Here is a 55044-nt window from a genome sequence, read left to right as displayed (position 1 = left end):
ATCGAGACACCGGTGCTGACCTGTCCGGGCTGGACTGGAGTATTGGCAACGTCTGCCGCTGCCATTGCGCGCATCTCTATCTGCGGAACTGGCCCGCGTCCTTGGATCGTCTCGCTCACCGCGAGCACGCGCACGCCGTCATAGCCATACATCGCGGCATAGGCCTGCGCGCGTCGCTCTGCCCGCTCGACCGCACGTTCGCGTGCAAGCGCTTTGGCTTCCTCGTCGTTCTCGATCGAGAAGCTGGGGCCGGACAGGTCGGTCGCACCAGCCGAAACCAGTGCATCCAGCGCGCGTCCGGTTCCCTCGATATCGCGCAGCTTCACGCTCACGCGGTTCGACACCTGATAGCCGCGAAATATTTGCTGGCGGCTGTCGCGGTCATAATCATATTGCGCGTTGAGGCTGATGCCAGTGGTCTGGATGTCTTCCTCGGCCACGCCCAGCGCGCGGATACGGTCGATCACACGCTGCATTTCTGCGGCGTTCTGGCGCAGAGCCTCAACCGCAGTGGGTGCCTGCGTGGTCACGCCCGCGCCGATGGTAACGAGGTCCGGCTCGGCGGTGACGCTTTCAAAGACCGACAATTCGATCACCGGGCCATTGGCGGTGACTTGGACTTCGGTGGCATTTGCGATGGCCGGAATGGTGAGTGCGGTTGCTGCCAGTGCAGCGAATGTGTGACGGATCATATTGGTCCTCCTTTGTCCGCGCTTTGCACTGCGCGTCCTTTCGTCGCACTGAACCGGCTTGGCAGGCGAAGCGCAAGCCCCTAGGTGCCGCACCCTATGGCTCAACCCCCGATCCTTTCGCTCGAAGGCCTTGGCCTGCAACAGGGCGCGCGCTGGCTGTTTGGCGGGCCGCGCGCTGGCGAGGGTGCGGAGCCGATTGACTTGCATGTGCTGCCGGGGGATCGCCTCGCGCTGATTGGGCGCAACGGGGTGGGCAAGACGACTCTGCTCAAACTGATCGACGACCGGATCGAAGCGGATCGCGGAACGCGGCGGGTGAAGCCCAATACGCGGATCGTGTTTCTGGAGCAGGAACCCGATTTCTCGCCTTTCGGCACACTGATGGACTTCGCGCTGGCCGGCCCCCACGCGCCGGCCGTCCACGAGGTTGAGGCGATTGCCGGACAGCTCGGGATCGACATGGCGACCGATGCGGCCTCTGCCAGCGGGGGCGAGCGTCGCCGCGCCGCCATCGCCCGCGCACTGGCGCAAGACCCCGATCTGTTGCTGCTCGACGAACCAACCAACCACCTTGATCTGTCGGCGATCGACTGGCTGGAGGATTGGCTCACCCGCTATAAGGGCGCCTTCATCACTATCAGCCACGACCGTACATTCCTCAAACGCCTGACCCGCGCGACCCTGTGGCTCGACCGCGGAACGATGCGGCGCAAGGAAGTCGGCTTTGGCGGTTACGAGGCGTGGGAAGAGCAGGTCTATGCCGAGGAGGCGCGCGCGGCGGAGAAGCTGGACGCACGGCTCAAGATCGAGGCGCACTGGCTCGAACGCGGCGTAACCGCGCGGCGCAAGCGCAATCAGGGGCGGCTCGAAAAGCTCTACCAGATGCGCGCGGCGCGGGCGGCGATGATCTCTGATAGCGGCGCGGCCAAGCTGAAACTCGCGAGCGATGATGAGTTCAAATCGAAGTCGGTCATTGTCGCGGAGGACATCTCCAAGACGTTCGAAACCGACGGGATCAAGCGCGCGATTATCAAGCCGTTTAGCCTGCGCATCCAGAATGGCGACCGGATCGGCATTGTCGGCGCGAATGGTGCGGGCAAGACGACCTTGCTCAAGATGCTGACCAAGGAACTCGAGCCCGACACCGGCTCCGTCAGCCACGCGCGCACTCTGACCGGCGTGATGATCGACCAGCAGCGCCGCCTGCTCGAACCCAATGCCAGCGTGCGCGATATCCTTGCCGAAGGCGGCGACTGGATCGACGTGCGCGGCGTGCGCAAGCATGTGCAAGCCTACCTCAAAGACTTCCTGTTCGATCCCAAGCTGGTCGACACCAAAGTCGGCATCCTGTCGGGCGGAGAGCGTTCGCGACTGCTGCTCGCCCGCGAGTTTGCGCGCACCGCCAACCTGCTGGTGCTGGACGAGCCGACCAACGATCTCGACCTCGAAACGCTCGACCTGCTGCAAGAGGTGATCGCCGATTTCGACGGCACCGTCATCATCGTCAGCCACGACCGCGACTTTCTCGACAAGACCGTCACGCTCACGCTCGGCCTTGACGGGACGGGCAAGGTCGATGTGGTCGCGGGCGGCTTTGCCGATTGGGAGGCGAAGCGGCCGAGGCCGGTTGTCGGCAAGGCTAAAGCGAACCGCGCGCCTGCTGCGCCCTCACCCGCTCGCGAGCCTGCCAAATCGGACAAGCTCTCCTACAAGGACCAGCGCGATTACGAGCTGCTGCCCGACCGGATCGAGGAACTGGAAACCGCAATTGCCAAGGGCGAAGCGATCCTTGCCGATCCCGATCTCTTCACTGCCGATCCCAAGCGGTTTGCGGCGATTTCCAAGGGGATCGAGAACGCACGCGCCGAGAAGGACGCCGCCGAAGAGCGCTGGCTCGACCTTGCCGAACGGGTCGAGGGGTGAGCGCCGCCTCGGCCTCTGCTCTCCACGAAGAGATCAAGGCCTGCACCATCTGCGCCGAGCACCTTCCGCTCGGCCCGCGCCCCGTGGTCCAGTTCTCGCGGATGAGCCGCATCCTCATCATCGGACAGGCTCCAGGAACCAAGGTCCATGCCAGCGGCGTGCCATGGGACGATGATAGCGGCGACCGGCTGCGCGGCTGGCTGGGCCTCGACAAAGAGCAGTTCTACGATCCCGATATTGTTGCCTTGATGCCGATGGGGTTCTGCTATCCCGGCAAGAAGGGCGGCGGCGATGCTCCTCCGCGAAAGGAGTGCCAGCCCGCCTGGCACGACCGCATCCTCGCGCTGCTTCCCGATGACTGTCTGACCCTGCTCGTTGGCTCCTTTGCGCAAGCCCAATACCTGCCTGAAACCCGCAAGCTTTCCCTCACAGAACGGGTCCAACGCGGAGCCGAGTTCGCACCCTTTGTGCCGCTCCCTCACCCGAGTTGGCGGGTGCGGATGTGGATGGCGAAGAACCCGTGGTATGAAGCCGAAACCTTGCCGCGCCTTCGGAGCCAAGTGCTTGAACGGATTTCATAATTCCGAGACATGGACCGCATGTTACACGGTCCTGAGAGAAAAACCGGCACTCAGGTAATCCGGTAAAAATCCGCCACCCGGTCGAGCGCCAATTTCAGCACCAATTTGCCGCTGCGGGCCGGCCAGCCGAGTTGCTTCTCCGCCTCTGGCAGGCCCTCGCCAGCGCAAACGACGCGCCAAAGCACATCCTCCAGCCCCTTGCCCGCAGATGCCAGCGCGCCGTCGAAACGTTGCTTTGCCGCGAGCTGTTGTTCGGAGCCTGTGAGCCCGGTGCCGCCGGTGGACTTCACCCGCACCACATCCCAGCGCATCGTGATATTGGGAGAGAGCCGTGCGCGTTCGTAATCACCGCGCAGCGCCTCGCCCGCATCGAACAGCCGGTTGTCGATATGGCCGCGCGCATGCAGCCAAGCTATCGGCGATTCGCCCAGATTGACCGTGACGCTGCGGCGCTTGCCCTTTGCACCGCCCGCTCGCACAGGCCCTTCGGATGTCAGTTCGCGTTCGACGAGTTTGCGCATTGCGGCTCTCCCTTTTCACCGGATTGGTTACAAGGCACTTGCATTGTCGCCACTACTGTAGGAAAGCTCTAAATCGGAAAAATCGACCCGAAGTGACAGCGAAAGCGCAAAAGAATGATCAATCGCATCCGCGAAATCCGCAAGGCCAAAGGGCTCACCCTCGCCGATCTTGCAGAGGCCTGCACCCCGCCCACCACCGCGCAGACAATTGGGCGGCTTGAGACAGGGATGCGCAATCTTTCGATCAAATGGATGGACCGGATCGGTGCGGCGCTCGACGTTGACCCACAGGTTCTGGTTCGTTCCGACAATCAACCGCGCGCGCAGATTGTCGCCCAGCTCGGCCTTTCCGATCCCGAAGCGCTCGACCGCCCGCGTGAGGCGATCCTGCCAACCGAAATCGCCGCGCAGGAAGACGATGCGCCGATGCTGGTGCTCGAAGTGACCGCTTCGATAGGCGAATATCGCCCCGGAGACATGGTGTGGCTGCGGCAGATCGCTCCCGACGACGCGGGCGGCGCAATCAACCGCGACTGTCTTGTGCCCCGCCCCGGCGGCCGCTTTACGTTTGGCCGCCTGATTGACCGCAAGGGCACGATGGTGGGCATCCTTCCCTCGCAGGCCGGGAACAAGCAGCAGGTGATCGACAATCCGCCATGGATCGCGGTTGCAGCGATGCTGGTGAGGCCGCTTTGAGCGCTAAACACGTCCTTTCGCTGAGCACGCTCTATCCCAACACGGTCAATCCGCGTTTCGGCACCTTTGTCGCGCGCTCGCTGGAGGCGCTGGCAAAGCGCGGCGCGGCGCACGGCGACTGGCGGGTGAGCATGGTCAATCCGATTGGCCTGCCCCCGATTGCATTGGGCCGGTATCGCGCGCTCTCGCAGCTGGACGAAGTGAGCGAGGAAGGCGGTGTCACCGTCCACCGCCCGCGCTTCACGCTGATCCCCGCTGTCGGCGCGCGCCGCAACGCCTCCGCAATTGCCAAAGCTGCCTTGCCGCTGATCGAGCGTATCCATGCCGAGACGCCGATTGATGTGCTCGATGCGCAATTCTTCTTTCCCGATGGCCCCGCCGCAGCGTGGATCGCGCGCAAGATCGGTGTGCCGCTCTCACTAAAGGCGCGGGGCAGCGACATCACCTATTGGGGCGGGTTCGATTTTGCCCGTGAGCAAATGCTCGAAGCCGCTGAATGCGCTGACGGTATCCTCGCAGTAAGCGCTGCGCTCGCCGGAGAAATGGCCGAAATCGGGATGCCGCGTGACAAGATCCGGGTGCACTATACAGGCCTCGACCGCGACCGTTTCCGCCCGCTCGAACACACCCAATTGCGCGCGCAGATCAGCAAGGAACTGGAATTCGATCTGCCCGCCAATGCGCCGATGCTGACCTGTGTCGGCGCGCTGATCGAGCGCAAGGGTCAGGACATCGCTATCGCCGCTCTGGCGCAGATTCCGGGCGCACGGCTGGTCTTGGTCGGCAAAGGGGATGACGAGACGCATCTGCGCGATCTGGCCAGCGATCTGGCGCTGGCGGAGCGGGTGCATTTTGCAGGGTCGCTTGACCATGATCTGCTGCCGCTGATCCTGTCAGCATCGGATGTGATGGTGCTGCCGACGATGAATGAAGGCCTTGCCAATGCCTGGGTCGAGGCGCTCGCCTGCGGCACTCCGGTTGTGACCTGCGATGTCGGCGGCGCGCGCGAGCTTATCACCAACAACACCGCCGGCCGGCTGGTCGAGCGCTCACCCGAAGCGGTCGCGGCGGGCGTGAATGAAGTGCTCAACAACCCGCCCATGCGCCAAGCCGTCGCGGCAATGGCGGAGCGCTTCAATTGGGAGACAAATGCGCTGGAACTTGCCGCGCATTATGACGGCTTGGTGGGTTAGGAGCGCGAGTCTCGCGCTCCCACCATCACATCCCGCTCAGGACCTTCTTTTCCTGCTTGTCGGCCTCGGTTTCGGTCGGCACAAAGCTGTTCGACGTCACACCCAGCCAGATCAGGATCGGAGAGGCGAGATAGACGCTCGAATAGGTGCCGACGAACAGACCCATCGTGATCGCAGCGACAAGGCCAAACAGGCTTGCGGGACCGGCGATAAGCAGAGGCAGCAGCGCCACCAACAGCGTCAGCGAGGTCATTACCGTACGTGCCAGCGTTTCGTTGATCGACAGGTCGAGCAACTCCGGCAGCGGCATCTTGCGATACTTTTTTAGGTTCTCACGCACTCGGTCATAGACCACGATTGTATCGTTCAGCGAGTAACCGATAATCGCCAGGATCGCGGCGATGATCTGGAGGCTGAATTCCAGCTGGAACAGCGAGAACATGCCAAGTGTCAGCGTCACATCGTGGAACAATGCGAACAGTGCGCCGACGCCGAACTGCCACTCAAACCGGATCCAGATATAAAGCGCGACCATCACCAGAGCGGCGAGGAGCGCAAAGGCGGAATCGCGGCTGAATTCCTCGGCGACTTTGCCGGAAACAGTCTGGTTTCCGTCGGATCGCACTTCGGGATAGGCCTGCTGGATTTCGGCGATCACCTGATTGCCGATCTCGTTCGCAGCGCCCGGTGTTCCCTCGACATCTTCGGGCAGAGGCACGCGGATCGAAACCTCGTTGGGCGAACCGAAGGCCTGCACCACGGGCGTTCCATAACCCAGCGCTTCGACGCGGGTGCGCAGGTCGTCGACCGGTGCCACTTCGCCTTCTTCAAAAGACAGCTGGACCTCTTGCCCGCCGACAAAATCAATGCCGAGATTGAGACCGTTGACCGCGACCAATCCCCAACTCGCCACCATCAGCAGCAGGCTAAGAATGAAGAACGGCACGCGCAAGCGCAAGAATTTGATATTCGTGTCTGCGGGGACAAGTTTCAAAAGTTTCATTTCTCGTCTCCCTTCTTAAATGTTGATATCTTTGGGGCGGTTCGCGGCGAGATAGCCGGAGACCCACAATTTGGTCAGGAACAACGCGGTAAAGACCGAAGTCGCAAGGCCGAAAACCAGCACGACTGCAAAGCCGCGGATCGGGCCTGAGCCAAACCAGAACAGCAACGCGCCCGCGATGAAGTTGGTGATGTTGGCGTCGTAAATCGCGCGGCTGGCTTCTTTATAGCCATTCTCGACCGCAGTTATCACTTTGCGCCCTCGTTTTCGTTCCTCGCGTATGCGTTCATTGATGAGCACGTTGGCGTCCACCGCCGCGCCGACGGTCAGAACAAAGCCCGCGATCCCCGGCAAGGTCAGCGTGAAATTCCCGATCGCCATCAGGCCCAGCAGGATCATCACGTTGAAGACCAGCGCGACGGTCGCGTAGACGCCGAAACGGCCATAGGTGGCAATCATCAACGCGATCACCGCAAGGCTGCCGATCAGCATAGCGATCATGCCCGAGCGGATAGATTGCTCGCCTAGCTCTGCTGAAACGGAGCGTTCCTCGACCACGGTCAATGGCACCGGCAGCGCACCAGATTGCAGCGAGATTGCCAGCTGGTTGGCGCTGTCGGGAGTGAAACTGCCCGAAATCTGCGCTTGCCCGCCAAGGATCGGTTCGCGGAAGAACGGTGCCGAGATAACTTCGCCATCGAGGATGATCGCAAAGCGTTTGCCGACATTGGCGATGCTCAGATCCGCAAATCGCCGGCCGCCTTCCTGATCGAAGGTGATGTTGACGACGCTTTCATTGGTTTGCGGATCGTTACCCGCATTGGCGCCGGTCAGCCGGTCGCCGCGAATGCCATTCAGGCGTTTGACGCCCAGCAACGGCGCGCCGGTTTCGGCCTCTCCCTCGGCGTAAGGCAGCAATTGGCTACCCGGACGCGCGGCCTGTTCGGCAGTGCTGTCCTCATCGACCAGCTTAAACTCGAGAACCGCGACCTCTTCCAATTGGGCCTTAAGTTGCTGCGGATCATCAAGGCCGGGAACCTGCACCACGATCCGAGTTTCGCCCTGCCGCAGGATGGTCGGCTCGCGCGTGCCGAGCAAATCGATCCGGCGGCGAATAACCTCAGTGGTGGCATTCATGGCGTTATCGAGCGCTGCCGAAGCACCGCCGCTCGTCGGGGTCAGCACGACCCGCTGGGTGTCGATAACCTCAAAGTCCCAGGCCTGCTGCAATGACCCGGCTTCGCCAATCATCAGCGGTTCGAGCAATCCGCGCGCCCGGTCGATTTCACTGACAGAATCGAGCAGGAACGACAGCTGGCCGTTGGCGCGCGAAATATCCGCGAACTCGACTTCGGGTTCCGCGCTGCGGAGAGCTCTTTCGACCTCTTCCTGCATATTCTCAAGCGCCGCCTGCTGCACATCATCAGGATCAGCCTCAAGCAGCAGGTGCGAGCCGCCAGCAAGGTCCAGCCCGAGATTGACTTCAGGCGCAGAGCTGTCTTCGCCAAAATCCACGCCTGCCGGTTTCAGCAGCGAAGGCAGAGCCGCCGCGGCAAAGGCCAGCGTCAGCGCCCAAAGCGTGATTTTCTTCCAGAGTGGGGTCTCAAGCATGGGTGCCCAATTTGAACCTTATCGATGGTTGGGTGGATGCCTTGCGGGGCAGTCGATCAGTCGTTGGCGGGCTTGCCGCCCGGCTCGATAATGTCGGCGATCGTGTGCTTGACCGCTTTGACCCGCACATCCTTGGCGAGTTCGATATCGGCGTAGGTGTCATCGACCTTCACGACTTTGCCGACCAGACCGCCCTGAGTGATAACCTTGTCGCCCTTTTTGATGCTGGCGACGCGGTCGCGGTGCTGTTTCTGCTGGCGCATTTGCGGGCGGATGATCAGGAACCAGAAGATCACCACCATGCCGAGGATCGGCAACCAGGTGAGCCATGCAGGCGGTTCTCCGGCAGGTGCAGCGGCGGCAAGGATCTCAATCATGGTCGTAAAGCCCGTTAGAATTGGTGTTTGTGTGTCAAATCCGGGATGGCAAAAGAGGCCTCAAAACCGCCCTTCCCTCGCCCGTATCAGCTGTAAGTGGGCGCGGTTAGCAGCATTGCAAGCCGCCCGCAATTGAATGCCGCGCGCGATGGTGCAAAGCTGCATCACCGCGCATTTGCGCTCCCAACCGAACCGGCAATCGAACAGGCCGCTTGCCACAAGGCAAAGCCGGTCCTATAGGCACGCGCCTCCACTGGATACGGGAAGTAGCGCAGCCTGGTAGCGCATCACACTGGGGGTGTGGGGGTCGCAGGTTCGAATCCTGTCTTCCCGACCAGTGGAGCATTCATTGAAGCATGGAACCGGTTCATCCCCTGCTGCTGTTCAATAATAACAGACATGCGCAAGGAACTTTCATGCGCCCCTCGCATTCTTCCCGCTCTTTGAAGCGTTCCGCCCTTTTGCTCTCGTCTGCCGCGCTGGCTCTGTGGGCAGCGCCTGCTTTTGCCAATGAAGGCGACGCAGCGCTGAACGAGGTCGGCACTGCGTCAGACGAAGCCAACACCCGCCGCACCTTCACGCCCGAAGATTTCGCGCGCTTCGCGCCGCGCAGCGCGCTCGACATGGCGCAGCAGATCCCCGGCTTTTCGATCCGCGACGATAATAATGGCGGCGGCGGCGGCGGGAATGATCGCGGGCTTGGACAGGCCGACACCAATGTCCTGATCAATGGCCAGCGCATTTCGGGCAAATCCAACGGGCCGGTCGCCGCGCTCCAGCGGATTCCGGCCGAGGATGTTGTGCGGCTGGAAATTCTCGACGGCGCGAGCCTCGATATTGGCGGGTTAACCGGACAAGTTCTCAACGTTGTCACCAGCTCCAGCGGCGGCGTTACCGGGCAATTTCGCTACTCCGCAGAATGGCGCAATTTCGGCGTCCCGTTCCGCTGGGGCGATGGCCAGATCAGCCTGGCAGGCGGCAGCGACAACACCAGCTGGACGCTCAGTTTCGAGAATGATGCCGGACGGCGAGGCGACGAAGGCCTTGAACGGGTTTTCGACGCCGATGGCACGCTGATCGACCTGCGCGATGAACAATCGCGCTTCGACTCCGACCGGCCCACCCTCTCCGGCTCCTTCGCCCGCACCGCCGAAAACGGCAATCTGCTCAACCTCAATGGACAGGTCGGCGCGAACATCTTTCGCCAGAGCGAGACGTCCGAGCGCACGGGGCTAATCGATCCGCGCGACCGCTCGCGCCTGTTCCGCAGCAGGGAAGACGAGTTCAACATCGAGCTGGGCGCGGACTACACATTCAGCCTCGGCCCCGGACGGCTCAAAGTGATCGGCTATCACCGTTACGAAGACAGCCCGACGGTCTCATCAGTGGTCACGCAATTCTCCGATGGTAGCGCCGCCACCGGATCTCGCTTCATCCGCGACGCCGATGAAGGTGAGACGATTGGCCGCGCCGAATATTCGGTCTCCGGCCTCGGCGGCGATCTGCAATTCGCGCTTGAGGGCGTGAAGAACTACCTCGAAATCGAATCCGCCTTGGAAGAGCTGTCTGCCGCTGGCGGTTTCCAGCCGGTCGCCTTTGACGGCGCCAGCGCGCGCGTCGACGAGGACCGCGCCGAGGCCACTATTACATACAGCCGCGCGCTCACCGGCAATCTGCAAATGCAGCTGTCGCTGGGCGGCGAATATTCGAAGATCAGCCAGACCGGCGCGCAAGGTCTCACCCGCACATTCTATCGCCCGCAGGGCTTCGCCGCATTCGACTGGAAGGCCAACGAGACGCTCAACGTGTCGGGCCGGGTCGAGCGAGTGGTGGGGCAGCTCAACTTCTTCGATTTCATCGCCTCGACCAATCTCGACCAAGACCGCGTCAACGTCACCAACGCCAATCTGGTGCCTCCGCAAAGCTGGCTGTTCGAGATCGAGGCCACGCAGAGCCTAGGTGATCTCGGCTCGCTCAATCTGCGCGGCTTTTACGAGGATATCAGCGATATCGTCGACCAGATCCCGATCGAAGGCGGCGGCGAAGCGCCCGGCAATATCGATTCCGCAACGACCCGCGGCATCGAGGCTGAACTAACGCTATTGTTCGACCCTCTCGGCATTAACGGTCTGCGGCTGGACAGCAGTGTCGAGCTTTCCGAAAGCAAAGTGCGCGATCCGCTAACCGGAGAAACGCGCGAGATATCCGGCTTTGATTACATCTCCGTCGATGCCGAGCTGCGGCAGGATTTCGCAGGCACGAACTGGGCGATCGGCGCGGCCTACCGCTTTGACGAAGACCGCCCCGATGTCCGCCTCTCAGAGATTTCGCAGCGAACCGAAGGCCCCGGCTTCGCCCGCGTGTTTGTCGAACACAAAGACGTGTTAGGCATGACCGCCCGCTTCCGCGTCGGCAACGTTCTGGGCCGCAACAACAATTTCGACCGGACCTTCTTCACCGATCGCGCCGCCGGACAGATTGACGGGTTCGAGGAACGCCGCCGCCGTTTCGGCACGATCTATTCGTTCGATATTGAAGGATCGTTCTAAGCACCCTACTCGGACCGCAACTGGATCAAGAGGATTGCATATGACCGCTACACCCCTTCGCATGCGCAGCTGGCTGTTCGCTCCGGGCGATAGCGAGAAGAAGATGGGTAAGGCGATTGCGAGCGAGGCGGATATCGCGCTGCTCGATCTGGAAGATTCGGTGGTGCCCGACCGCAAGCCTGCTGCCCGCGAGATGGTCGCCGCTGCGATTGCCGGAGCTGGTAACAAGGCGCGTGTGTGGGTGCGGGTCAATCCGCTGTCATCCGGCCTGACCGAGGCTGATCTCGATGCGATCATCGCCGCAGGGCCGGGCGGCGTATTCCTGCCCAAGGCGGAAGGCGGCCACGACGTGGCGACGCTCGATGCTATGCTCACGCCGCGCGAAGAAGCTGCTGGCATCGCGCCCGGCTCAACCAAGGTCGCCGCGCTCGTCACCGAAACCGCCGCCGCGATGTTCACCACCGGCACCTATGACGGCGCGCCGCGTCTCGTCGGGATGAGCTGGGGGGCGGAAGATCTCTCCAGCGAATTAGGCGCACGCGAACAGCACGGCGCAGACGGCGAATACACCCATGTCTTCGAGATGGCGCGCAGCCTGTGCCTGCTCGGTGCGGTCAAGGCCGGCGTTGCCCCGATTGAAACCGTCCAGCCCGAATTCCGCGACCTCGAAAAGCTCGAAGCCCGCGCCCGCCGCGTGCGCGCGCAGGGTTTTCGCGGAATGCTGGCGATCCACCCCGCGCAGGTCGCTCCGATCAACGAGGCATTCACGCCCAGCGCCGAGGAACTCGGCCACGCCCGCGCGATCATCCAAGCCTTTGCCGACAATCCCGGCGCAGGCGCGGTGCAGCTCGATGGCAATATGCTCGACCGCCCGCATCTGGCGCTGGCACAGCGACTGCTGGCAGAGGCCGGTCAGGCAGAGTAATCACCTGTAGGGCACAGACACTTTCCTACAAGAACCTATTTGGTTATTAGAGTGCGACTCACCAACCGGAGCGCGCTTTATGGCCCTACTCGAATCCCTCATCGGCCCGATCACCTCGATCCTCGACAAGATCATTCCTGACAAGGAAGCGCGCGCCAAAGCGCAATTTGAACTGCTCAAGCTCGAAGGCACGCAGGAGATGCAGCTGATCGAAGCGCGCCTGCAAGCCATCGTCGCCGAAGCCAATTCGACCGACCCATGGACCAGCCGCGCGCGGCCCAGCTTCCTCTACGTGATGTATGTGCTGATCCTGACCGCGCTACCCATGGGCCTCCTCGCCGCCTTCAGCCCCGCCACCGCGAGCGACATTGCGCGCGGCATGAACGCTTATCTCAGCGGATTGCCCGAGCCGCTCTATGCGCTCTTCGGCACCGGCTATCTCGGCTACACCGCCGCGCGGCAGTGGGGTAAGGTCAAAGGGGTTGATAGGTAATGCCCGCCCCTTTCTCCACCCGTATCAGCAGACCGCGCAACGCGAACGAATGCTTGCCCGCTCGTTTGCCAATCTTTGCGTGAAGCGCCGATCGTCGTGATAGCGCGAACGGTCGCGCGGGAAGTAGGTCGGGGTGAATAACAGACCTATGGGCCTGCCTTGCTCGTCGAATTGCAAGACGGCACGGCTTCTAAGGCCGGACCGCCTACTGCCCTCGTAAAAGAGGACGTGGTAATTGCCATTCAGCCTGGAACGCGAGACGCGGAAATTTCCGCTGCGATAGAGCGCCAGCCGGGCCAATTCGAATTCCCCCAGATTGATCAACCCGCCCAGCGAAGCGTCTTCGCCACTTGTCACCGCTTCGGCAAAATCGCGCAACAACGATCGCGGCATTGGCAAATCGGTGCTTGTCAAAGCGGCTTCGCTAGGAGCGAGATCGCCAATCCTCGCATTGATCGCAAAGCCCAACAATTCGCCGTGATCATCGAACAGCATCAGGGTTGATCGCTTGCGCTCTGACTCTCCGGAAACAGACGGGCAGATCCAGTCGATCACCAGATATTCCGCACCCCCGGCCGAGCCCATATAGGCGTCGCAATTCGCAAGATCGGCAATCTCGGCATATTCTGGTGTGGTGAGCGGCGGCAAAGTCTCACGCTGCGTATCGGTGTCGCCGGTCCGGATAGCATTCGCCAGTTGTGCGGCGGTTTCGGCGTAGTTTTCCGCGGCAAGCGGCGCGGCTTGTCCGGCTATTGCTGCTGCCAAAGCTATTCCAAGAATGCGTTTCATAACAATTCCCCCAAACACTTGCGATCATACTACCACGGAATCTTCCCAAACGCGACGCCAGCGGCTAGCTCCGACAGGCATGAACCAGACTTCCAATACCATCTACGTCCTCAACGGCCCGAACTTAAACCTGCTCGGCCTGCGCGAGCCTGAGATTTACGGCTCGACCACGCTCGACGAGATTGCTGGGATGCTGGAGGATCGTGCAAGCGAGCTTGGCTTTACCATCGACATGCGCCAGACCAATCATGAAGGGATGCTGGTCGATTGGCTCCACGAGGCGCAGGCCGAAGGTGCGCGCGCGGTTTTGCTCAATGCGGCGGCTTACACGCATACTTCGATTGCATTGCTCGACGCGATCAAGGCGATAACCACTCCGGTTATAGAAGTGCATCTTTCTGATCCAAAAACGCGAGAAGAATTCCGCCACCTGTCTTATGTCGGAATGGCGGCGGCCAAGACTTTCGAAGGGCATGGCGCCGATTCCTACCGCCTTGCGCTGGAATCCGTAGCGTCAGGCGAAGTTTGACCCCACTTGGGACACGCCGCAAAATTGCAACAAATGTGTCATTTGCCACTTGCCAGCCGCAATTGGCGTGAATAGTCACGCCTGAAATCAAAATAGGGGATTGCATGGCTACCAAGAAGCCAAGCGCCGGGGTCAAATCCGGCATGAATATCGACACTGCACTGGTTCGTGAACTGGCCGAGATGCTGGGCGAAACCGGGCTCACTGAAATCGAAGTCGAGGACAATGATCGCAAGATCCGCGTGTCGCGCGGTGGCAGCGTCATGGCTGCATCTGCGATGCATGCGCCTGTCGCTGCTCCCGCACCGGCTGCTCCGGCGCCTGCCGCCGCCGCGCCTGTGGCCGAGGCTCCTGCCGACAATGCCGACGCGCTCAAATCGCCGATGGTGGGCACCGTCTATCTCGCCGCAGAGCCAAGCGCGCCGAACTTCGTCAAGGTCGGTGACAAGGTGTCCGAAGGCGACACGCTGCTGATCGTCGAGGCGATGAAGGTGATGAACCCGATTGCCGCCGACAAAGCGGGCACGATCAAGGCTATCCTCGTCGAGAACGCCCAGCCGGTCGAATTTGACCAGCCGCTCGTCGTCATCGGGTAATCCGGGATGAGTATCACCCGCATCCTGATCGCCAATCGCGGCGAAATCGCATTGCGCATTCACCGCGCGGCGCATGAAATGGGGATCGAAACAGTCGCGGTGCACTCCACCGCTGACGCCGATGCCATGCATGTGCGGCTGGCCGACCACGCCGTGTGCATCGGCCCGCCCGCTGCGACCGACAGCTATCTCAACCACGCCAACATCATCTCGGCCGCCGAAGTGGCCGGATGCGACGCGATCCATCCCGGCTACGGCTTTCTGTCCGAGAACGCCCAGTTCGCCGAGATCGTTGAGGCGCATGATCTGAAATGGATCGGCCCGAAGCCCGAACATATCGTCACAATGGGTGACAAGGTTCAGGCGAAGAAGACCGCTGGCGCACTGGGCCTGCCGCTGGTCCCTGGCTCTGACGGCGCGGTATCCGACCCTGAAGAAGGCAAGAAGATCGCCGCCGAGATCGGCTATCCGGTAATCATCAAAGCTGCCTCTGGCGGCGGCGGTCGCGGCATGAAAGTGTGCGAGAGCGAAGACCAGCTCGCCACTTTGATGCAACAGGCCGGGTCCGAGGCGAAGGCCGCTTTCGGCGATGCGACCGTCTATATCGAGAAATATCTAGGCAATCCGCGCCATATCGAGTTCCAGGTGTTCGGCGATGGAAACGGCAATGCGATCCATCTGGGTGAGCGCGATTGCTCGCTCCAACGCCGCCACCAGAAAGTGCTCGAAGAGGCGCCCTCCCCCGTCATCAGCCATGATGAGCGCATGCGCATGGGCGAGGTTTGCTCCAAGGCGATGCGCGACATGGCCTATCGCGGCGCGGGCACGATCGAATTCCTGTGGGAAGACGGCGAGTTCTACTTCATCGAAATGAACACCCGCCTTCAGGTTGAACACCCCGTCACCGAAGCAATCACCGGCGTCGATCTGGTGCGCGAACAGATCCGCGTCGCCTCAGGCAAGCCGCTTTCGGTGGCGCAGGAAGATCTGGAATTCAACGGCCACGCCATCGAATGCCGGATCAATGCCGAAGACCCGTTCACCTTCGCTCCCTCGCCCGGCAAAGTGACGCACTACCACCCGGCTGGCGGGATGCATGTGCGGGTCGATTCAGGGCTTTACGCCGGCTACTCGATCCCGCCTTATTACGATTCCATGATCGCCAAATTGATCGTCTATGGCCGCAACCGCGAAGGCTGCATCATGCGCCTGCGCCGCGCGCTGGAGGAAATGGTCGTCGAAGGGGTCAAAACCAACATCCCGCTCCATCAGGAATTGCTGAAGCAGACCGACGTGCTGCACGGCGACTATTCGATCAAGTGGCTTGAGGAATGGCTGGCCGAGCGGGAGAGCTAAGTCTCGCTGCCGACGGGGCGCAACTCTATCCGTCGCTTGCGAAGGAGCTGATCCCAGCGATTAGCGAGATTTATCAGAACCTTGAACCGTCTCCTGGTCACCGGCTGGATCAGTTGGGAGTTCTGGGTCCGCAGCTGACATACGGCAGCGCGATTGGCGATGTGGTTGCGTCGCATATCGGGCCTGACGCGCGACCTGTCCGCGCGATCGCCTTCGACAAGTCGCCCGGCGCGAATTGGTCGCTGGGCTGGCATCAGGACCGCACAATCTGCGTTGCGGAGCAGCACGATTTCGACGGATTTGGTCCTTGGACGCGTAAGAAAGACGCGATTCATGTTGAGCCGCCGTTCTCGCTGATCGAGAAAATGTTGACCGTTCGCATCCACCTTGACCAGATCCGGCTCAACAACGCACCTCTGCAAATCGCGCTTGGCTCACAAAGGTGCGGGCGGATCGAAGAAGGGTTGGTTTCCGAAGTGGTTGCGGGATGCGAAGTCCATTTCTGCGAAGCCGATCCTGGAGATGTGTGGCTGTATTCAACCAGCATTTTGCATCGTTCAGATGCTGTATGTGGAACTGGTGAGCAATTGCGCAGACATGTGTTGCAGATCGACTATTGCTCCGCCAGTCTGCCTGCGCCGCTTAAGTGGGGCCTAACTGCGTAACCGGCGCGCTGACCACATCCTGCAACGGGCTGACAAGCCGCCGCCTATCCATTACCCTGCTGCGAGGACGGGAATGGGGGCCGGTTTGGTATGCTGAGAGCGGTTCAGGGTCTGGTGATTATCGGCGTTTTGGCGAGTTGCACCGGCTCGCGCGATGGCGGCGTTGCCACTGCTGTGATTGAACCGGCCGTTATCGAGGAACCTTCTCCCCTTCCTCCGCCCTCTCCGCCGCCTCCGCTGCCTCCTGCGCTCACCGTCGAAGAGCCTTCTCCAGTGACAGGCGTTACGCCGGGAGTCGGGCTTGCAATTCAGGGCAATACTAACGTCGAAGCGGGCAATTTAGGCAGCACTACAACTCTTTCGGCTGACCAGATCACACGGGCGTTTCGCAGCAGGGATACGGCCAATTCAGGCCGAACGCGCGGCGTACAGATCACCAGCCGCGCGCAGTCTGTGCCCACTACTTCGCCCACAATCGAAGAATTTCCGGCAGCTGCCGAAGCGCCTCTGGCGGCAAGCTCCGACCCCTGCGCACCCGGTGAACCGGCCAGCCTCAGCCTACCGCGCTACCCCTCCTGGCCACCCGAGGAAGCCTCCTCGCGTATCGCACTCGACCGCTATCTCGGCCCGCGCGAGGGGCGCTCGCTTTACGAAACCGGTCAGATGCTGCGCGATGCCTTGAACGAGGCTGGTTATGAGCAGCACGCCTTTTACGCGGTTCCGGGCGGCTATATCATCGTGACCGAAACCGAACGCACCGACCCCGAAGGCGCAGGGGTGAGAGGCACTGCGCGCTACCTCAAACCGGGCGAAGACCGCATCGGATTGCTCGTCTCGATCCGTGATTTGTTTCTCGAACGGCCCAAGACCTATTACCGTTACCTCGCTATCGTCGTCAGCGACCGACCCTTTTGTGCCGCGCGCGAGACGCTGGCGGTGGAGGAGGCGGAGCGGCGGGTGATTGGCGGCTTTAGCGACCTGTCCGATGATACGCGCGAAATCGATTTCAGCGACCGCTACCGCGTCACCGCGCTGATCTATGAATTCGTCAATGACGGGATCGGCTATGACCTTTCGATGATCGCGCCGGGCCGGATTCCCCCGCGCGAACATCTGAAACGCTCCGGCCTCGACGAGGCATTGCCGCGCATCTTCGCACCGGTTGCAGAGCAGAGCGATTGATGCGCGTCTTCATCTCCTACCGCCGCTCCGACAGCAAGGATATCGCCGCGCGGATTGCCGATAATCTCGCGCTCGATCCGGATATCGATCACGTCTTTCTCGACGTTGACGCTATCGCGCACGGGGAGGATTTTCCCGACCGGCTCGATGCCGAAATCGCAGCAGCCGATGTGGTGCTCGCGGTGATCGGCCCCGGCTGGCAGGGCGCCGATACTGGCGAGGGAATGGCGCGCTTGCACAGTGCGGAGGATTTCGTCCGGCGCGAGATCGAAGCCGCGCTGGAAAGCGGCAAGCGGTTGATCCCGTGCCTAGTCGACGGCGCTGCCATGCCGGGCGGCATCGATCTGCCCGCCTCGCTGACTGGACTGACAGCCAAGAACGCGATCGAAGTGCGCCACACCAGCTTTCGCGTTGACCTCGATTATCTCGCCGATTCCATCGTGCAACGCGAGCGGCTGCGCCGCCAATCACCTGCGCGTATCGCCATCGGCGCGGGTTGGCGTTTTGTCGGAGGATTTGTGCTTGCAGCGCTGATCGCGATCCTGATCGCATGGACCGGTGTTCAGACCATGCAGATGCCGCTCGAAACAATTCTGGGTGGCCGCATCGTGCTGGTGATTGTGTTGCTGGCAATTTTTGCTGCCTGCCAATGGGGCACCTGGCGGTTCTTGCGACGGTTTATCTGACCGGCATTACCAAGTGGGCTTCGCCCATCAAAGGTCAGCAACCAGATTTCGCTCGATCATGCGTTCATCATCCAAACCCGAGGCGAATTCGCGCGAATTGTCGAGCGCATCGAGTGTGCAGGTCAGTTTGTAGGAGAAAACTGACCCGGCGACATCGATTCGCCCCTGCCCATTGAGCAGGTGGGGAATGATGCGAGTCAGCAGGGCTTCGCTGAATTCGGGCAATGGGTCGGGCGTGCGGGTGATCGGATTGTTATCTTCCAGTGCCTCTTCCAATGCCTCTTGCACCTCGCCCACCTCGGTCAGTGGCGTTAGCGTCTCGCGCCAATCCAGAACAAACTTCGCCGGTTCATCCGCCTCGCGCTCAATCGACCAGCTCACTTCGATACGGGTGGAGTCCTGATCGAACCGCCCCATCTGGGCGAAACGCGAAGCCAGCTCCCACGCCGCCAGACTGATCTGCTGGGCGCCTTGCGCACCGATCTCCATATCGGGTCCGTCGGTCACGAATTGCAGGCTTGGCTTGGCAAAGAGCGGTTCGACCTGTCGGCGGATTACGCGGTCGATGCTGGCGCGGGCATGGTCGCCTTTCTCCATCACGGTTGAGGTGGCAATAGCGAGTGCGTTGATCCGCCCGCGCAGCTCGCGCAGGAAAGTATCAGGATGGGGCCCGACTTCCGCACCCGGCCGTGTAAGCGAGGATACGATCTGGATCAGATTGCGGCTGCGCTGCACCGCGTCGCGCGCCGTGAAAGCGAGATTGGCATTGGCGCGGTTGAGCTCGGCCGTACGCTCCTTGACCCGCGCATCCAGCTCATCACGCGTGCGCGACAGGTCGGCCATCGCGCTTTCGAGTTGTTCGATCACTGCCTCGTGTTTGTCGGGTGTGGGCACGCGGACTAGCACCGGAATCAGGCGGAAAAGCACAACCGCCGTAATCAATGAAATCACGCCTGTGGCGAGCTTCAACGCCCCCATAAAGGGGTAGATCGCATACCACAGCGTCACGATCGACAAGGCATGGGTGATACCGCAAAGCAGGACGAAACTGGCCGCCATTGTCACCAGTCCGCGATGCGCCAGATCGGGCCGTCTTCGCAAGACCAGGATCAGCGCCATCGGGATCGCCATATAGGCCGAAAAGATCATCAGGTCGCTGCCCGACCACAGCAGAACCAGCCAAGGCTCCCACAACAGGCACATGCCGTGCGGCATATATTGTTCGTATTCGAACAGCGCGTTCATGAGCCCACCTTTGATCCGTTCAGAGCCAAGTCCCCCGCACAAACCCCTAGCCGAGCGCAGGCTGCGTCACCCTTCGTAAGAACGCGTAGGCTTGGTCCGATGTGGAGCTATTGCGGGGTCAGGAGAGCTTGCGACACATGGCGCAGGTGCAGGTCTCTGGCGGAGCGGCTCAGTCGAAACTGAACCCGGCAGCCTTGGCTTCGGCGATGATTTGAGCGCCGGTTCTCTTGGGGCTTTCCTGCGCCAAATCGTACCAGTCGGGTTTTTCATCGATGAAGATCTGGTGCTTGATCGGCAGGCCTTCGGGAAGCTTGAACATTCCTGCGAGAAAGGTGCGCCCGCCTGTGGGCTTGAACTTGTACCAAAGGCTGCTGCCGCATGTGCCGCAAAAGGCGCGCTCGGCCCAATCGCTCGAATCGTAGGTAGAGACGTGCTCATCGCCTTCAATCGCAAAGCTGTCGCTTTCGATACCGGCATACATCGCGCCGACCCATTGCTGGCACATCGAGCAATGGCACACATCGACTTCGCGATGCGCGCCGGTTAACGTGACCGAGACTTTACCGCACAGGCAATTGCCGTGGAGCGGTTCGCTAATCCGCTCGACCTCACTCATAGAGGGACGCCGGGCTCGTGCTTGGCGGTGCGGATCGTCAGCGAGGTCTTCACGCTTGCCACATTGGGCGCAGGCGTCAGCTTGCTAGTGAGGAATTCCTGAAAGCTTTGAAGGTCCTGGCTGACGATCTTGAGGATGAAGTCGATCTCGCCATTAAGCATGTGGCACTCGCGCACTTCGGGCAGGTCGGCCATATGCTCTTCAAATTCTTTAAGCGCGCTTTCGGCCTGACTTTTCAGGCTCACCATCGCAAAAACGGTGATTGCAAAGCCCAGTTTGGACGGGTCAAGATCGGCGTGATAGCCGCGGATAACACCGTCTTCCTCCAGCCCGCGTACACGGCGCAAACACGGCGGCGCGGTCAGGCCGACGCGCTGCGCCAGCTCGACATTGGTGACGCGTCCCTCTGCCTGAAGTTCGCTGAGTAGCCGTTTGTCGATCTCGTCCAGATTCGCCATTTTACGTGAAGCTCCCCTGATATGTGGCGCGCTGCACATTTTGCGCGTTTGATTGCTTGGCCGCGGCACAATGCCTTACGCTCTAACAACAGACTGCAAGATTGCGCACGACTTTGCACTCGTAAAGCTAATTTTATTATGTGTGCCAGCAATTGTCCCGCTTTGCAACGCGCGTGAGAGGCGCACTGTCACAGGCGTCCTGCGGTGGTAGAAGACACGTGGCGGTAATGCGCCCCTTCTCGATCCGGGCGCGCGCGGCGTGCCTGCCCGTTCTACGGCTGGAGCCATAGCTGAATGTTCTTCGATGATCGCCTTGCGACAGTGCTGCGGCAGCGTGCCGATAGCGATGTCGGACGGCGCACGCAGTTCCGGCAATTGCTCGACATTCTGGGCGCAGTCCGCACAGGCGAAGCGCAATCGCGCGATTCGAGTCTGGTCGCTTCGGCATGGCTGCGGATGGACGCATTGGGCGAGACCATTCCGTCAGAGAGCCGCGCGCGCATAATCCGTGAGGCAGGCTGGCGTTTTCGCAATCCCGAACTCGCCGCACATCTGGCCGATTTCGAACCCGACGTCGCCTCCGCCGCGCTCAATCGCGCGCAGCTGACAGCAGAGGATTGGTCCGCGCTGATCCCGCGCCTGCCGATCCGCGCGCGCGGGTTCCTGCGTCTGCGGCGTGACCTGCCGGTGGATGTCGAGCAGCTGCTGGAGCGGCTGGGCGTGAGTGATCGCGGACTGCCTTCGCCGGTTGGAATTCCCGAGGAAGCGCCAGCCGCCGCGCCGGATACGCAGATTGAAGCGAAGGGCGTAGATGCGCCGCCATCTTCGCCAGAAGAGGACGAGGCGCCCGATTACGAGACATCCGCGCCGCCGCCCTCACCGCCAATCGGGATTGACGTTAACAAGCACCCTCCGCACGACGTCGTAGAGCCGCAAGCGGATGCGCCCACGCCTTCTGCCATTCTCCCCTCCGGTTTCGATCCCGCAGGCGAAGGGCGCAGCGAGATTTCGGCGCTGGTCGAACGGATCGCCGCCTTCAAGCGCAACCGTGAAAGCGGCGGCTCTTCCGCAGATGATGCAACCGAACCGCGCCTGCCGCTGGGTGAGGAACAACTGCGCAGCGTCAAGCTTATCGGCGCATTCGGCTTTGCTGCCGATGCTGCCGGACGGATCGAGTGGTCCGACGGAGAGACACCCGCCATGGTGATCGGCACGCGGCTGGCGGCCCGGCCCCGGCTGGGCGCATCGGCCAGCGAAACCCCGCTCGAACGCGCCTTTGCCCGCCGTCAACCGATTGCAGGCGAACGTTTCGTGCTGTCCGGAGCCGAAGCGATTGCGGGCGAATGGATCGTCAATGCACAGCCGCGCTTTACCGATGACGGCAATTTTGCCGGTTATTTAGGGCGTTTCCGCCGCCCTGCCGGTGCCGATCCCACGGCGCCCAGCGCTGCCGAACTGGAAGCCGACCGGATCCGCCAGTTGCTCCACGAATTGCGCACGCCTGTTACCGCTGTTCAAGGCTATGCCGAGGTGATCCAGCAGCAATTGTTCGGCACCGCGCCGCATGAATATCGCGCGCTTGCCGCAGCGATTGCGGCTGACGCCGCACGCATCTTGTCGGGCTTTGAAGAGCTTGACCGGCTCGCCAAGCTTGAAACGGGCGTGATCGAATTTGATCCGGGCGAAACCGATCTGGCGGGGCTTGCCCGGCGCACGGCGAGCCAGCTTGCACAGGTCCTCGCGCCGCGCATGGCGGGTATCGAGTTCGATGATGCCGATATTGGCGGCGCGCAATTGGTCGCGCTCGATAGCGATCAGGCAGAGGGGCTCCTGTGGCGCCTCCTTGCCACATTGGGCGGCGGCTGCGCGGCGGGCGAAATGCTCGAAGCGTCACTCTTGGCTGAGAATGGCATGGCGCGGCTAACGTGTGATCTGCCCGCACAATTGCTTGCCGAAGAAGATATCTTCACCGCCGAAGCCAAGCCGGTTGGCAATGCGGTGAATGCCGGGCTGTTCGGAGCAGGCTTTGCCCTGCGCCTTGCCCGCGCCGAAGCGCGCGCCGCAGGTGGCTCGCTGACACGCGACGACGAGCGGATTGTGCTCAACCTGCCACTGCTTGAGACTGCCGCCATGCAGCCCGACATGGAGTGCGAAGCCTCGGGCGAGCACTGACTTTCCCACCGCGGGTTGCGCGCGGTAAGAGCATGCTTACAATTCCTGGTATATAGGCGCTTCATCACCGCCAGTGGGCACGAAGGGCAGGCGAAATGACTGAACAGGGTGGAGTTTCGCCGCAAGGGAGCGTTTCGATGAACGAAGCGCCTGCCCAGCCGCGCCCTGCCGGCTTCGGTCCCGAATTCGGCCAACGTGTGCTGCTGACTATCGATACCGAAGAGGAGTTCGACTGGGAGGCTCCTTTTACGCGTGACGGCCACGGTCTCAAACATGTCGAGGCGCTGCCTCGCTTTCAGAGCTTTTGCGAAGAAATCGGCGCGCATCCGGTCTATCTGGTCGACTGGCCGATCGCCAATGATCCGCGTGCGGTGGAGATCATCGGCGATGCAGTGAAGCGCGGCGCGGCGGAGGTTGGTGTGCAGTTGCATCCATGGGTCAACCCGCCCTTTGATGAAGAGGTGAATGCGCGCAACTCCTATGTCGGCAATCTCCCGCGCGATCAGGAGGAGGCCAAGTTCTCCCTCTTGCGCGACCGGATCGAAGCAGCCTTTGGCACTGCCCCGCAAATCTATCGCGCCGGTCGGTATGGGTTGGGACCGGCCAGCTCCGAGATCCTGAAATCAGGCGGAATTGCTATCGACACATCGGTGCGCTCGCTGTTTGATTACAGCCATGATGGCGGCCCTGATTACACCAATCATCCGGTCCGCCCCTATTGGGTCGATGAAGACCGTGCGCTGCTCGAACTGCCTCTGACAACGATCTATTGGGGAATGCTCAGGCAGCTGGGTCGCCAGATCCACCGCTTGCAGCGCCATCTGCCGACCTTTTTCGGCGGATTTTCCAGATTCGGCCTGCTCGAAAGGATCGCGCTCACCCCCGAAGGCGTCACCATTGACGAAGCGATCCGCGGGATCGACATCGCGCTCGACGACAATCTGCCAGTGCTGGTCCTGTCGCTGCACAGCCCCAGCCTCGCACCCGGCAACACCGAATATGCCGAGGACGAAGCCGGCGTCGAGGCGCTCTATGACTGGCTGCGCGCGGTCTATGCCTATCTCGGCAAACGCGGCGTTCGATCGGTCACAGCGCGCGAAATTATCGAAGCCGCGCTGCGCTAATCACAATCGGCCAACAGTGATGCTTGTGTCTTGGCTGAGAGCGCTGTAGAGGCGGCGCTGCTTTTGCCACTACGGCGAATTCTTGGGACCTATGGGCCTGTAGCTCAGTTGGTTAGAGCTGGCCGCTCATAACGGCTAGGTCGCGGGTTCGAGTCCTGCCGGGCCCACCAGGAATTCACGTGAATAGCGGCATGGCAGTTGAAATCGGTTCGGGGAGTGGCGCAGCCAGGTAGCGCACCTGTTTTGGGTACAGGGGGTCGGAGGTTCGAATCCTCTCTCCCCGACCATTTCAACCATTTTGAGGGGGACTGCCACCGGACTGCCCCCTCAGATTACTCTTCCATGATCGCAGGAGCGCTGGGGATCGGACCGCCCGTCTGGATCGAGCGCGGTTCGTTGGCGAGAATGCCGACAATCTGCGTCCACACCGCGACATTCTGGCGCAGCTGCACCGGATCGATCTTGTCGAGCGTGTCGTCGGGCGTGTGGTGCAGGTCGAAATAGCGCGTCCCGTCCTGCTGAAGGTCGATGATCGCCCCTCCCTGATCGCGCGAGATGTTGATGTCTGCTCCGCCGCTTGCAGTAATCGTCGAACCCGCCACACCGAAGCGCGCGACCGACGCTGCCAGCCTTGCGTGGAGATCGGGGTTGCTCTCGCGGAAGTTGCTTTCAAATCGCCAGATACGGTCCGCACCAAAGTCGCTCTCCAGACCGACCCCGATATGTTCGTCGATATGCGCCTCGGAATAGGCGCGGCTGCCCCACAGGCCCACTTCCTCTGCACCTGCAAACAGCACACGGATCGTGCGCAAGGGCTGACCAGTGTGCGACACATGGAGCGCAGCCGCAGCAACAATCCCGCAGCCTGCGCCATCGTCAAAGGCACCCGGCGCATTCCACCAGCTGTCAATGTGACACGCGATCAAAACCGGCGGGAGATCGGGGTTGCGACCGACGATCTCGCCCACGACATTGCCGCTGATCGTGGTGCCGATGAATTCGGGGTTCATCTCGATCCGCATGGTGATCGGACGTCCATCTGCACGCGCGAACATCCGCTCAAGGTTCTCCGCATCGGGGATCGAGAGAGCGCCGGCCGGAGTGGGCGAAACGCCCTCAGGCCAGCTGGTGCCGCCCGTATGCGGGTTGCGGTGATAGTCGGTGCCAACCGATTTGATGACGGTCGCCGCCGCGCCCTTGCTCGCAGCAATGCCCGATGCGACCCAGCGCGCGGGGCCGGCAAACCCGTAATGCGAGCCGTCCTGCGCGCGGCGCATTTCGTGGCTGATATAAGCGATCTTGCCGTCCAGCGAACCTTCGGGAGCCGCCGCGAGTTCGGCCACAGTGCGGAAGAACACCACCTCTGCCTCTAGCCCACCAACCGGCGTCGGTGCGCTGTTGCCGAGCGGCTGGATCACCATGTCCTGCGCAAAGGGAGCCGTGACCCGCGCAGTCGCCAGATTGCCGGGCACCCATGTCTCCATCTCGAACGGCTCATCCGCGACATTTTCAAAGCCGTTTTCGATCAGCCACGCCACCGCCCACTCGCGCGCGCGTGTTTCAGCCTCGGTCCCTGCCTGACGCGGGCCAACTTCGGTTGTGATCCCTTCGACGAAATCCCACGCGATTGTGTCCTGCGTCAAAGTCGCATCAGCCATCGCCTCAACCGACATATGCGGGTCGGTCGAAGTCTCGGCATGGCCATCGGCGAAAGCTGCAACAGGAAGCGAAAGCGCGGCAAGCGCGAAGAGTGTCTTTTTCATGAGACAGCGTGCTATCGAGCGATGGGGCCCAAGTCCAGCTTGCCCTGTGGGGGCGCGCCGACTATCTGGGCGCGCAAGCAATCACACACACGATTTTTCCAAAGGACTGCCACATGGCCGCGCAATACGCCTTCGTAATGAAGGGCATGACCAAGAGCTTCCCCGGCGCGCAAAAGCCGGTGCTCGCGAACATCAACCTGCAATTCTATCAAGGCGCGAAGATCGGCATTGTCGGCCCCAATGGTGCGGGCAAATCGACGCTGATGAAGATCATGGCAGGTATCGACACCGATTTCACTGGCGAGGCATGGCCGGGCGAGAACATCACCGTCGGCTATCTGCCGCAGGAGCCTGAGCTCGACACGTCCAAAACCGTTCTCGAAAACGTCAAGGACGGCGCGCGCGAAACCGCTGATCTCGTCGACCGTTACAACGCAGTCGCTGCGCAAATGGCAGAGCCTGATGCTGACTACGAGAAGCTCGGCGATGAAATGGCCGACCTCCAGACCAAGATTGACGCGGTCGATGGCTGGACGCTCGACAACCAGCTCGAGATCGCGATGGAGGCCCTGCGCTGCCCGCCTTCGGACATGGCGGTCGACAACCTTTCAGGCGGTGAGAAGCGCCGCGTTGCGCTTACCCGCCTGCTGATCCAGAAGCCGTCGATCCTGCTGCTCGACGAGCCGACCAACCACTTGGATGCAGAAAGCGTCGAATGGCTTGAAAACCACCTCAAGGAATATGCAGGCGCCGTCCTGATGATCACCCACGATCGCTACTTCCTCGACAATGTGGTGGAGTGGATCCTCGAACTCGATCGCGGTACCTACTACCCGTACGAGGGCAATTACTCGACCTATCTGGAGAAGAAAGCCAAGCGTCTCGAACAGGAAAGCCGCGAGGAATCGGGCAAGCAGAAAGCGCTATCCCGCGAGCTGGAATGGATCAGGCAGACGCCTGCCGCGCGCCAGACCAAGTCCAAAGCGCGTATCCGCAAGTTCGAGCAATTGCAGGAAGCGCAGGCCGGACGCGCACCGGGCAAAGCGCAAATCGTAATTCAGGTACCCGAGCGCCTCGGCGGCAAGGTGATCGAGGCGAAAAACATCTCGAAAGCTTACGGCGACAAGCTGCTGTTCGAAAACCTGTCCTTCATGCTGCCCCCCGGTGGCATTGTCGGCGTGATCGGCCCCAATGGCGCGGGTAAATCGACGCTGTTCCGCATGATTACGGGGCAGGAAACCCCCGACACCGGCTCGATCGAAATCGGCGAGACAGTCCATCTGGGCTATGTCGACCAAAGCCGCGATGACCTGAACCCCAAGAACAACGTCTGGGAGGAAATCTCCGACGGGCTCGATTACATGCAGGTCAACGGCCACGACACCTCGACCCGCGCCTATGTGGGCGCGTTCAACTTCAAGGGCGGCGACCAGCAGAAGAATGTCGGCAAACTGTCAGGCGGCGAACGCAACCGCGTGCACATGGCCAAAATGCTCAAGCAAGGCGGCAACGTGCTGCTGCTCGACGAACCAACCAACGACCTCGACGTCGAGACATTGGGCGCACTCGAAGACGCAATCGAGAACTTCGCCGGCTGCGCCGTGGTCATCTCGCACGACCGTTTCTTCCTCGACCGCCTCGCAACGCACATTCTGGCGTTTGAGGGCAACTCCCACGTCGAGTGGTTCGAGGGGAACTTTGAGTCGTATGAGGAAGACAAACGGCGCAGGCTGGGTGATGCGGCGGACCGGCCTACAAGGCTGGCTTATAAGAAGTTGACGCGGTAATTAGCGCAAATGTCAAAGCATCGCCTCTTCGTCAGCTGGTCCCGTGCGCAAGCTGGTCAGATCGCCCCAATATTGAAAACATTTTTCCAAGATGTCCTTGGAATAAACGATATCTTCCTCTCGAAAGAGATAGATAGCGGAAGGCGATGGAGTGATGAAATTGCACAGGCGCTGGATAGCTGCGACGCAGGACTTATTCTTGTTACAGACGAAAACAAAGGCGCCCCTTGGCTTAACTTTGAGGCTGGAGCGATTTCAAAGCGGCTAGCAAATTCAAACGTCGTGCCATTGCTATGGGATATCTCAGTGGGTGACATTGCTGACACTCCCCTGAATCAGTTTCAGAGCAAGTCATTTGCAAAGGAAGATATTCACGCGGTGGTTCAAAGTTTCGGCAAGCTTTGGGAGCTGCCTCCCGAGCCGATCGACAGGCGATTTGACGCAATGTGGCCGGCGTTAGAAGGCCAGCTCGGGAACGTCCCCGCAGCATCTCCTAAGTCTGAGAAAGCGCTAAAGATTCAAGATGTTTATAGCCTTCTTCAAAGAATAGGCTCTCGCATTGATGGAATTGAATCCACAATTGATTCGATTGAAGCAGACGTAAGCGAGACACTCTTAGAACAATCTGAGATGCGTAGAACACTTCCAAGGGACGCAGTCGCCGAGTTGATCCCCTATGTCAATCAAACGGGTAACAAGCAGTATTGGCGACGCCTTGTGGAAGAAGCTAATTCAAATACTAAGGGATTGGATCACGAACCAAGCGTTGGAGATATTCTTGGGCAGGCGCTCGCGTCTTCTTCGCCAGCCATTGGTGATTCAGTGAACCATAACGCATATGGAAAAGGCATCATTCGGAGCATTAAGGGTAACATAGCTGTAGTTCAATTTGAGAATGGCAATGTCAGAGGCATTGACCTGTCGGAGTTGTGAACGGTCTATTTCGCTCTTCGTACGCGCCATCCGTCACCCCGGACTTGATCCGGGGTCCCGCTTCTTGTTCCCGCGCGCCAAGCCGGAAGTTAGCGGGATGCCGGATCAAGTCCGGTATGACGGAGAGTGTTGTTTCGGATGACGGGATAGAGGGGGTGCTCAGATCAGGTGATCGTAGAGGTCGGCCCAATCGGGGTTCGCCTTTTCGATCAGGTCGAGCTTCCAATCGCGTCGCCAGCGTTTGAGGCGTTTCTCGAAAGTGATCGCTTCCTCGATGCTCGCGAAGCTCTCCGCCCAGACCAGCCGTTTTAGCTCGTACCGCGCGCAGAAATCGGAGCCTTTGCCAGACCGGTGCCGGCTGACGCGCGCGGACAGATCCGAAGTCACCCCAACATAGATCGTCCCGCGATAGCGGTCCGCCATGATGTAGGTCCAACCGCCGTGCTTCTCGCGATCCATGGGGCAAAGAAGAAGTAAGCGGGACCCCGGGTCAAGCCCGGGGTGACGACGAACCCTCGCATTTCCCACCCCGTCAAACGCCCGCTTCATTCGTCGCTGGCTCTTTGAAGACCGAATCCAACCGCTCCTGCCTACGCGCCACAAATGCCTTTCGTCCTTTACGCCCCTTTAACCGCGCATAGGGCATTCCCCTTACCGATAGGGAAAAGAGGGGCACTTTCATGGGCGTAGTCGAAAGCGCGTTAGCCGGAACTGGCGTGGCGTGGGGATCAGGCGTATCGGACCTGATGCTGATCGCAACGATTGCGGTCATTTCGGTGTTGGCCATGTTCGCCTTTCGCGCCATGGCTCGCCGGACCGAATCTGCCGATCCTCTGACGGGATTGTTCGACCGACCGACTTTCGAAGCCCGCGCGAGTGCAGTTGCCGACCACACACCCCGCAAGACTGTTCAATCGCCAGCCAAAACCGCCGTCTTGAGCGGCCGCATCGACCACGCCGCGCAAATCCGGCAGGTCTGGGGTCAGGACACCCGCTCAGAGGCGATTGCGCAGGTTGCTCAGGTCATGCGCGCCGGTGTTCGCGGAACTGACATCGTTACCAGCGCCGAAGACGAAAGCATCGTGATCGTGGCCAAGGGAGCAAGCGAAAACGAAGCGGGCGCCATCGCGCAAAGGCTGATGCAAAGGCTCGCTCAAACGCCGGTGCCGGGTCTTGATGAAGGCATGCGCCTCACCGCCAGCTTTGGCGTGGCCGAGCGGCTTAACGGAGAAAGCGACGACGATCTGCGCGCCCGCGCCAACGCCGCGCTCGACGCCGCGCAATCGCATGGCGAGGACCGGATCATCGTGGCGAGCGAATGGGAGGAAGTGAAGTTCCTGCCTGCTCCTGAACCCGCACGCGAGGCACGGGCCGCTGGTGGCAGAGGTGCCGCCGCAGCTTAGGGCGCGGCCCAAATTCCGCGCCAATCCTGCGCGCTTTCACCGCGTTCGAACTGCGCGCGGATATGCCCGGTATGGGCGAGGTAGAACCAATCCAGCTCGCGCAACTCGACACGTACAATGGCGAAGTTGGGCCGTGCAGGGATGATCTGCTCATCGCTCGGCTCGATCCCTTCAAATTCGCTGGGCAGACCGGATGTGGGCGCATCGGCTAATGCGCCGGGCCCTTCGCCCAGATAGCAGCGGCGGGCGAAGTTATCGCTTTCCTGCCACGCAGCTTCGACCAGAGGCCCTTCGCGCAGGACCTCGCCGATCCCCCGCACACGGATCTGGACCTTGGCGGACCTGTCATAGAACAGCACCGCCATGCGCGGATCCGCCTCGATAGCTGTAACCTTGGGAGCGCGGCAATCGGTGTGGAAACGAAGGCTCCATGACTGCGGGTCAAACTCACGCAAGACCATTGTGCGCGCATCGACATCGCTGGTTACGACCGCAGGCACATGCATGCCGGATCGCCGGTCACTCGCCGCAACCTCAAGCCGGGCGGCAAGGTCTCGATGCACATCTTCTAGCGATTCAAACATGGATCTGCGCCATCGTGGCTTTGCGGGGAAGGGTCAAGGTGTTCAGAAAAACGCAGTCCAACATTAACGTAGCCCTTACCAGCCGGTTCAGGATGCTGTCAGCGACTCGCCCGTATTACACAGTTGTATCGGTCGGAAAGGACCGGCAGGACTATCAATCAAGCCGTAAGTGGTGGGGCGGCGACACTGGAGGCACATTATGGATATCACCCTGTTACTCAGAGGCAGCGCCCTGTCCGCCCTTGCATTTGCAATGGCGGCGTTTGCTCCTGCGCAAGTTGCTCACGCGGCGAGCGCCGGTGCAGCCGAGGCCAGCGCAGAAGCCGAACAGTCGAGGCAGGATCGCCGCGCCCAACGACGCAGTGAGCGCCGCGCCCAGCGCGGCCAGTCCTGGAGCGACCGATCAGAAATGGAGCGCAGCCGCTCGACACAAAATGTGGAGCGCCAGTCGCGCAGAGCTACGCCGCGACGTGCTGAACGACGTGCTGAAAGACGCGACGAGCCCCGTGCAGAACGCCGCTCGGAACGACGTGCAGAACGTCGCGCTGAACGCAGGGCCGAACCGCGCACGCAGAGCAGACCCGCCCGCCGTGCGGACCGCAGGGCAGACCGGGTAGATCGCCGCACAGACCGCCGCGCTGATCGCGTTGACCGTCGCTCGGATCGCCGCGCAGACCGGACAGAGCGCCGCGGAGACCGCCGTTCGGACCGGCTTGAGCGTCGGGGCCGTGACGGTGCCGCAGGCCGCGTTGATCGCCGCACAGACCGCCGTGCCGACCGTGTAGAACGCCGCGGTGACCGCCGCGCGGACCGGGTCGAGCGTCGCGGTGATCGCAGGGCCGACCGGGTTGAGCGCCGCGGTGATCGGCGCGCTGATCGCCGTGCAGAACGCCGGTCGGACCGCCGCGCAGAGCGCCGCTATGACCGCCGCAGTGACCGCAGGGTCCGCCGTGACTACCGTGACGGTGTAAGAGACGGCCGCCGTGCTGAACGCCGGGCCGAGCGCCGGGCAGATCGCCGTGCAGAGCGCCGCGCCTACCGCCGGTGGAACCGCCAGACCTGGCGCGACAACCGCCGCTATCGCTGGCGTGACTATCGCCGCGCGAACCGCAGCATCTTCCGCCTGGGTCGTTACTACGCCCCGTACCGCGCGCACCGTTACAACCGCTTGAGCATCGGCTTCTATCTCGACAGCCTGTTCTTCGGATCGCGCTACTACATCAACGACCCATGGTCGTACCGCCTGCCCGAGGTCTACGGACCGTATCGCTGGGTGCGCTATTACGACGATGTCGTGCTGGTCGATATCTATACCGGCGAAGTGGTCGACGTGATTCACGACTTCTTCTGGTAAGATCCGCGATGACCTGACAGCAGCCCCCGCTGGAGCGATCCGGCGGGGGTTTGCTTTTGCGTTTCGCTTGCTAAGCACTGCCTATGACCAAGACCGAAACTGTCCCCGATCAGGATGCGCTGCGCCGCGTTGGCAAGTCTGTGCGCGAACGGCTCGAAGCTGACCCCGGCGTTTACAAGATCGACACCGACAAGGCCGAGCTTTACGCCATCGGTGACTTCCTCAGCGCCGCCGAATGCGAGCGGCTGTGCCTAATGGTCGATCACACCGCGCGGCCCTCTTCGCTGCACGAGATCGGCTATGAAAGCGGCTTTCGCACCTCCTATTCTGGCGACCTCGATCCCTATGACAGCTTCGTCAAAGGGATTGGACGGCGGATCGACGACCTGCTCGGCGTTGATCCCAAGATCGGCGAAGCGATTCAGGGACAGCGCTATCTACCGGGCCAGCAATTCAAGCCGCATAATGACTGGTTCTACACCTCCGAGAAGTACTGGCAGGGCGAGCGCAAACGCGGCGGTCAGCGCAGTTGGACAACCATGGCCTTCCTCAACGAGGTCGAAGAAGGCGGCGAGACGCACTTCACCGAGATCGGCATCAAGATAGAGCCCAAACCCGGTGTCTTGCTCGTCTGGAACAACGCGCTACCCGATGGCCGCCCCAACGAGCAGACAATGCATGCTGGCACCCCTGTGGTGAAAGGTGCCAAGTACATCATCACCAAATGGTATCGCACGCGGAATTGGAAGTAGGAAAGTAGAAAGTCGCGTCTCGCCTCTATCTCGTCATTACGAGGCGAAGCCGAAGCAATCCATCTTTGAATGTTCCACCATGGCGCACCGTCAGAAGATGGATTGCCGCGTCGCCCCTCGGGCTCCTCGCAATGACGAGGGTGGTTAGGTTCTCTCCAACGCCTCTGCGATCAGCTTGCGCGTTGGCTCCACCCCGTAGAGCGCGATGAAGCTGCCCATGCGCGGGCCTTGCTCTGATCCCAGCAGCGTTTCGTAGAGCGCGCGGAACCAGTCGCGCAGGGACTCGAAACCGAACTCCTCGCGCTTACCGATCTCGTAGACCATGGTTTGCAGGTCTTCCGCACTCGCGCCCGCGCCAGCCGAAGCCAGAGCGGCATCAAGCTCCTTCAACGCAGCCACTTCACCGCCAGCAGGCGCGCGCTTGTTGAGCGTTTGCGCCACGAAGTCGCGGTTATAGTGCACCGCTGCCTCGATCAGCCGCTCCAGCGCAGGGTCGGTCACTGGCTTGCCGGTATAGCTCGCCACATACTCCGCAAGGTTCTGAGGTGTTGCCTCAAGCCCGAGCACGCTCACAAGGTTGAGCAGCAAGCTGTAAGGCACCGACAGGCTGTCCCCCGCCCCCGGCGCATCCGGCGTATCGCGCCGCTCATTAGCGCGCAGCAAGTGCCAGACCGCATTGCCCATCTGCTTGTCGAGCGGTTGCTCGGGCAGGCGCTCACGGAACTGCCAGTAATCGTCGATCGCCTTGGGGATGACCCCTGCGTGGAGCTGCTTGGCGCTCTTGGGATTGGCGAAGATGTAGAAGCCGAGGCTCTCCTCGCTGCCATACTCGAGCCATTCCTCGATCGACAGGCCATTGCCCTTCGACTTGCTGATCTTCTCGCCCTTTTCGTCGAGGAACATCTCGTAGATCAAGCCTTCAGGCTTGTTCCCGCCAAGCACGCGCGCGATCTTGCCCGATTGCACGCCGCTATCGGTCAAGTCCTTGCCATACATCTCGTAATCGACGCCGAGCGCGACCCAGCGCATCGCCCAGTCGACCTTCCACTGGCATTTGGACATGCCGCCCAGCGCGCTCTGCTCGACCAAGCTGCCATCGGCGTCGGTGAAGCGGATCGTGCCTGCTTCGGCATCGACCACTTCAACCGCGACCTGCAACACCTCGCCCGTGGTCGGGCTGACCGGCATCACGGGAGAGTAGGTCTTGCGCCGTTCCTCACCCAAGGTCGGCAGCATGATGTCGAGGATCGCATCAAAGCCGCGCAGCACGCCGCGCAGGGCATCGTCGAAGGCGCCGCTATTGTAGCGGTCCGAGGAGCTTACGAACTCGTAGTCGAAGCCGAACTGGTCGAGGAAGGCACGCAGCTGCGCGTTGTTGTGCGCGGCGAAGCTGTCATGCTGCGTGCCGAACGGGTTGGGGATGCGCGACAGCGGCTTGCCCAGATGCTCGCCGAGCATCTCCTTGTTCGGCACGTTGTCAGGCACTTTGCGCAGCCCGTCCATGTCATCGCTGAAGGCGACGAGGCGCGTCTTTTCACCCGTCAGCGCTTCGTAGGCGCGGCGGACAAGCGTGGTGCGAAGCACCTCCTGAAACGTGCCGATATGCGGCAGGCCTGAGGGGCCATAGCCGGTCTCGAACAGCACAGGCTCACCATTCGGTTTTCCGCCGCGAAGCCGTTTGGCGAGGCGCTGTGCCTCCTGGAAGGGCCAGGCTTTCGAATTGCGGGCGGTTTCGATGAGTCTGCTGTCTGTCATAGTGGGGCCGCTTTTATGCCAAGCATGCGATTGTGCAAGTGCGAAGGTGGCGAGACTTGGACCGCGCAAGTGGGGTCTTTGAAAAACAATTGCGTTCCGCGCAGCCGCGCTATTCTGCGGCTTTGCAGGCGAAATGCGGGGTGCAGAGTGTAACCTTTGCCTTTCGGCAGAGCGGCTGGGTGGGAATCGCGCATGGTCCGCCGATGATACCTGGGCCGCTGCGTGTAGGACAGCGGGCAGATCAGGGCTGCGACGTCAGTCCCTAGTCGAATACGCCCGTGTCGTAGTCATATTTGGCTTTGAAACGCCGCATCATGCCCGGCATCAGGAACAGATCGGCAAACAACCAGATCATCCAGATGACAATCCCAAAGGCGAAGGGCAGGAAGATGAAGGCGGCGATTATGCTGCCGATCAGCAGGCCGACCTGATAGATTGCGCTTTCGCCGTGCCCGCAATAGACGCGGTGCAGGCTGGTCTGGCCGATTACGAACCAGATCAGATAGGCCATTCCCAGGCTGCGTCCGGCAGGATCGCCGAAGAAGAAGGTCTTGCCCGATTTGCCCCGCGCGCCGCCCGACCCGCCGGGCATCCGGGGCGCTTCACCCCGTGCCATGCCGCGAGCCGCCGCGCGAATTTCGGCCTCTTGCGCAGCTGACAGTCCACTCGCGCCAATCGGCCCTCCGCCCATAGGTTGCGCAGGCTCCATGCGCCGCGCCGGACGTTCGGTGGGGCGCATATTGCGAAGATTGATCATCGGGTCCTCGTAGGGAGTGCCATCGATGCTGGAAATCTGATCGCTCTGCTGCGGCTGCGCCGGAGCTAGCCCCTGATGCGCTATGCGGGCGCGTTCGGAGGCGATGAAAGCCTCGCGCTTGGCTGCGATCTCAAGAGACGTCATTTGAGGCGCTCTGGCATTAGAGCCAGCGCCCGCCTGACCAAATCCGCCGGGGCGTGGTGCGGTCTGCCCTGCAGCCAATCCTTTTCTGCCGAAACTCATCGCCGGACCCTCAGCCGCTCGTCGCCAGATAGGCAATTTTGCCGCCTGACACTTCATATTCGGAATAAGAGCAGCACATCTCCTGACCATCAGCGAAAATATAGCCGACCGACAAATAGACAAACTGGCCATTGACCCCGCTGTCATCGATCCGGATCGATGGCGCGCCGGGAGCGAAGTTGGCGGCGTAGAGCGCGCGGATCTGTTCGCGGCCAACCGCAACCATGCCGTTGGCATGCACTTCGGCATCGGGAGTGAAAGTCGCGACAAAGCGGTCCAGATTGCCCGAACGATATGCATCAACATGCGCCTGAACCGCCGCGACCCTTGCGCGCATTTCGGCCATTTCGGCGCTGTCTGCCGCGGGTGCGTTGGAGTCCACCTGCTCGGCAAGCGCGGCAGGCGTCAGAGCAAACATTGCCCCGATTGCGAACATCATTCTCGTACGCAAAGTATCCTCCCTGAAAGACCTGCGACGTCTCAAAACCACAGAACTATGCCGCGCACTCGTTTACATATGGTTTTCAGGTGACCATCATCGGCAGATCGTGAATTCGCCCCCTGCCCTTCCTTCGATTGTTCCGGTTCCCCTCCCCGCGCTTCATGCAAGCCACGGAGGCAATTGGCTGCGCCCGGCCAACGGCGTCACAGGCGCGGTTTCGAAGGGTGAGGCGATCATGGGCGCCGCGGATACGCCGGTTCTGCTGCTGAACGCCCCGCTGGTCGCCAACCGGCTGGGCTATCCCGACCTTTCCGGCCTCGACCTGCTCGAACTGTTCGCCTTTGTGCATCCGGCGCGCTTTTGCGTGCCTACGCCGCGCGGTCTGGCAGAGGCGCTGGAACTGGAGGAGCCGGAAGGCGATGCCGACGTGCCCGCCTTCCTGCAAAAGGCCGCAGGCGCGATGGTCGCGGCCTGCGAGGATCCCGAATGGTTCGAACGCTCCGGTGCGTGGAGCGTGCTCCAATCGCTCGAGCGGCTGCGCTGGCCGTGGGCGCAGGTCTTGAAACCGCATCTTGCAACGCCCGAGCGGGCGGAGAAATGGCTGTTTGCGACCCTGCCCGAATGGGAGGAAGCAGGCGAGCGCGCGCCGCCTTCGCAAGTCGAATTGCCCGGCGAGCAGGTGCTGGGGGCGCTCGACGCGCTGACGGGCGAAGGATCGGAAAAACGCGAGGGCCAGCGCGCCTATGCTCAGGACGCCGCGCGCATCTTTGCCCCGCGTGACCGGCGCGAGCTGCCGCATATTGCATTGGCGCAAGCAGGCACGGGGATCGGCAAGACCTTGGGCTATCTCGCCCCGTCCTCGCTCTGGGCGGGCGCTTCGGGAGGGACGGTGTGGGTGTCGACCTTCACCAAGAACCTCCAGCGGCAATTGCGCAGTGAAAGCCGCCGTGCTTGGCCGGTCAAACGCCCCGACGGAACGCCGCCGGTTGTGGTGCGCAAAGGGCGCGAGAACTATCTCTGCCTTCTCAACCTCGAAGACGCATTGCAAGGCGGTTTTTCGGGCCGTCCCGCGATACTTGCCCAGCTGGTTGCGCGCTGGGCGAGCTTTACCCGCGACGGCGATATGATCGGGGGCGACCTGCCCGGATGGCTGGGCACGCTCTTCCGCAAACGCGGGATCGCCGCGCTCACCGATCAGCGCGGTGAGTGCATCTATGCCGGCTGTCCGCATTACCGAAAGTGCTTCATCGAACGCTCGGCAAGAGACAGCGCGCAGGCCGACCTTGTGATCGCCAATCACGCTTTGGTGATGGTCAACGCCGCGAGAGGCCGCGACCACGCTCAAAGACCAACCCGCATCATCTTTGACGAGGGCCACCACGTCTTCGAAGCCGCCGATTCCACCTTCGCCGCCACGCTTTCAGGCCAAGAGGCCATCGAACTGCGCCGCTGGATCGTCGGGCCGGAACGCAAGAACAGAGGCCGCCGCCGCGGTCTCTCCGCGCGCCTTGCCGATGTGGCCAGCTATGACGATGAAGGCGGCGAGGCCATCGAAGACGCCAGTGAAGCGGGCAAGGCGCTTCCCGGCGAAGGCTGGCTGCAAAGGTTGGTCGATGGCGAGCCATTGGGAGCAGTTGAAGCGCTGCTCTCCGCTGTGCGCACCGCCACCTATGCCCGCGATGAAAGCGCCAAGGGTTCGGCGGGGATCGACGCAGGCTACGGGATTGAAACCGAGGCCAGCGGGCTTCCGGGCGAAGTGATCGAAGCCGCGAGCGCCGCCGCCGAAGCGCTGGCTGGCATCCGCGCGCCGTTGATCCGGCTTGGCGGACGGCTGGAGGCAATCATGGCCGACCCGCCCGACTGGCTCGACGGTCAGGGCAGAGCGCGGATCGAAGGCGCGCGTTTCTCTCTCCAATGGCGGGTCGATCTGCTGGCGGCGTGGGAGAGCCTGCTGGCACGGCTGGGCGGACCGGCGGACCCCGAATTTGTCGACTGGCTTGCGGTTGACCGCTCCGATGCGCGCGAGTTCGACGTGGCGATCCACCGCCGCTGGCTCGACCCGATGAAGCCCTTTGCCAAGACCGTGCTCGAACCCGCGCACGGCGTGATGCTGACCAGCGCGACGCTGACTGACAGGATCGGCAGCGAGGCGGGTGATCCGTGGGCGACAGCCATCCACCGCTCCGGCGCGGCGCATATCGAAAGCGAGCCGCTGCTGACCGCTGCCGAAAGCCCCTTCGACTACGCATCCCGCGCCGAAGTGCTGATCGTCACCGATGTGAAAAAGGGCGATCTACCGGGGCTAGCGGGTGCCTATGCGCGGCTGATCGAGGCGAGCGAAGGCGGGGTTCTGGGCCTGTTCACCGCAATCCGGCGGATGCGCGCGGTCCATGGACGGATCGCCGACCGGCTCGCGCGCGAAGGCCTGCCGATATACGCACAGCATGTCGATCCGATCGACACCGGCACGCTGGTCGATATCTTCCGAGATGATCCGCGCGCCAGCCTGCTCGGCACCGATGCCTTGCGCGACGGGGTGGACGTGCCGGGCCGGTCGCTGAGATGCGTGGTGCTGGAGGCGGTTCCGTGGCCGCGCCCCGATATCCTCCACAAGGCCCGCCGCGCGGCTGCTGCCAACACCGGCGGAACCGGCGGGCAGTTTGACGACCGCATCATTCGCGCGCGGCTGGCGCAGGCCTTTGGCCGGCTGATCAGGAACAAGGATGACGCCGGGCACTTCGTGGTGCTCTCCGCCGCCTTCCCCTCGCGCCTGCTTAGCGCCTTTCCCGAAGGCACCCAGGTCCGCCGCGTCACCCTCGACGAGGCATTGGAGCGGGTGAGCAAGGGATTGATCGGCGAAAGCCCGAGCGCAACCGGCGAAGCGGGTGGCAAACTCGACGCCGAAGTGCCAGATACATTCGCATGATCGAAGAGCTGAACTATCTGGTGCGCATCATGGCGCTCGGCTCGGGCCTCATGCTGGTGGCGATGATCGTCGCCAACGATATCCGCAGAGAGCTCAAAATTCCGCTCGCCGGACTTGTCATTGGCGCGATCGGATATCTGATCAATTCAACGCCTTTGACCATACCCAACGGCCCGTTCGACCCGTGGGTCGATCTGGTTTCGGTCTCGACAACGTTCTTTATCTGGTTGTTCGCCAGAAACCTGTTTGAGCGCCCTCCGGAAAGACGGATGCTGCTCGGCGCGGCTGCCGCGCTTTTGGTCAGCTGGTTCATCGCCAATTTCATGCCGTGGACCCAACCGGCAGGCTTCTTGTCGATGCACTTCATTGCGCTGGTGCTGATCGCCGACCTTGTGCGGGTTGGCGTGTTCGAGCGCGACGACGACCTGGTCGAACAGCGCCGCACCATCCGCCTGTGGCTCCCTTTGCTCGTAGCCGCACAGGTAGCCAGCATCCTGATCTTCGAACTGTTCGAAGTGGCTGGCCTGCTGGATGGACGATCGCCGGTGGCGCAGTTGCTCAATTCATTGCTGATCTTTGTCTTGATGCTGTTCTCCGCGATTGCGCTGTTCCGTTCGGATGGCGAATTGCTGCTCGACAAAGCCCGGCCCTCGCTCGCAGATGAGGAGGAAGAGGAACCCGAAGCGCTCGACCTCTCTCCATCGGAAAGCGTGCTGCATGACAAGCTGACCGCTGCAATGGCAGAGGGTGCATACCGCGAAACCGGCCTCACCATTGCGGGCCTTGCTGACCGGCTCGACACGCCCGAACACCGGCTGCGCGCGCTGATTAACCAGCGGCTTGGCTACCGCAATTTCAGCGCGTTCCTGAACCGCCACCGGATCGCCGAGGCGCGTGAGAAGCTGTCCAGCCGCGATGATGTGGACCTTCCAGTGCTCACAATCGCGATGGACCTTGGGTATAATTCGCTCCCCACGTTCAACCGCGCTTTCCGTAGTGAAACCGGCACAACACCCAGCGAATTCAGACGCTTGGCCTTCAATGAAGAGCCTGCCGAGGCGCTGACAGCGACTGGTCAAAACTGAAAATAGGCCTTCAGTTTTGAAATTGACCGGCATTTTTCAGCGATGCGGGGACTTGTGAGGGCGCATCGGGCAGTTTCGGTGCAGACCTCGAAAGGAAGACCGCCGCGATGACTGCCCTCAACCTGTTAGCCGCTCTCACTGCCGCAGAAGAGCCCTCGACTCTCACCTATGTGATCGAGCGCGTCGGCGCGCATTTCATGAACGTCCTCTATTTCGATCTGGGGCGTTACCTGATCGCTGCCGGCGTGCTTACATTGCTGCTGCTGGTCTTCAGCGGCTGGGCCAAGGCTCGGCGCATCCAGACCAAGCGCAGCGCATCGCGGCAGGATTATACCCGCGAAGTGCTCTCTTCTTTGCGCACAGTGTTCGTTTTCGGGGTGACGACATTGGCGACCGTGATCGGGATAGAGGCAGGGGTGATCCTGCTCGAAATTGAAAGCGCGCCGCTCTTCACCGTCGCTTGGAACTTTGCGCTGATCGTGGTCTTGCACGACGCCTATTTCTACTGGATCCACCGCGCGATGCATACCAAGGCGCTGTTCAAGGCGACCCATCTGCATCACCACAAATCGCGCACGCCTACACCGTGGACCGCTTACAGCTTCTCCAGCTGGGAAGCCGCTGCGGAGGCTGCCTTTGTGCCGCTGTTCCTCTTCATCACCAGCCTGTTGGGCCTCGCATTCGCTGGCTTCGCGATGTTCCTGTTCCTGTGGCACATGATAATCCGCAATGTGATGGCGCATGCCGGCAGCGAGTTGTTTCCGGCAGGCTGGGTCGACAACCCCCTCACCGATTGGATCAGCACCACCACCCATCACGATCTGCACCATTCGTCGAGCGGGAATTACGGTTTCTATTTCACCTGGTGGGACCGGATGATGGGCACCGAGCATCCGCGCTACAAGGAAGAGTTCCGCAAGAGCGCCAAGCCCATTCGCCTGCCCTCCATCGGCCCGCGCGCGGCGGAAAAGATCAGCGTGCTGATGGCCGCGCTGCTCGCCACCGCCATCACGCTGAATGGCTGGCTGGTCGCGGTTGAAGGCGGCATCGCCTGACCTCCCTCCAATAGCGCGGGCGAATTCTCCAGCCCGCCTTATGCGGCAGTCGCTCATGCGCCTTCCCCAGACGGCGTTCCCCAATCGGGCTGCCCGTTTGGCGCTAGAGGGACTGCCGCAATTCCTTTTCAGGCGGCTCTGAAAATGCCAAAAGGGGCGCTTGCGCCGCAGTCCTGCGCGCAGACAGGTGGGAAAAGCGAACGTCCGTGAAGATTCTGGGTCTCCTGCGCCATGCGAAGTCCGAATGGGACGATATGGCCAAACGCGATTTCGACCGCGGGTTGAACGACCGGGGGCGGCGCGGTGCGGCGCTGATCGGCAATCATATCCGCGAACATGGGATAAAGTGGGACCGGCTGATCGCCAGCCCTGCCATCCGCGTGACAGAGACGCTTGAAAGCGGCCTGCCCGAATTCACGCCGATATATGACCAAAAACTCTATCTGGCGAGTTTCGAGACGATCATGGAGGTCGCACAGGAACATGCAGGGTCGGGAGAGGATGAGGCGAACACGATCCTGATGTCGGGCCACAATCCCGGCTTGCAGGAGGTGATCCTGGAGCTGGTTTCACCCGCGCGCGAGAATGATCTGTTCCACGAGGCCTGCGTCAAATTCCCGACAGCGACCTATGCGGTGCTCGAATGCAAGATCGACAGCTGGGCCGAACTGCGCCCGCGTTGTGCAAAGCTGATCCATCTGGCCCGCCCGCGCGATCTTGATCCGGAATTGGGGCCGGAGGGCTAGTTAGCCCGAAACTGCGCCCAGCACTGCGCGCGGTCCGGGGCCCTGCTCGGCCAGCCGGTCATCGGGATTGTAGATCGCGCAGGTCTTCAGGCTCAGGCACCCGCAGCCGATACATCCATCCAGCCGGTCGCGCATCCGCTCCAGCTCGGCAATGCGCGCTTCGATCCGGTCGCGGATCGAGGCGCTGATTGCGCGCCAGTCGCGGGCATTGGGGGTCCGGCCATGGGGAAGCTTGCCCATTTCCTCGTCAATCTCGCCCAATGTCAGGCCGAGCTGCTGCGCGATGAGGATGAAGCTCACCCGCCGCAGGTCAGAGCGCAGAAAGCGCCGCTGGTTCCCGCTGGTGCGCACCGGCTCGATCAGGCCCTTGTCTTCGTAAAATCGGATCGCCGAAACCGACAGCCCGGTCCGCCGAGCCATTTCGCCGATAGGGATGAGGTCCCTATGCGAGATTGGGTGCGGGATTGTGCGTGTGTTTGCCATGGCATGCGGCTTAGCAAAGAAATCTCTTGATCTCAAGTTAGGTTGAGGTTGCATGATGCTGGCACAAGGCGATTCGCGGCCAGCCGCAAGTCGCCGGAGAAACCTCGAAAGAAGGAGTGCCAGACCATGGCCAAAGGAAAACTCGAACACGCCAATCTCACCGTTTCCCGCCCCGACCGCAGCGCCGAATTGCTCAAACAGTTGCTCGGCTGGGAGGAACGCTGGCGCGGGCCTTCGCAGCTGGGCGGAGAGACGATCCATGTCGGGGTGCCCGGCCACGGCACCGATTACATCGCGGTTTACACCAATGACGACCTGAAGAAGGGCGGCGACCTCGCCTACAGGAAGGGCCAGCCGCTCAACCATCTCGGGTTAGTGGTCGACGATCTCGATGCGGCCGAAAAGACCGTGATCGCCGCCGGTTTGGAGACCTTCAGCCACGGCGATTACTATCCGGGCAAGCGCTTCTATTTCTTCGACTGGGACGGGATCGAGTTCGAGATCGTCAGCTATGCGGAGAATGTGTGATGAACGAGCCTCTCCTGCGCGAACCGCTGTTCCGCGGCCCGTCCGACAAGGATCAGAGCAAGCTAGTCTGGCCCGCCTCACCCTTCGATGCAGACCGCGTCCATGGCTGGTCGGTGCGCTCGATATTAAGCTCGCCGCTCCACGCCTTGCACAGGGCCTTGGCCTCCTCGGGTGAGCCGGACACCCAGCCGCGATAATCCTCCGGCCGAAGCAGCACCGGCATCCGGCTGTGGACTGGTTCCGCAGCCGATCCGGCGCTCTCGGTCATCACCATCGAATAGACCGCGCCCCACTCATCCGACTGCCGCCATACGCCTGCGCAGGCGAACAGTTCCGCGTCTGGCAGCGAAAGCCCGGGAAGCGAGAGCCATGTGCGGGTCTTCGCCCCCTTCGCCCCTTGCGCCTCGGCCCATGCGGTGAGCGGGATCAGGCAGCGGCGCTCCTCAAACGAATGCCGCCAAAAGAAACTGTCGAGCTTGTCCGTGCGCGCATTGTTGACCGGCTTGGGCTTTAGCGGCTGGCCGTTCTTGCCCTTCATCACCAGCGGGAAACCCCAGCTCATCTGCTTCACCGCACCTTCTGCAACGACCAGTCCGGGATAGCCGGGATAGACCTCCTCGCCGAAATTAGCGCCGCCCGATGCGTCATCTGCGTCAAACAGGCGCGCGACCTCGTCCTTGTTCTTGGTCATGCGGTAGAGGTTGCACATCAGCCCGCGCCCGCATTCCCGACGATGAAACACGCAGCCGCCATCAGCGCGCCCGCCCAGCGATTGGAACGGAAGCGTTCAAGCGGATTGTCGGGATCGGCAGGATCAAGCGTTGCCACCTGCCACACCAGATGCAGCGCCACCGGCAGCAATGTCAGAACCGCGAAGATATCGGGCCGGTAGAGCCAGATGCCGAGGCTCCACAGCGCAATTGCCGCCGCATAAAACGCGGCGATCCCAGCATGGACCTTGCCCCCCATGCGCAGCGCCGAGGACTTGATCCCGACCAGCGCATCATCCTCGCGGTCTTGCAGAGCGTAGATCGTGTCGAAGCCGATCACCCAAGCGATGCAGCCCGCATAGATCGCCGCAAGCGCGTCCCAATTGTCCCAGCGAAGCTCGCTCCAGCCGACGAGCAGCCCCCATGTGAAGACCATGCCCAGCCACGCCTGCGGCCACCACGTGATGCGCTTCATAAACGGATAGGCCGCCACCAAAGCGAGGCTCGCCAGCGCGATCAATTGCGCTTCGATCCGAAGTTGGAGCAGCACCAGCAGACCCACCAGACTGAGCGCGATGAGCCAGCCCCACGCGAGTTTCTTGCTCACCCTTCCGCTGGCAACCGGGCGAACTGCCGTGCGCGCGACTTGCTTGTCGAGATCGGCGTCGACAATATCGTTGAAAATGCAGCCCGCACCGCGCATCGCAATCGATCCGAGCAGCAACCAGCCGAGCAGCGCAAATTGCGGCCCCGCTCCGGCGAGCCAGACGCCGAAAACGCAGGGCCAGAACAGCAGCCACCAGCCGATAGGCCGGTCAAACCGCGCCAATTGCGCAAGGTCGCGGGGGAGCTGCGGCAGACGCGCGATCAGCCCGCGATGCTCTGTGTCGGGGACGATCTCTTCGCTCACGCTTGAACCTCAGCTAGCGCTGCCCGCCAGCCAATCACCGCCGCTATCAACATTGTCAGGTTTCCGGCAAAGTCGAGCATCCCGATCGAGGTCAGCACCGGCTCTACATAGTGGAAATGGTAATTGAACCAGAAGAACGGCAGCAGCGCGGCCGCGAAGACCAGAAAGCCGTGCGCGCTCCACCGCACCGCCAGCGCCATGATCCCGAACAGCACCGCCTGCGCCCCGAAACACGCCATGGTGAAGCGCATCAGGAAGGTGTTCTCGCGGAAAGCTTCGGTCACGGCGACATCAATCACATGACCGGGAAAGAACAGCGCCCAGCCGCCCAGTCCCAAAAAGACGAGCGCGATGTAGAATTGCGCAAAGTTGCGGGCCGTATGAGCGGTCATGACTTGCTCCCTAGCGCCGTGCGCGCCTAGGGGAAAGCCATGGCTGAAACACCCTCCCCCCGAACCCCGGCATGGCCGCCGAAAAGCGCACCGCGCCTGTTTGTCGAGCAGCGGCTCGAAACCGGCGCGCATGTCTCAATCGAAGGCAACGCCGCGCACTACCTCTCCCGCGTCATGCGCGCGGCGGCAGGCGATGCGGTGATCCTGTGCGACAACGCCACCGGCGAATGGGCGAGCCGGGTGGTCGAGGCGGGCAAGCGCTCGGTCGAGTTGGAAGTGGCCGAGCAGCTGCGCCCCCGCGAAGACGTGCCCGATCTGTGGCTCTGCCCCGCGCTTCTCAAGAAAGACCGTTTTGACTTCGTGCTGGAAAAAGCGACCGAGCTGGGTGCGGCGCGGATTCAGCCGGTGCTCACAAGGCGCTGCGTTGCGGACAAGCTCAATCTGGAGCGCGCACGCACCATCACCATCGAAGCCGCCGAGCAATGCGCGCGCACTGCGCTGCCCGAAGTCACCGAACCGGCCAAGCTCGATGCGCTGCTGCGCGACTGGCCTGAGGAGCGCACCTTGTTCTTCGCAGATGAAGACGGCGGCGATCCGGCTGCTGATGCATTCGTCTATAGCGAAGGCTCCGCAGCGATCCTGATCGGTCCCGAAGGCGGCTTTGACGATGCCGAACGCGCCGCGATCCGCGCTCACCCCCAGGCCCGCGCAATCTCGCTCGGCCCCCGCATCCTGCGCGGCGAAACCGCCGCCATCGCTGCGCTATCGGTATGGATGGCGGAAGCGGGCGACTGGCTGGATGACGAGGAAGCAATGGCCGAGGATTTGGAGCCCGGCGAAGGATGACTTCGCGCGCACAAACGCATTTTGCGCTTCCCACGGGGGAATCGGTTTCCTAGAGCAACCGGCATGAGCACCAGAGAAGCTTCCAGCGCCGACGAGCCCATCCTTGAATCGCTCGACCAGCTGATCGAACCGATGCGCGCGGGCGAGAAGCCCAAATCCGACTGGCGCATCGGGACCGAGCACGAAAAGCTCGTCTACAAGCGCGCCGATGAGAACGGGAACCGCCGCGCGCCGTCCTATGACGAGAAATGCGGCATCCGCGACCTGCTGTCAGAACTCACCGAGTTCGGGTGGGAGCCGGTCGAGGAAAACGGCAATGTCATCGCATTGAAGGGCAAGGATGGCGCGGTCAGCCTGGAGCCCGCGGGCCAACTCGAACTTTCAGGCGCACCGCTGGAAAACCTGCACGAAACGTGCGCGGAAACGGGGCGGCATCTTGAACAGGTAAAGGCCATCGGAGAGCGCTGCGGGGTCGGCTATCTCGGCCTCGGCATGTGGCCGGACAAGACCCGTGCAGAGCTGCCTGTGATGCCCAAGGGTCGCTACAAGATCATGATGGAGCACATGCCCAAGGTCGGCAGCCTCGGCCTAGACATGATGCTGCGCACCTGCACGATCCAGGTCAATCTCGACTATGCGTCAGAGGCAGACATGGCGCAGAAATTCCGCGTCGGGCTGGCGCTGCAACCGCTCGCCACCGCGCTTTTCGCCAATTCGCCCTTCACCGAGGGCAAGCCCAACGGATACCTCTCTTACCGCAGCCACATCTGGTCAGACACCGATCCGCACCGCACCGGCATGCTGCCCTTCGTGTTTCAGGACGGTTTTGGCTATGAGCGCTGGGCCGAATATATGCTCGACGTGCCGATGTATTTCGTCTTCCGCGACGGCAAATATATCGACGCGGCGGGGCTGAGCTTCCGCGACTTTATGGCGGGCAAATTGTCCGTCCTGCCCGGCGAACGCCCGACGGCGAGTGATTGGTGGGATCACCTCTCCACCGCCTTTCCCGAAGTGCGCCTCAAGAGCTTCCTCGAAATGCGCGGCGCCGATGGCGGGCCGTGGAGCCGCATTTGCGCCCTCCCCGCCTTCTGGGTCGGCCTGCTCTATGACCAAGGCGCGCTCGACGCCGCGTGGGATCTGGTCAAGGACTGGTCGATGGAAGAGCGCGAGCAACTGCGCAATGACGCGCCCAAGCTCGCACTCGACGCACCTCTGCCGGGCGGCAAGGGGACGATGCAGGATCTGGGGCGCGAGGCGCTGGCTATCGCGCATTCCGGCCTGTCGGCCCGAGCGCGGCTCAATATGAGCGGCGACAATGAAACCGGCTATCTCGAAACGCTGGACGAGATCGTCAAAAGCGGCAAGGTTCCCGCGCAGCGCCTGCTCGATGCCTATCACGGCGAGTGGAACGGCGACGTTTCGCAGGTTTACAAATACTCGTTCTGATCCACCTTAGGGGAGAGAAGCAATGCTGATAGTGCTGGCCGAAGCCAAACTGGGCGAAGGCGCACTCGACGCCGCGCGCGATGCGATGGCGACTATGGTGGAGGCTTCACGCGCCGAGGAAGGCTGCGTCAGCTATGCCTACGCCGTCGACGTGCTTGATCCGAACAAGCTCATCATTGTCGAGAAGTGGGTCGATAGCGACGCGCTCACCTTCCATTTCCAGACCCCGCATATGGCCGCGTTCCAGCAGGCGCTCGGCTCGCTCGACGTCCAGATCACCGAGCTGGCCAAGTTCCAGGCCGATGACGGCTCCCCGGTGATGTAAGAGGAGCGCACAAGCCATGATCGTCGTTGTCGGATCGTTCCGTATCCCGCCCAGCATGATCGAGGTCGTGCGCCCTGCAATGGAGGCGATGATCTCCGCCAGCCGCGCCGAGGAAGGCTGCATCGAATACGCTTACGGCTTCGACGTGCTGGACGAAGGACTTGTGAGGGTCAGCGAGAAATGGCGCGACCGTGCCGCTCTCGAAGCGCATCTTCGCACCGCCCATATTGCCGAATGGCGCGCGCAGGTCTCCGCGCTCGCCATGTCGGAGCGCAACCTCACTGCGCATGAAACCGATGACGGGTTCTATATCTGAGCGTTGCTATTCCGCCGGTTCACGGGCCGGATCAACGCCCGAGACCGTTTCAACCTGTCTGCCCTGCCCCGAAAAGCGCGCGAACAGGCGCCGCCTGATCTTGGCTAGCGGCGCGGTGATAAGGCCGTGCTCTTCCATCCAGTCGTAATATTCGCGGTATTTGGGATCTTCAGCGAGCAGATGCGCTTCCTCTGTCCGCGCGCGCCAGTAATAGATCGCGTTGACGACAAGCAGGAAGAAAGTGTTGCGAATGGCGTCAACCGGCGATCCGCTGATGACGAGAAACGGCATGACCGAACACCACCAGAACAGGTTCTTTGACAGATAGGCCGGATGGCGGGTGAAGCGATACGGACCGTTGGTCAGCACGCCGCGATAGGTGAGGTTGGAGAAGCGGATGCCGAACACCACTGTCGCCCAGGCATAGATACCGGTGAGGAACACCAGCCACGCGGCCCAGCCCCACAGCAATGCGGTGTTACCCGCCATCCAGTCGCCCCAGCTCAGCACCTTTTGCTCATAGGAAAGGATCTGGCCGTTATTGCCGATAATCCCCCAGACAAAGGGCGGATAGCAAAGCAGCGCCGCCAGCCAGCCCGCGACAAAGGGATTGCCCGAACGGATATGCGCATCAAGCGGGCGCAGGGTGAAGAGATAGCCGACGGTCCCGATCTGCACATCGATCACGAACAGCAAGGTGATTAGCAGCATGCCCAGCGCGACCGGATTGCTGATGATCGAGCCCGGATCACTCTCAACCACATAGGCAAAGCCGGGCGGCAGGATCGAGATCATGAATGCGCCGAAAAACGCCTTGATGATCCATGCGCGCCAGTGCTTCTTGATCGCGTCAGTGTCCCACTCGCCGCGTCCCAGCAGCATCGCGCCAAAATGCCAGGTGCTGTCTCGCGGCTCGGTCATATGGCGGTCGAGCCAGATGATATAGGGCACCGAAAGCACCACCATCGGCACCAGCGCGAATCCCAGTATTTTCATCGCAAACAGATATTGCCCGTCCCAATACCAGCGGCAAATGCAGTAAAGCCCGGCGATAATCGCCCATGTCGCCCACAGGCCGAGAATCTTGACGGTCGAAACCGGCATAACCTCGTCCATGCTGCGCTTTAGGTTCCAGTCGAGCCCGGTCGAAGGACGCAGATGCACGCGGTCCACCAGCACCGACCAGACCGCCATCGGCCCCGCGGTAAACACCATCGCGGTGAGCGCGGCATGCGGGCCTGACAGGACGGTAAAATTGCCCTCCAGCCCCAGCCACAGCGCAATCTCGGGAAAGGCGCGGCAGAACATTATCCACGCGAACAGGCCCAGCAAACCGGCCAGGCCGACGCCGGAGGAAACGTCGCTTTTCGGCAGTGCCGGTTTGCGTGACCTTGCGGGGGCCGCATTCGAAGGCGCGGCGCTCTCAGTTGGATTCGTGCTCATTACCCTTCGGCGCTTAACGCAAAAGGGTTAATTCTCCGCCCACACAGAGCGCGCCGTGCCGATGAGACACTCTGCGCAGCCAAAGGTTAACGCAGCTTCCCGCGCTACTGGCGACTAACGCCAGGCGTGGATCGTCCCACTATCGTCGAGAATATAGAGGTGGTTGTCCGCCACGACTGGAGGCAGGCTGACCGGCTGATCAATGTCCGCGAATAGCTGCGAAGAGCCTTCACCAACGCTCACCTTCCAGACTTCACCGCGCGAGCTTGCCACCCACAGATTGCCGCCTGCAAGGACCGGCCCGGTCCAGAAAATCGGCCCTTCGCGGTCTTCCTCGTCGCGGAATTGCTGGAGCTGGGTGATCCAGCGCACGCGGCCATTCGAACGCGCGATCGCCAAAAGGCGCGCATCATCGGTCAGCGTGAAGATCCACTCGCCCGCAATCGCCGGAGTGGAAATGCCTGCAAGGTTGAGTTCCCAGATCCGCTGGCCTGTTACCAGCTCGTATGCCGCCATGCGGCCGCCCTGACCCAGCGCGTAGACGCGGCCCGAATCGATGATCGGATCGGCGTCGATATCGGTGATCGCGCTAACTCTGGTCGAGATATTGGTTCGCGCCAGCGCATCGGCCCAGAGCGTGCGGCCATTCTCGTAGCGGTAGGCGTTGAGCTCACCCGAGGAATAACCCGCAATTACCGTGCCCTGCCCGGCAGCCGGCGCTGCCACGCCAAACACGCCTGACTGCGTGGTCGAACCGGATTCGTTCCACAGCAGCGAGCCATCATTCACGTCGAGCGCGAGGATCTGGTTGTCCTGCGTCATCACATAGACCTGACCAAAGGCGATGGTCGGCGATCCGCGCAAAGGTCCGGCGGGCTTAACCTGCCAGATAATCTCGCCCGTTGCAGCGTCCAGCGCCTTGGCATCGCCCGCGCCATTGGTCGCGTAGAGGCGGCCATTCTCATAGCTGACACCGCCGCCAAAGGCCGATGGGCGCATATCGTCGCTCATTTCGGCATCCGAGCTCCAGATGCGCGCGCCGCTTTGCCGGTTGAAGGCGTGGATCGTGCCGTCAGAGCCCACTGCGAACAGCATCTCGCCGCCGATAACCGGAGCAGCCGCGAGGCGCTCACTATTGCTTGAGCCGGCAATCCGCGCGGTCCAGGCCTTGGAAGGGTTTTCTGGCAGAGCGAGGTGGCCGTAGGACTTGCTCGCCGAGCCGCCGACCTGCGCCCATTCGGCATTCACCTGCGCCGGGGGAAGCACCACGGTCACACCGGCAAGCGCCGGATCAACCGCCGCGCCGGTTTCGATGCGCGAGAGGATGTCGATGCGGTTCCCCACAGTCGGCGTCGTCTTCTTGCCGCCGCCGAACAGCCCGCCTTCGCAACCGGTCAGCGTTCCGGTCATCGTCACTGCAGCCAGCGTGAGCGCCATAACGCCTGTTTTACCCGTCAATCGCATAAGTTCCCGTCCGTTCAATAAACTTCATGTCTGTCGCAGCTGCACGCTTACCGCGCTGCTCCGCCTGCGGGGATCACCCCTTCGTCTTCGAGCAATTGCTCGACATCATCAATTGCATCGACGCCGAGCAGGCCTGCCATCTGGCGAGCGCGCGAACGCAGCGTTTCCGGCTGGCTTTCGTCGCGCGCAATCTCGGCGAACAACGTGCCTGCTAGGTCGCGGTTGCCTGCTTCGAGATGGGCGACTGCGACCAGTTCGCCTGCACTGCCGAAAAAGGCGTTGCCGGGCACGGCGAGACCTTGGAGCTTGGCAATCACATCGGCCGGTTCGCGGTCATCGAAATTGGTCGATACCTCGCGGATCAGCGCGAGATCGCGCAAAGGTTGCGGCGCTTCTTCATCTGCGGCGATAGCAGCGTAAAGCTCCACCGCGCGGGCCGGCTCATCCTGTTCGAGCGCGGCAGCAGCCTGAAGGAACCGCGCTGCGGAGCGCGCGCCGGGCGAGCCATCTTCGATCAGCGGTTCAACCTTGGCCGTTGCACCGGCAAAATCCTCGACATCTGCCGAATCGAGCGCGCTGACGATGGTTTCGGATTGCCGTTCCAGTTCAGCCTCAGTGGTGCTGTCCCACCACCAGTAACCAAGCATGCCCGCCAGCAGCAGGCTGATCGAGACACCCAGCGTGACGCCGTATTTCTGGAAGAATTCCAGCGCATCGTCCTGCCGCACAGCCTCGTCGATTTCGCGCATGAGGATCTCGTCCTCGCGCGATGGGCCTTCGGGTTCTTCGTCGTTCGGAGTTTGGGTTGGGGTGCGCGCCACCGGGCGTGTTCCTCGTTACAATTGCACTATCTTTGCGCGCGTCTTTAAGGAGCGCGGCGGCGGTGCGCAATGGCGCTGAATAATGGTGCGCACATGATCGGCTTGAACACAGTGAATGGGGGCCGCAAGTTTAACCCCCGGTGAAGCGGTCAAAATCACGAATTCTCGCGCGCATCCGTCGAAGCTGCCCCCCAATAGAGCGCCTTGTAAGTCTCCACCATTTTCCCTGCGTCGAAATGCGCGCGCGCCTTTTCGCGGTTGGCCTTGCCCACTTCCTTGCGCAAGGCGGGATTGGCGGCCAGCTCGCCAAGCATCGCTCCCAGCGCCTCTGCATCTTCAGGTTTCGCGATGAAGGGCCGGTTGGCCTCTGACACAATGGCGCTGACATCGCCGACATCGGGCGCGGCGACCGGCAGGCCCGCCGCCATCGCCTCTACCACCGAAAGCGGGAATTGCTCGCTCTTGGAGGATAGCGCGAAGATATCGAACATGCCGATCAGGCTGGCGGGATCGCTGACCGCGCCGGGCAGATGGACGCGGTGGCTGACCTCCAGATCATCGGCAGCGGCGCGGATCGCGTCTTTCTCCGGACCCTCACCCAGGATCACCAGCTGCCAGTTCTCCGGCAGACCGGCAAAAGCGCGCACCAGCATCGGCAGCTGCTTGACCGCGCGCAATCCGGCCAGAGTTCCGACCCAGTTCTCACCCTTGTGCTTGACCACGCGAAACGCGCCGGGCTTTGCCTTCTTGCCGAACGCCTTGGTGTCGATGCCGTTGGGGATGCGCTCCACTTTGGCGCGTGGCTGCTTCCAGGTTTCGAGCGCGATGCTCTCTAACGTCCGGCTGGGCACGACAAGTCTATGCGCACGGCCCAGCGCGATCCGGCGATACCAGTTGCGCTTGGGCTTTAGTTCACCCGCCTCATCCTCGTTAAAGCCGTCCTCGTGATGGATCAGCGGCGGCAGGCCCAGCGCATCGCCAAAGACCGTATGTGCCATCACCGCATCCATCGCGCCCCAATTGTAGGTGAGCACAAGGTCAAACGGCTTCATCGCCTGCGCCAGCGCGACCAGCCTGCCCGGCGTCGGCCAGCCAGTAAGCTGCGGGAAATTATCGGGAAAATACGCCTTGATCCCGCGCGCAATGTGCTCGCGCGCGCCCAATTGATCGGGCATTCCGGATATGATCGTGTGCTCAGCCGCATCGCCAAATGCGCTCATCAGCTGAACCGCGCGCATCTCCTTTCCGCCAGCCGCAAAGGTCGAGTGGCAGTGGAGAATCCTCAATGCGCTGGATTGTGTCGTCATGGCGGCGGAGTTCAAACCTGCGCCAGCAGCGCGTCAATCGCGGCGAGCGCTTCAGGCTCATCAAGCATCGGAGCATGGCCCACGCGCGGCACGGTGACGCTAGTCATGGCCGGGTTAACCTCTCCCATCCGCTGGACCGTTGCCGGTGTGAGCAGATCGGACAGCTCCCCGCGCACCAGCAGCATCGGCACGTCTTTGAGTGCCTCATAGACCGGCCACAAAGCGTCCGCAGGCGTGTTGTCCGCCTGCTTGAAGGGTTCGGCGATGGCCATGTCGTAATCATAGCTGATCCGCCCGTTCTGGCTGACCACAAGCGTGCGCTTGGCCATTTCCAGCCAGGTGTCGAGGTCGTAATCGGGAAAGGCGTCGCTGTGCGTTTCGGCCAGCGAGCGCGCGGCGTGGATCCATGTCGGATAGCTTTTGCCCTGCCCGACATAGCCCGCGATCCGCTCGATTCCGGTGGGATCGATCTCCGGCCCGATATCGTTCATCACCGCCGCCGCGATCCGCCCCGGCTTGGCCGCCGCGAGCAGCATCGTCATCAGCCCGCCCATCGACGTGCCGACCGCGATGAAGCGCGTAATCCCCAGCTCTGCGAGCAGTTTCTCGACATCGGCGACATATTGGCGCGGCTTGTAGGTCGAGGAATCGGGAGCGTAGTCGCTGTGCCCGCGCCCGCGCATTTCGGGCACGATCACGCGGCGTGTGGCGCTCAAATGCTCGGCCAGTTCAGCGAAATCGCGAGAATTGCGGGTCAGGCCGTGGAGGCACAGGACCGGCGGGCCGTCATATCCATCGGGGCCTGCATAATCGCGGTAATAGAGCGACAGGCCGTCCTCGCTGGTCCAGTTCCTGTCTTCGTAAATGTTGGCCATGGAAGGCGGTGTTCCCTGTTGTTCTTATGCGCGTCTTAATGCGCGGGTGCTGCTTGCGCAGGCGTCAGCTTACCCCCACTATCGCGGGATGAACGATGATCCGCAAGCTGCCAAATACACCCCCGATCCTGCGATCCTGACGCTTTCCGACTGGCTCGGCGCGCCGGTTGCGGCAGCGGATTTCCCCGAAACGCGCTTGCGCTTTCGCAATGACCGCGCCGCTGCGAGTGTGGGTCTGGACTCGCTCAGTGACGACGAATGGACGCAGCATTTCGGAAGGTTTGCTCCGCTGGAGGGCAATTTGCCGCAGCCGCTCGCGCTCAAATATCACGGCCACCAGTTCCGCCATTACAACCCCGACATTGGCGACGGTCGCGGGTTCCTGTTTGCGCAGATGCGCGAGGGCGACGGGCGGCTGATGGATCTGGGGACAAAGGGTTCGGGCACCACGCCGTTCAGCCGCTCAGGCGACGGCAGGCTGACGCTGAAAGGCGCGGTGCGCGAGATTCTGGCGACCGAGATGCTCGAAGCCTTGGGTGTGAACACGTCCAAGACTTTCTCGGTGATCGAGACAGGCGAGCCGTTGGAGCGCAATGACGAGCCCTCGCCCACCCGCTCCGCAGTGATGGTGCGGCTCAGCCATTCGCATATCCGCATCGGGACATTTCAGCGGTTGCTCGCGCTGGAGGAGAAGGCCGAGATGGAGGCCTTGGTCGATTACTGCCTCACGCAATTCCCCGGCCCTCCACCGCCAGAGGACGCTCCGGGCCGCGACGAGCCTGCGGTGCAGCTGATGCACCACGTTGTAGAGCGGATGGCCGATCTTGCCGCGAGCTATATGGTCGCGGGCTTCGTCCACGGCGTGCTCAACACTGACAATATGAATGTGAGCGGGGAGAGCTTTGACTACGGCCCGTGGCGCTGGCTGCCACGCTGGGATCCCGCTTTCACCGCCGCCTATTTCGACCATAACGGCCTCTACGCATTCGGCCGCCAGCCGGAGGCGCTGCACTGGAATTCTGGCCAGTTCGCGGTCTCCCTGCGCCTGCTTGCAGAGAGTGAGCCGCTGGTCTTTGCGCTGGAGCGGTTCGGACCGCTTTATATGGAAGCCATCGCGCGGCGCTGGTGCTGGCGCTTGGGTGTCGAAGCGCAAGGAGTGGAGACGGATTCGCTGCTCGTCTCGGCCTGTGAAAAGGTCATGCGCGAACAGGCCGCGCAGCCCGATGCGTTCTTCTTCAACCTTCGCGGCGGGCGCGGAGCCGAAGGGGAGCTGGGCGAAATGCTTGGCCGTTACACCCCGCTAGATGGCACGCATGATTACTGGAGCGACGATAAGCCTCAGTCGATGCTGATCGAAGAGGTTGAAGCGATCTGGTCAGCGATTGACGAGCGCGATGACTGGCAACCGCTAACGGACAAGGTCGCGGCGCTCCGCCGGATGGGGGAAGCGCATGGAACGCCTCCCGAACCGGCAGGCCACGCCTAGGCTTTACGGCGCGGGCTGCGCTTCGATCATCTGCTGGGGTTGCAGATCAACCCCAAACAGTTTCCAGCGGCCCTGTTCCCATTGGTAATAGACGTCGAACCCGATCGAGATCGGGCGCAGCT

Annotated in this window: 55 protein-coding genes and 3 tRNA genes (2 of these 58 cut by a window edge); 33 read left to right on the top strand and 25 right to left on the bottom strand. The window is 61.9% G+C overall.

The window, feature by feature from the left end; all coding sequences use genetic code 11:
* Positions 1-692, bottom strand: the 5' portion of a protein-coding gene (locus Q0887_RS02200; protein WP_299191972.1) for an SIMPL domain-containing protein. 43 nt of this gene lie to the left of the window's left edge; only the first 692 of its 735 coding nucleotides appear in the window; its start codon is at positions 690-692; its stop codon lies off the left edge, out of view.
* Between the two features lie 96 nt (positions 693-788).
* On the opposite strand from Q0887_RS02200, the gene Q0887_RS02195 reads away from it, so the two are divergent.
* Positions 789-2615, top strand: coding sequence for an ATP-binding cassette domain-containing protein (locus tag Q0887_RS02195; protein ID WP_299191970.1), 1827 nt, complete (start codon positions 789-791; stop codon positions 2613-2615).
* Positions 2612-3196, top strand: a complete 585-nt coding sequence (locus Q0887_RS02190) for a uracil-DNA glycosylase family protein (protein ID WP_299191968.1) — start codon at positions 2612-2614, stop codon at positions 3194-3196. The genes Q0887_RS02195 and Q0887_RS02190 overlap by 4 nt, the downstream gene beginning before the upstream one ends.
* Positions 3197-3246: 50 nt before the next feature.
* Here Q0887_RS02190 and Q0887_RS02185 read toward each other — a convergent pair whose 3' ends face one another.
* Entirely contained in the window at positions 3247-3717 is a 471-nt protein-coding gene (locus Q0887_RS02185; protein ID WP_299191967.1) for a DUF6456 domain-containing protein, read from the bottom strand.
* Positions 3718-3831: 114 nt separating this feature from the next.
* Between Q0887_RS02185 and Q0887_RS02180 the strand changes: the two genes are divergently transcribed.
* Positions 3832-4413, top strand: coding sequence for a helix-turn-helix transcriptional regulator (locus Q0887_RS02180; protein WP_299191965.1), 582 nt, complete (start codon positions 3832-3834; stop codon positions 4411-4413).
* Positions 4410-5606 carry a glycosyltransferase gene (locus Q0887_RS02175; RefSeq protein ID WP_363317633.1) on the top strand — a complete coding sequence of 399 codons (1197 nt, stop codon included), beginning with the start codon at positions 4410-4412 and terminating at the stop codon, positions 5604-5606. Before Q0887_RS02180 ends, Q0887_RS02175 begins: the two co-directional genes overlap by 4 nt.
* Before the next feature lie 25 nt (positions 5607-5631).
* On the opposite strand, the gene secF is transcribed toward Q0887_RS02175, so the two are convergent.
* From secF to yajC, 3 genes are read right to left on the bottom strand one after another with little or no spacing between them, the layout of a single operon-like run.
* The gene (gene secF, locus Q0887_RS02170) at positions 5632-6609 is read right to left on the bottom strand and encodes a protein translocase subunit SecF (RefSeq protein WP_299191962.1); all 978 of its coding nucleotides are present in this window, start codon (positions 6607-6609) and stop codon (positions 5632-5634) included.
* Between the two features lie 15 nt (positions 6610-6624).
* Positions 6625-8220, bottom strand: coding sequence for a protein translocase subunit SecD (gene secD, locus Q0887_RS02165; protein WP_299191960.1), 1596 nt, complete (start codon positions 8218-8220; stop codon positions 6625-6627).
* Between the two features lie 56 nt (positions 8221-8276).
* A complete protein-coding gene (yajC, locus tag Q0887_RS02160; protein ID WP_299191959.1) occupies positions 8277-8597 on the bottom strand; it encodes a preprotein translocase subunit YajC in 321 nt (106 codons plus the stop codon).
* A gap of 260 nt (positions 8598-8857) precedes the next feature.
* Between yajC and Q0887_RS02155 the strand changes: the two genes are divergently transcribed.
* From Q0887_RS02155 to Q0887_RS02140, 4 genes are all read left to right on the top strand, one after another.
* A tRNA-Pro gene (locus Q0887_RS02155) sits at positions 8858-8934 on the top strand.
* 124 nt (positions 8935-9058) lie between these two features.
* Positions 9059-11146, top strand: coding sequence for a TonB-dependent receptor plug domain-containing protein (locus tag Q0887_RS02150; protein WP_299191957.1), 2088 nt, complete (start codon positions 9059-9061; stop codon positions 11144-11146).
* Positions 11147-11186: 40 nt separating this feature from the next.
* Complete coding sequence (locus tag Q0887_RS02145; RefSeq protein WP_299191956.1) at positions 11187-12071, top strand: CoA ester lyase; 885 nt, start codon at positions 11187-11189, stop codon at positions 12069-12071.
* A 79-nt stretch (positions 12072-12150) separates the two neighbouring features.
* Positions 12151-12564 carry a holin family protein gene (locus Q0887_RS02140; RefSeq protein ID WP_299191954.1) on the top strand — a complete coding sequence of 138 codons (414 nt, stop codon included), beginning with the start codon at positions 12151-12153 and terminating at the stop codon, positions 12562-12564.
* A gap of 24 nt (positions 12565-12588) precedes the next feature.
* Here Q0887_RS02140 and Q0887_RS02135 read toward each other — a convergent pair whose 3' ends face one another.
* On the bottom strand, positions 12589-13353 hold the full coding sequence (locus Q0887_RS02135) for a hypothetical protein (protein ID WP_299191953.1): 765 nt from the start codon (positions 13351-13353) through the stop codon (positions 12589-12591).
* A 79-nt stretch (positions 13354-13432) separates the two neighbouring features.
* On the opposite strand from Q0887_RS02135, the gene Q0887_RS02130 reads away from it, so the two are divergent.
* From Q0887_RS02130 to Q0887_RS02105, 6 genes are all read left to right on the top strand, one after another.
* Positions 13433-13882 carry a type II 3-dehydroquinate dehydratase gene (locus tag Q0887_RS02130; protein ID WP_299191951.1) on the top strand — a complete coding sequence of 150 codons (450 nt, stop codon included), beginning with the start codon at positions 13433-13435 and terminating at the stop codon, positions 13880-13882.
* Between the two features lie 143 nt (positions 13883-14025).
* Positions 14026-14478 carry an acetyl-CoA carboxylase biotin carboxyl carrier protein gene (accB, locus tag Q0887_RS02125; RefSeq protein WP_299195189.1) on the top strand — a complete coding sequence of 151 codons (453 nt, stop codon included), beginning with the start codon at positions 14026-14028 and terminating at the stop codon, positions 14476-14478.
* 6 nt (positions 14479-14484) lie between these two features.
* Positions 14485-15834, top strand: a complete 1350-nt coding sequence (gene accC, locus Q0887_RS02120) for an acetyl-CoA carboxylase biotin carboxylase subunit (RefSeq protein ID WP_299191949.1) — start codon at positions 14485-14487, stop codon at positions 15832-15834.
* Complete coding sequence (locus Q0887_RS02115; RefSeq protein ID WP_299191948.1) at positions 15810-16499, top strand: phytanoyl-CoA dioxygenase; 690 nt, start codon at positions 15810-15812, stop codon at positions 16497-16499. The genes accC and Q0887_RS02115 overlap by 25 nt, the downstream gene beginning before the upstream one ends.
* Positions 16500-16589: 90 nt before the next feature.
* Complete coding sequence (locus Q0887_RS02110) at positions 16590-17681, top strand: hypothetical protein (protein ID WP_299191946.1); 1092 nt, start codon at positions 16590-16592, stop codon at positions 17679-17681.
* Positions 17681-18367, top strand: a complete 687-nt coding sequence (locus Q0887_RS02105) for a toll/interleukin-1 receptor domain-containing protein (RefSeq protein WP_299191944.1) — start codon at positions 17681-17683, stop codon at positions 18365-18367. The genes Q0887_RS02110 and Q0887_RS02105 overlap by 1 nt, the downstream gene beginning before the upstream one ends.
* A gap of 27 nt (positions 18368-18394) precedes the next feature.
* Here the strand turns inward: Q0887_RS02105 and Q0887_RS02100 are convergent, their stop codons facing one another.
* From Q0887_RS02100 to Q0887_RS02090, 3 genes are all read right to left on the bottom strand, one after another.
* On the bottom strand, positions 18395-19612 hold the full coding sequence (locus Q0887_RS02100; RefSeq protein ID WP_299191942.1) for an HWE histidine kinase domain-containing protein: 1218 nt from the start codon (positions 19610-19612) through the stop codon (positions 18395-18397).
* 169 nt (positions 19613-19781) lie between these two features.
* The gene (locus tag Q0887_RS02095) at positions 19782-20228 is read right to left on the bottom strand and encodes a GFA family protein (protein WP_299191940.1); all 447 of its coding nucleotides are present in this window, start codon (positions 20226-20228) and stop codon (positions 19782-19784) included.
* On the bottom strand, positions 20225-20686 hold the full coding sequence (locus tag Q0887_RS02090; protein WP_299191938.1) for an Lrp/AsnC family transcriptional regulator: 462 nt from the start codon (positions 20684-20686) through the stop codon (positions 20225-20227). Before Q0887_RS02090 ends, Q0887_RS02095 begins: the two co-directional genes overlap by 4 nt.
* A 294-nt stretch (positions 20687-20980) precedes the next feature.
* Between Q0887_RS02090 and Q0887_RS02085 the strand changes: the two genes are divergently transcribed.
* The 4 genes from Q0887_RS02085 (at position 20981) to Q0887_RS02070 (ending at position 24269) form a co-directional block, all read left to right on the top strand.
* Positions 20981-22858, top strand: coding sequence for a histidine kinase dimerization/phospho-acceptor domain-containing protein (locus Q0887_RS02085; protein WP_299191936.1), 1878 nt, complete (start codon positions 20981-20983; stop codon positions 22856-22858).
* Between the two features lie 137 nt (positions 22859-22995).
* Positions 22996-23982, top strand: a complete 987-nt coding sequence (locus tag Q0887_RS02080; RefSeq protein ID WP_299195187.1) for a polysaccharide deacetylase family protein — start codon at positions 22996-22998, stop codon at positions 23980-23982.
* Between the two features lie 93 nt (positions 23983-24075).
* A tRNA-Ile gene (locus Q0887_RS02075) sits at positions 24076-24152 on the top strand.
* 40 nt (positions 24153-24192) lie between these two features.
* Positions 24193-24269, top strand: a tRNA-Pro gene (locus Q0887_RS02070).
* 45 nt (positions 24270-24314) lie between these two features.
* On the opposite strand, the gene Q0887_RS02065 is transcribed toward Q0887_RS02070, so the two are convergent.
* The gene (locus Q0887_RS02065; RefSeq protein WP_299191934.1) at positions 24315-25745 is read right to left on the bottom strand and encodes a M20/M25/M40 family metallo-hydrolase; all 1431 of its coding nucleotides are present in this window, start codon (positions 25743-25745) and stop codon (positions 24315-24317) included.
* A 113-nt stretch (positions 25746-25858) separates the two neighbouring features.
* Here Q0887_RS02065 and ettA point away from each other — a divergent pair, with 113 nt between their 5' ends.
* Positions 25859-27532: an energy-dependent translational throttle protein EttA gene (gene ettA, locus Q0887_RS02060; RefSeq protein WP_299191932.1), complete on the top strand. Its 1674-nt coding sequence runs from the start codon at positions 25859-25861 to the stop codon at positions 27530-27532.
* A gap of 9 nt (positions 27533-27541) precedes the next feature.
* Positions 27542-28465, top strand: coding sequence for a TIR domain-containing protein (locus Q0887_RS02055; RefSeq protein ID WP_299191930.1), 924 nt, complete (start codon positions 27542-27544; stop codon positions 28463-28465).
* A 159-nt stretch (positions 28466-28624) separates the two neighbouring features.
* Here the strand turns inward: Q0887_RS02055 and Q0887_RS02050 are convergent, their stop codons facing one another.
* On the bottom strand, positions 28625-28924 hold the full coding sequence (locus tag Q0887_RS02050) for a GIY-YIG nuclease family protein (RefSeq protein ID WP_299191928.1): 300 nt from the start codon (positions 28922-28924) through the stop codon (positions 28625-28627).
* Positions 28925-29145: 221 nt separating this feature from the next.
* On the opposite strand from Q0887_RS02050, the gene Q0887_RS02045 reads away from it, so the two are divergent.
* Positions 29146-29868, top strand: a complete 723-nt coding sequence (locus Q0887_RS02045) for a GGDEF domain-containing protein (protein WP_299191926.1) — start codon at positions 29146-29148, stop codon at positions 29866-29868.
* Here the strand turns inward: Q0887_RS02045 and Q0887_RS02040 are convergent.
* On the bottom strand, positions 29865-30452 hold the full coding sequence (locus Q0887_RS02040; RefSeq protein WP_299191924.1) for a pyridoxamine 5'-phosphate oxidase family protein: 588 nt from the start codon (positions 30450-30452) through the stop codon (positions 29865-29867). The genes Q0887_RS02045 and Q0887_RS02040 overlap by 4 nt on opposite strands.
* A gap of 199 nt (positions 30453-30651) precedes the next feature.
* On the opposite strand from Q0887_RS02040, the gene Q0887_RS02035 reads away from it, so the two are divergent.
* Together Q0887_RS02035 and Q0887_RS02030 are read left to right on the top strand one after the other, a co-directional pair.
* Entirely contained in the window at positions 30652-31806 is a 1155-nt protein-coding gene (locus Q0887_RS02035) for an RcnB family protein (RefSeq protein WP_299191922.1), read from the top strand.
* A gap of 83 nt (positions 31807-31889) precedes the next feature.
* Positions 31890-32558 carry a 2OG-Fe(II) oxygenase gene (locus Q0887_RS02030; RefSeq protein WP_299191921.1) on the top strand — a complete coding sequence of 223 codons (669 nt, stop codon included), beginning with the start codon at positions 31890-31892 and terminating at the stop codon, positions 32556-32558.
* A gap of 144 nt (positions 32559-32702) precedes the next feature.
* On the opposite strand, the gene Q0887_RS02025 is transcribed toward Q0887_RS02030, so the two are convergent.
* The 3 genes from Q0887_RS02025 to Q0887_RS02015 all read right to left on the bottom strand — a co-directional run bounded on the left by Q0887_RS02025 (position 32703) and on the right by Q0887_RS02015 (position 35752).
* The gene (locus Q0887_RS02025; RefSeq protein ID WP_299191919.1) at positions 32703-34313 is read right to left on the bottom strand and encodes a lysine--tRNA ligase; all 1611 of its coding nucleotides are present in this window, start codon (positions 34311-34313) and stop codon (positions 32703-32705) included.
* 262 nt (positions 34314-34575) lie between these two features.
* Positions 34576-35214 carry a hypothetical protein gene (locus tag Q0887_RS02020; RefSeq protein ID WP_299191917.1) on the bottom strand — a complete coding sequence of 213 codons (639 nt, stop codon included), beginning with the start codon at positions 35212-35214 and terminating at the stop codon, positions 34576-34578.
* A gap of 109 nt (positions 35215-35323) precedes the next feature.
* Positions 35324-35752: a nuclear transport factor 2 family protein gene (locus Q0887_RS02015; RefSeq protein ID WP_299191915.1), complete on the bottom strand. Its 429-nt coding sequence runs from the start codon at positions 35750-35752 to the stop codon at positions 35324-35326.
* A 136-nt stretch (positions 35753-35888) separates the two neighbouring features.
* On the opposite strand from Q0887_RS02015, the gene Q0887_RS02010 reads away from it, so the two are divergent.
* From Q0887_RS02010 to Q0887_RS01995, 4 genes are all read left to right on the top strand, one after another.
* Complete coding sequence (locus Q0887_RS02010) at positions 35889-38681, top strand: ATP-dependent DNA helicase (protein ID WP_299195184.1); 2793 nt, start codon at positions 35889-35891, stop codon at positions 38679-38681.
* Positions 38678-39766, top strand: coding sequence for a helix-turn-helix domain-containing protein (locus Q0887_RS02005; protein WP_299191914.1), 1089 nt, complete (start codon positions 38678-38680; stop codon positions 39764-39766). The genes Q0887_RS02010 and Q0887_RS02005 overlap by 4 nt, the downstream gene beginning before the upstream one ends.
* A 107-nt stretch (positions 39767-39873) precedes the next feature.
* The gene (locus Q0887_RS02000) at positions 39874-40821 is read left to right on the top strand and encodes a sterol desaturase family protein (protein WP_299191913.1); all 948 of its coding nucleotides are present in this window, start codon (positions 39874-39876) and stop codon (positions 40819-40821) included.
* A gap of 206 nt (positions 40822-41027) precedes the next feature.
* Positions 41028-41567, top strand: coding sequence for a histidine phosphatase family protein (locus Q0887_RS01995; RefSeq protein ID WP_299191911.1), 540 nt, complete (start codon positions 41028-41030; stop codon positions 41565-41567).
* Here Q0887_RS01995 and soxR read toward each other — a convergent pair whose 3' ends face one another.
* Complete coding sequence (gene soxR, locus Q0887_RS01990; protein WP_299191910.1) at positions 41568-42050, bottom strand: redox-sensitive transcriptional activator SoxR; 483 nt, start codon at positions 42048-42050, stop codon at positions 41568-41570.
* A gap of 126 nt (positions 42051-42176) precedes the next feature.
* On the opposite strand from soxR, the gene Q0887_RS01985 reads away from it, so the two are divergent.
* Complete coding sequence (locus Q0887_RS01985) at positions 42177-42578, top strand: VOC family protein (RefSeq protein WP_299191908.1); 402 nt, start codon at positions 42177-42179, stop codon at positions 42576-42578.
* A gap of 52 nt (positions 42579-42630) precedes the next feature.
* On the opposite strand, the gene Q0887_RS01980 is transcribed toward Q0887_RS01985, so the two are convergent.
* The 3 genes from Q0887_RS01980 to Q0887_RS01970 are packed head-to-tail and all read right to left on the bottom strand — an operon-like array spanning position 42631 to position 44590.
* Complete coding sequence (locus Q0887_RS01980; protein WP_299191906.1) at positions 42631-43287, bottom strand: SOS response-associated peptidase family protein; 657 nt, start codon at positions 43285-43287, stop codon at positions 42631-42633.
* Positions 43287-44198: a 4-hydroxybenzoate octaprenyltransferase gene (gene ubiA / locus Q0887_RS01975; protein WP_299191904.1), complete on the bottom strand. Its 912-nt coding sequence runs from the start codon at positions 44196-44198 to the stop codon at positions 43287-43289. The genes Q0887_RS01980 and ubiA overlap by 1 nt, the downstream gene beginning before the upstream one ends.
* Positions 44195-44590, bottom strand: coding sequence for a hypothetical protein (locus Q0887_RS01970; RefSeq protein WP_299191903.1), 396 nt, complete (start codon positions 44588-44590; stop codon positions 44195-44197). Before Q0887_RS01970 ends, ubiA begins: the two co-directional genes overlap by 4 nt.
* Before the next feature lie 39 nt (positions 44591-44629).
* Between Q0887_RS01970 and Q0887_RS01965 the strand changes: the two genes are divergently transcribed.
* The 4 genes from Q0887_RS01965 to Q0887_RS01950 all read left to right on the top strand — a co-directional run bounded on the left by Q0887_RS01965 (position 44630) and on the right by Q0887_RS01950 (position 47526).
* Complete coding sequence (locus Q0887_RS01965; RefSeq protein WP_299191901.1) at positions 44630-45436, top strand: 16S rRNA (uracil(1498)-N(3))-methyltransferase; 807 nt, start codon at positions 44630-44632, stop codon at positions 45434-45436.
* A gap of 63 nt (positions 45437-45499) precedes the next feature.
* A complete protein-coding gene (locus Q0887_RS01960; RefSeq protein ID WP_299191900.1) occupies positions 45500-46885 on the top strand; it encodes a glutamate--cysteine ligase in 1386 nt (461 codons plus the stop codon).
* A 22-nt stretch (positions 46886-46907) separates the two neighbouring features.
* On the top strand, positions 46908-47210 hold the full coding sequence (locus Q0887_RS01955) for a putative quinol monooxygenase (RefSeq protein ID WP_299191898.1): 303 nt from the start codon (positions 46908-46910) through the stop codon (positions 47208-47210).
* 16 nt (positions 47211-47226) lie between these two features.
* Positions 47227-47526, top strand: a complete 300-nt coding sequence (locus Q0887_RS01950) for a putative quinol monooxygenase (protein ID WP_299191896.1) — start codon at positions 47227-47229, stop codon at positions 47524-47526.
* 6 nt (positions 47527-47532) lie between these two features.
* On the opposite strand, the gene Q0887_RS01945 is transcribed toward Q0887_RS01950, so the two are convergent.
* The 5 genes from Q0887_RS01945 to Q0887_RS01925 all read right to left on the bottom strand — a co-directional run bounded on the left by Q0887_RS01945 (position 47533) and on the right by Q0887_RS01925 (position 53436).
* Entirely contained in the window at positions 47533-48969 is a 1437-nt protein-coding gene (locus Q0887_RS01945) for a DUF1295 domain-containing protein (protein ID WP_299191895.1), read from the bottom strand.
* 114 nt (positions 48970-49083) lie between these two features.
* Positions 49084-50379 carry a PQQ-binding-like beta-propeller repeat protein gene (locus Q0887_RS01940; protein ID WP_299195181.1) on the bottom strand — a complete coding sequence of 432 codons (1296 nt, stop codon included), beginning with the start codon at positions 50377-50379 and terminating at the stop codon, positions 49084-49086.
* A gap of 101 nt (positions 50380-50480) precedes the next feature.
* On the bottom strand, positions 50481-51254 hold the full coding sequence (locus tag Q0887_RS01935; RefSeq protein ID WP_299191893.1) for a tetratricopeptide repeat protein: 774 nt from the start codon (positions 51252-51254) through the stop codon (positions 50481-50483).
* Between the two features lie 155 nt (positions 51255-51409).
* On the bottom strand, positions 51410-52561 hold the full coding sequence (locus tag Q0887_RS01930) for a glycosyltransferase family 4 protein (protein ID WP_299191891.1): 1152 nt from the start codon (positions 52559-52561) through the stop codon (positions 51410-51412).
* 11 nt (positions 52562-52572) lie between these two features.
* Positions 52573-53436 carry an alpha/beta hydrolase gene (locus Q0887_RS01925; protein ID WP_299191889.1) on the bottom strand — a complete coding sequence of 288 codons (864 nt, stop codon included), beginning with the start codon at positions 53434-53436 and terminating at the stop codon, positions 52573-52575.
* A gap of 88 nt (positions 53437-53524) precedes the next feature.
* On the opposite strand from Q0887_RS01925, the gene Q0887_RS01920 reads away from it, so the two are divergent.
* Positions 53525-54922 (top strand): protein adenylyltransferase SelO family protein, encoded by a 1398-nt coding sequence (locus Q0887_RS01920; protein WP_299195178.1) that lies wholly within the window; start codon positions 53525-53527, stop codon positions 54920-54922.
* A 3-nt stretch (positions 54923-54925) separates the two neighbouring features.
* On the opposite strand, the gene Q0887_RS01915 is transcribed toward Q0887_RS01920, so the two are convergent.
* A protein-coding gene (locus Q0887_RS01915) for a hypothetical protein (RefSeq protein ID WP_299191887.1) crosses the window boundary here: on the bottom strand, positions 54926-55044 show its 3' portion. Its footprint extends 346 nt past the window's final position; only the last 119 of its 465 coding nucleotides appear in the window; its start codon lies beyond the right edge, outside the window; its stop codon occupies positions 54926-54928.

Origin of the sequence: uncultured Erythrobacter sp. (genome assembly GCF_947492365.1) — a bacterium.
In the GTDB taxonomy this organism is placed as follows: domain Bacteria; phylum Pseudomonadota; class Alphaproteobacteria; order Sphingomonadales; family Sphingomonadaceae; genus Erythrobacter.
This window is presented reverse-complemented; position numbering and strand designations above follow the sequence as displayed.

What these genes read in the sequence shown, in the direction of transcription:
- Q0887_RS02195 (WP_299191970.1), top strand. Translation starts at nt 789, where the DNA reads ATGGCTCAACCCCCGATCCTTTCGCTCGAAGGCCTTGGCCTGCAACAG.
- Q0887_RS02185 (WP_299191967.1), bottom strand. Translation starts at nt 3,717, where the DNA reads ATGCGCAAACTCGTCGAACGCGAACTGACATCCGAAGGGCCTGTGCGA.
- Q0887_RS02180 (WP_299191965.1), top strand. Translation starts at nt 3,832, where the DNA reads ATGATCAATCGCATCCGCGAAATCCGCAAGGCCAAAGGGCTCACCCTC.
- secF (WP_299191962.1), bottom strand. Translation starts at nt 6,609, where the DNA reads ATGAAACTTTTGAAACTTGTCCCCGCAGACACGAATATCAAATTCTTG.
- secD (WP_299191960.1), bottom strand. Translation starts at nt 8,220, where the DNA reads ATGCTTGAGACCCCACTCTGGAAGAAAATCACGCTTTGGGCGCTGACG.
- yajC (WP_299191959.1), bottom strand. Translation starts at nt 8,597, where the DNA reads ATGATTGAGATCCTTGCCGCCGCTGCACCTGCCGGAGAACCGCCTGCA.
- Q0887_RS02145 (WP_299191956.1), top strand. Translation starts at nt 11,187, where the DNA reads ATGACCGCTACACCCCTTCGCATGCGCAGCTGGCTGTTCGCTCCGGGC.
- Q0887_RS02140 (WP_299191954.1), top strand. Translation starts at nt 12,151, where the DNA reads ATGGCCCTACTCGAATCCCTCATCGGCCCGATCACCTCGATCCTCGAC.
- Q0887_RS02135 (WP_299191953.1), bottom strand. Translation starts at nt 13,353, where the DNA reads ATGAAACGCATTCTTGGAATAGCTTTGGCAGCAGCAATAGCCGGACAA.
- Q0887_RS02130 (WP_299191951.1), top strand. Translation starts at nt 13,433, where the DNA reads ATGAACCAGACTTCCAATACCATCTACGTCCTCAACGGCCCGAACTTA.
- accB (WP_299195189.1), top strand. Translation starts at nt 14,026, where the DNA reads ATGAATATCGACACTGCACTGGTTCGTGAACTGGCCGAGATGCTGGGC.
- accC (WP_299191949.1), top strand. Translation starts at nt 14,485, where the DNA reads ATGAGTATCACCCGCATCCTGATCGCCAATCGCGGCGAAATCGCATTG.
- Q0887_RS02115 (WP_299191948.1), top strand. Translation starts at nt 15,810, where the DNA reads ATGGCTGGCCGAGCGGGAGAGCTAAGTCTCGCTGCCGACGGGGCGCAA.
- Q0887_RS02110 (WP_299191946.1), top strand. Translation starts at nt 16,590, where the DNA reads ATGCTGAGAGCGGTTCAGGGTCTGGTGATTATCGGCGTTTTGGCGAGT.
- Q0887_RS02105 (WP_299191944.1), top strand. Translation starts at nt 17,681, where the DNA reads ATGCGCGTCTTCATCTCCTACCGCCGCTCCGACAGCAAGGATATCGCC.
- Q0887_RS02100 (WP_299191942.1), bottom strand. Translation starts at nt 19,612, where the DNA reads ATGAACGCGCTGTTCGAATACGAACAATATATGCCGCACGGCATGTGC.
- Q0887_RS02095 (WP_299191940.1), bottom strand. Translation starts at nt 20,228, where the DNA reads ATGAGTGAGGTCGAGCGGATTAGCGAACCGCTCCACGGCAATTGCCTG.
- Q0887_RS02090 (WP_299191938.1), bottom strand. Translation starts at nt 20,686, where the DNA reads ATGGCGAATCTGGACGAGATCGACAAACGGCTACTCAGCGAACTTCAG.
- Q0887_RS02085 (WP_299191936.1), top strand. Translation starts at nt 20,981, where the DNA reads ATGTTCTTCGATGATCGCCTTGCGACAGTGCTGCGGCAGCGTGCCGAT.
- Q0887_RS02080 (WP_299195187.1), top strand. Translation starts at nt 22,996, where the DNA reads ATGAACGAAGCGCCTGCCCAGCCGCGCCCTGCCGGCTTCGGTCCCGAA.
- Q0887_RS02065 (WP_299191934.1), bottom strand. Translation starts at nt 25,745, where the DNA reads ATGAAAAAGACACTCTTCGCGCTTGCCGCGCTTTCGCTTCCTGTTGCA.
- ettA (WP_299191932.1), top strand. Translation starts at nt 25,859, where the DNA reads ATGGCCGCGCAATACGCCTTCGTAATGAAGGGCATGACCAAGAGCTTC.
- Q0887_RS02055 (WP_299191930.1), top strand. Translation starts at nt 27,542, where the DNA reads ATGTCAAAGCATCGCCTCTTCGTCAGCTGGTCCCGTGCGCAAGCTGGT.
- Q0887_RS02050 (WP_299191928.1), bottom strand. Translation starts at nt 28,924, where the DNA reads ATGGATCGCGAGAAGCACGGCGGTTGGACCTACATCATGGCGGACCGC.
- Q0887_RS02045 (WP_299191926.1), top strand. Translation starts at nt 29,146, where the DNA reads ATGGGCGTAGTCGAAAGCGCGTTAGCCGGAACTGGCGTGGCGTGGGGA.
- Q0887_RS02040 (WP_299191924.1), bottom strand. Translation starts at nt 30,452, where the DNA reads ATGTTTGAATCGCTAGAAGATGTGCATCGAGACCTTGCCGCCCGGCTT.
- Q0887_RS02035 (WP_299191922.1), top strand. Translation starts at nt 30,652, where the DNA reads ATGGATATCACCCTGTTACTCAGAGGCAGCGCCCTGTCCGCCCTTGCA.
- Q0887_RS02030 (WP_299191921.1), top strand. Translation starts at nt 31,890, where the DNA reads ATGACCAAGACCGAAACTGTCCCCGATCAGGATGCGCTGCGCCGCGTT.
- Q0887_RS02025 (WP_299191919.1), bottom strand. Translation starts at nt 34,313, where the DNA reads ATGACAGACAGCAGACTCATCGAAACCGCCCGCAATTCGAAAGCCTGG.
- Q0887_RS02020 (WP_299191917.1), bottom strand. Translation starts at nt 35,214, where the DNA reads ATGACGTCTCTTGAGATCGCAGCCAAGCGCGAGGCTTTCATCGCCTCC.
- Q0887_RS02015 (WP_299191915.1), bottom strand. Translation starts at nt 35,752, where the DNA reads ATGATGTTCGCAATCGGGGCAATGTTTGCTCTGACGCCTGCCGCGCTT.
- Q0887_RS02005 (WP_299191914.1), top strand. Translation starts at nt 38,678, where the DNA reads ATGATCGAAGAGCTGAACTATCTGGTGCGCATCATGGCGCTCGGCTCG.
- Q0887_RS02000 (WP_299191913.1), top strand. Translation starts at nt 39,874, where the DNA reads ATGACTGCCCTCAACCTGTTAGCCGCTCTCACTGCCGCAGAAGAGCCC.
- soxR (WP_299191910.1), bottom strand. Translation starts at nt 42,050, where the DNA reads ATGGCAAACACACGCACAATCCCGCACCCAATCTCGCATAGGGACCTC.
- Q0887_RS01985 (WP_299191908.1), top strand. Translation starts at nt 42,177, where the DNA reads ATGGCCAAAGGAAAACTCGAACACGCCAATCTCACCGTTTCCCGCCCC.
- Q0887_RS01980 (WP_299191906.1), bottom strand. Translation starts at nt 43,287, where the DNA reads ATGTGCAACCTCTACCGCATGACCAAGAACAAGGACGAGGTCGCGCGC.
- Q0887_RS01970 (WP_299191903.1), bottom strand. Translation starts at nt 44,590, where the DNA reads ATGACCGCTCATACGGCCCGCAACTTTGCGCAATTCTACATCGCGCTC.
- Q0887_RS01965 (WP_299191901.1), top strand. Translation starts at nt 44,630, where the DNA reads ATGGCTGAAACACCCTCCCCCCGAACCCCGGCATGGCCGCCGAAAAGC.
- Q0887_RS01960 (WP_299191900.1), top strand. Translation starts at nt 45,500, where the DNA reads ATGAGCACCAGAGAAGCTTCCAGCGCCGACGAGCCCATCCTTGAATCG.
- Q0887_RS01955 (WP_299191898.1), top strand. Translation starts at nt 46,908, where the DNA reads ATGCTGATAGTGCTGGCCGAAGCCAAACTGGGCGAAGGCGCACTCGAC.
- Q0887_RS01950 (WP_299191896.1), top strand. Translation starts at nt 47,227, where the DNA reads ATGATCGTCGTTGTCGGATCGTTCCGTATCCCGCCCAGCATGATCGAG.
- Q0887_RS01945 (WP_299191895.1), bottom strand. Translation starts at nt 48,969, where the DNA reads ATGAGCACGAATCCAACTGAGAGCGCCGCGCCTTCGAATGCGGCCCCC.
- Q0887_RS01940 (WP_299195181.1), bottom strand. Translation starts at nt 50,379, where the DNA reads ATGACCGGAACGCTGACCGGTTGCGAAGGCGGGCTGTTCGGCGGCGGC.
- Q0887_RS01930 (WP_299191891.1), bottom strand. Translation starts at nt 52,561, where the DNA reads ATGACGACACAATCCAGCGCATTGAGGATTCTCCACTGCCACTCGACC.
- Q0887_RS01925 (WP_299191889.1), bottom strand. Translation starts at nt 53,436, where the DNA reads ATGGCCAACATTTACGAAGACAGGAACTGGACCAGCGAGGACGGCCTG.
- Q0887_RS01920 (WP_299195178.1), top strand. Translation starts at nt 53,525, where the DNA reads ATGAACGATGATCCGCAAGCTGCCAAATACACCCCCGATCCTGCGATC.